Origin of the sequence: Lacticigenium naphthae DSM 19658 (genome assembly GCF_000425865.1) — a bacterium.
Classification (GTDB): Bacteria; Bacillota; Bacilli; order Lactobacillales; family Carnobacteriaceae_A; genus Lacticigenium; species Lacticigenium naphthae.
Genome location: NZ_AUEG01000001.1, coordinates 519,044 through 576,714 on the forward strand (window position 1 = coordinate 519,044; position 57,671 = coordinate 576,714).

At 35.2% G+C, this 57,671-nt stretch carries 51 protein-coding genes and 1 riboswitch (2 of these 52 running past the window's edge); of the genes, 11 read left to right on the plus strand and 40 right to left on the minus strand.

What is annotated here, in order from left to right; translation table 11 throughout:
- From pbp4 to H626_RS0102580, 4 genes are all read right to left on the minus strand, one after another.
- A protein-coding gene (pbp4, locus tag H626_RS0102565; protein WP_051237718.1) for a penicillin-binding protein PBP4(5) crosses the window boundary here: on the minus strand, nt 1–981 show its start. The gene continues 1,047 nt to the left of window position 1, outside the view; the window shows 981 of its 2,028 coding nt (coding positions 1–981); it begins with the start codon at nt 979–981; the stop codon falls past the left edge of the window.
- Nucleotides 982–994: 13 nt separating this feature from the next.
- Nucleotides 995–1,696: a beta/alpha barrel domain-containing protein gene (locus H626_RS0102570; RefSeq protein WP_027107943.1), complete on the minus strand. Its 702-nt coding sequence runs from the start codon at nt 1,694–1,696 to the stop codon at nt 995–997.
- A 32-nt stretch (nt 1,697–1,728) separates the two neighbouring features.
- A complete protein-coding gene (locus tag H626_RS0102575; protein ID WP_035618211.1) occupies nt 1,729–2,316 on the minus strand; it encodes a glycoside hydrolase family 73 protein in 588 nt (195 codons plus the stop codon).
- Between the two features lie 313 nt (nt 2,317–2,629).
- On the minus strand, nt 2,630–3,154 hold the full coding sequence (locus H626_RS0102580; protein ID WP_027107945.1) for a hypothetical protein: 525 nt from the start codon (nt 3,152–3,154) through the stop codon (nt 2,630–2,632).
- Between the two features lie 137 nt (nt 3,155–3,291).
- On the opposite strand from H626_RS0102580, the gene H626_RS0102585 reads away from it, so the two are divergent.
- Nucleotides 3,292–4,269 (plus strand): Gfo/Idh/MocA family protein, encoded by a 978-nt coding sequence (locus tag H626_RS0102585; RefSeq protein ID WP_027107946.1) that lies wholly within the window; start codon nt 3,292–3,294, stop codon nt 4,267–4,269.
- Nucleotides 4,270–4,440: 171 nt separating this feature from the next.
- On the opposite strand, the gene H626_RS0102590 is transcribed toward H626_RS0102585, so the two are convergent.
- The 5 genes from H626_RS0102590 to H626_RS0102605 form a co-directional block, all read right to left on the minus strand.
- The gene (locus tag H626_RS0102590; RefSeq protein ID WP_027107947.1) at nt 4,441–5,103 is read right to left on the minus strand and encodes a CBS and ACT domain-containing protein; all 663 of its coding nucleotides are present in this window, start codon (nt 5,101–5,103) and stop codon (nt 4,441–4,443) included.
- Nucleotides 5,104–5,273: 170 nt separating this feature from the next.
- The gene (locus H626_RS11830) at nt 5,274–5,354 is read right to left on the minus strand and encodes a hypothetical protein (RefSeq protein WP_483790085.1); all 81 of its coding nucleotides are present in this window, start codon (nt 5,352–5,354) and stop codon (nt 5,274–5,276) included.
- Between the two features lie 16 nt (nt 5,355–5,370).
- Complete coding sequence (locus tag H626_RS0102595) at nt 5,371–6,408, minus strand: potassium channel family protein (RefSeq protein WP_027107948.1); 1,038 nt, start codon at nt 6,406–6,408, stop codon at nt 5,371–5,373.
- Between the two features lie 144 nt (nt 6,409–6,552).
- Nucleotides 6,553–9,645 (minus strand): ABC transporter permease, encoded by a 3,093-nt coding sequence (locus H626_RS0102600; RefSeq protein WP_027107949.1) that lies wholly within the window; start codon nt 9,643–9,645, stop codon nt 6,553–6,555.
- Nucleotides 9,646–9,661: 16 nt separating this feature from the next.
- On the minus strand, nt 9,662–10,363 hold the full coding sequence (locus tag H626_RS0102605; protein WP_027107950.1) for an ABC transporter ATP-binding protein: 702 nt from the start codon (nt 10,361–10,363) through the stop codon (nt 9,662–9,664).
- Nucleotides 10,364–10,512: 149 nt separating this feature from the next.
- On the opposite strand from H626_RS0102605, the gene H626_RS0102610 reads away from it, so the two are divergent.
- Nucleotides 10,513–11,055, plus strand: a complete 543-nt coding sequence (locus tag H626_RS0102610) for a 5' nucleotidase, NT5C type (RefSeq protein WP_027107951.1) — start codon at nt 10,513–10,515, stop codon at nt 11,053–11,055.
- Nucleotides 11,056–11,103: 48 nt separating this feature from the next.
- On the opposite strand, the gene H626_RS0102615 is transcribed toward H626_RS0102610, so the two are convergent.
- Complete coding sequence (locus tag H626_RS0102615; RefSeq protein ID WP_211221934.1) at nt 11,104–12,282, minus strand: class I SAM-dependent rRNA methyltransferase; 1,179 nt, start codon at nt 12,280–12,282, stop codon at nt 11,104–11,106.
- Nucleotides 12,283–12,501: 219 nt separating this feature from the next.
- Here H626_RS0102615 and H626_RS10460 point away from each other — a divergent pair, with 219 nt between their 5' ends.
- A complete protein-coding gene (locus H626_RS10460; RefSeq protein WP_051237719.1) occupies nt 12,502–14,634 on the plus strand; it encodes an LTA synthase family protein in 2,133 nt (710 codons plus the stop codon).
- A gap of 186 nt (nt 14,635–14,820) precedes the next feature.
- Here H626_RS10460 and H626_RS0102625 read toward each other — a convergent pair whose 3' ends face one another.
- The 17 genes from H626_RS0102625 to H626_RS0102705 form a co-directional block, all read right to left on the minus strand.
- A complete protein-coding gene (locus H626_RS0102625) occupies nt 14,821–16,233 on the minus strand; it encodes a sensor histidine kinase (protein WP_156883208.1) in 1,413 nt (470 codons plus the stop codon).
- On the minus strand, nt 16,230–16,949 hold the full coding sequence (locus H626_RS0102630; protein ID WP_027107954.1) for a response regulator transcription factor: 720 nt from the start codon (nt 16,947–16,949) through the stop codon (nt 16,230–16,232). The genes H626_RS0102625 and H626_RS0102630 overlap by 4 nt, the downstream gene beginning before the upstream one ends.
- 217 nt (nt 16,950–17,166) lie before the next feature.
- A complete protein-coding gene (locus H626_RS0102635) occupies nt 17,167–17,505 on the minus strand; it encodes a single-stranded DNA-binding protein (RefSeq protein WP_027107955.1) in 339 nt (112 codons plus the stop codon).
- 59 nt (nt 17,506–17,564) lie between these two features.
- Nucleotides 17,565–17,753, minus strand: a complete 189-nt coding sequence (locus H626_RS10465; RefSeq protein WP_035618215.1) for a DNA-directed RNA polymerase subunit beta — start codon at nt 17,751–17,753, stop codon at nt 17,565–17,567.
- Nucleotides 17,754–17,801: 48 nt separating this feature from the next.
- Nucleotides 17,802–18,797: a rod shape-determining protein MreB gene (gene mreB / locus H626_RS0102645; protein ID WP_027107956.1), complete on the minus strand. Its 996-nt coding sequence runs from the start codon at nt 18,795–18,797 to the stop codon at nt 17,802–17,804.
- 172 nt (nt 18,798–18,969) lie between these two features.
- The gene (murA, locus tag H626_RS0102650) at nt 18,970–20,289 is read right to left on the minus strand and encodes a UDP-N-acetylglucosamine 1-carboxyvinyltransferase (RefSeq protein WP_027107957.1); all 1,320 of its coding nucleotides are present in this window, start codon (nt 20,287–20,289) and stop codon (nt 18,970–18,972) included.
- Between the two features lie 186 nt (nt 20,290–20,475).
- Nucleotides 20,476–20,706, minus strand: a complete 231-nt coding sequence (locus tag H626_RS0102655) for a DUF1146 family protein (protein ID WP_027107958.1) — start codon at nt 20,704–20,706, stop codon at nt 20,476–20,478.
- Between the two features lie 413 nt (nt 20,707–21,119).
- The gene (gene upp / locus H626_RS0102660) at nt 21,120–21,749 is read right to left on the minus strand and encodes a uracil phosphoribosyltransferase (RefSeq protein WP_027107959.1); all 630 of its coding nucleotides are present in this window, start codon (nt 21,747–21,749) and stop codon (nt 21,120–21,122) included.
- A gap of 76 nt (nt 21,750–21,825) precedes the next feature.
- Entirely contained in the window at nt 21,826–22,833 is a 1,008-nt protein-coding gene (locus H626_RS0102665; RefSeq protein ID WP_027107960.1) for an L-threonylcarbamoyladenylate synthase, read from the minus strand.
- A gap of 188 nt (nt 22,834–23,021) precedes the next feature.
- Nucleotides 23,022–23,882, minus strand: a complete 861-nt coding sequence (gene prmC / locus H626_RS0102670; protein ID WP_035618218.1) for a peptide chain release factor N(5)-glutamine methyltransferase — start codon at nt 23,880–23,882, stop codon at nt 23,022–23,024.
- Nucleotides 23,872–24,948 (minus strand): peptide chain release factor 1, encoded by a 1,077-nt coding sequence (gene prfA / locus H626_RS0102675; RefSeq protein ID WP_027107962.1) that lies wholly within the window; start codon nt 24,946–24,948, stop codon nt 23,872–23,874. Before prfA ends, prmC begins: the two co-directional genes overlap by 11 nt.
- Nucleotides 24,941–25,549 carry a thymidine kinase gene (locus H626_RS0102680; protein WP_027107963.1) on the minus strand — a complete coding sequence of 203 codons (609 nt, stop codon included), beginning with the start codon at nt 25,547–25,549 and terminating at the stop codon, nt 24,941–24,943. Before H626_RS0102680 ends, prfA begins: the two co-directional genes overlap by 8 nt.
- A 145-nt stretch (nt 25,550–25,694) precedes the next feature.
- Complete coding sequence (gene manA / locus H626_RS0102685) at nt 25,695–26,651, minus strand: mannose-6-phosphate isomerase, class I (protein ID WP_027107964.1); 957 nt, start codon at nt 26,649–26,651, stop codon at nt 25,695–25,697.
- Nucleotides 26,652–26,769: 118 nt separating this feature from the next.
- Nucleotides 26,770–28,632 carry an ABC transporter ATP-binding protein gene (locus H626_RS0102690; RefSeq protein ID WP_035618223.1) on the minus strand — a complete coding sequence of 621 codons (1,863 nt, stop codon included), beginning with the start codon at nt 28,630–28,632 and terminating at the stop codon, nt 26,770–26,772.
- Complete coding sequence (locus tag H626_RS0102695; RefSeq protein ID WP_035618227.1) at nt 28,633–30,354, minus strand: ABC transporter ATP-binding protein; 1,722 nt, start codon at nt 30,352–30,354, stop codon at nt 28,633–28,635.
- Between the two features lie 3 nt (nt 30,355–30,357).
- Nucleotides 30,358–30,999 carry a TetR/AcrR family transcriptional regulator gene (locus tag H626_RS0102700; RefSeq protein WP_027107967.1) on the minus strand — a complete coding sequence of 214 codons (642 nt, stop codon included), beginning with the start codon at nt 30,997–30,999 and terminating at the stop codon, nt 30,358–30,360.
- Between the two features lie 263 nt (nt 31,000–31,262).
- On the minus strand, nt 31,263–32,420 hold the full coding sequence (locus H626_RS0102705) for an AI-2E family transporter (RefSeq protein ID WP_035618230.1): 1,158 nt from the start codon (nt 32,418–32,420) through the stop codon (nt 31,263–31,265).
- 179 nt (nt 32,421–32,599) lie between these two features.
- On the opposite strand from H626_RS0102705, the gene H626_RS0102710 reads away from it, so the two are divergent.
- Nucleotides 32,600–34,618: a CDP-glycerol glycerophosphotransferase family protein gene (locus H626_RS0102710; protein WP_027107969.1), complete on the plus strand. Its 2,019-nt coding sequence runs from the start codon at nt 32,600–32,602 to the stop codon at nt 34,616–34,618.
- 80 nt (nt 34,619–34,698) lie between these two features.
- On the plus strand, nt 34,699–35,742 hold the full coding sequence (locus H626_RS0102715) for a lactonase family protein (protein ID WP_027107970.1): 1,044 nt from the start codon (nt 34,699–34,701) through the stop codon (nt 35,740–35,742).
- A 71-nt stretch (nt 35,743–35,813) separates the two neighbouring features.
- Here the strand turns inward: H626_RS0102715 and H626_RS0102720 are convergent, their stop codons facing one another.
- Nucleotides 35,814–36,320 carry a PTS sugar transporter subunit IIA gene (locus H626_RS0102720; protein ID WP_156883210.1) on the minus strand — a complete coding sequence of 169 codons (507 nt, stop codon included), beginning with the start codon at nt 36,318–36,320 and terminating at the stop codon, nt 35,814–35,816.
- A 218-nt stretch (nt 36,321–36,538) separates the two neighbouring features.
- Here H626_RS0102720 and H626_RS0102725 point away from each other — a divergent pair, with 218 nt between their 5' ends.
- From H626_RS0102725 to H626_RS0102735, 3 genes are all read left to right on the plus strand, one after another.
- The gene (locus H626_RS0102725) at nt 36,539–37,360 is read left to right on the plus strand and encodes an undecaprenyl-diphosphate phosphatase (protein ID WP_027107972.1); all 822 of its coding nucleotides are present in this window, start codon (nt 36,539–36,541) and stop codon (nt 37,358–37,360) included.
- A 489-nt stretch (nt 37,361–37,849) separates the two neighbouring features.
- Entirely contained in the window at nt 37,850–39,718 is a 1,869-nt protein-coding gene (locus tag H626_RS0102730; RefSeq protein ID WP_027107973.1) for a heavy metal translocating P-type ATPase, read from the plus strand.
- A 131-nt stretch (nt 39,719–39,849) separates the two neighbouring features.
- Nucleotides 39,850–40,176 carry a DUF4828 domain-containing protein gene (locus H626_RS0102735; protein ID WP_027107974.1) on the plus strand — a complete coding sequence of 109 codons (327 nt, stop codon included), beginning with the start codon at nt 39,850–39,852 and terminating at the stop codon, nt 40,174–40,176.
- 66 nt (nt 40,177–40,242) lie between these two features.
- Here the strand turns inward: H626_RS0102735 and H626_RS0102740 are convergent, their stop codons facing one another.
- From H626_RS0102740 to glgB, 6 genes are all read right to left on the minus strand, one after another.
- On the minus strand, nt 40,243–42,078 hold the full coding sequence (locus tag H626_RS0102740; protein ID WP_027107975.1) for a glycoside hydrolase family 13 protein: 1,836 nt from the start codon (nt 42,076–42,078) through the stop codon (nt 40,243–40,245).
- A 30-nt stretch (nt 42,079–42,108) separates the two neighbouring features.
- Nucleotides 42,109–44,544: a glycogen/starch/alpha-glucan phosphorylase gene (locus H626_RS0102745; RefSeq protein ID WP_027107976.1), complete on the minus strand. Its 2,436-nt coding sequence runs from the start codon at nt 44,542–44,544 to the stop codon at nt 42,109–42,111.
- Nucleotides 44,545–44,609: 65 nt separating this feature from the next.
- Entirely contained in the window at nt 44,610–46,043 is a 1,434-nt protein-coding gene (gene glgA / locus H626_RS0102750; protein WP_027107977.1) for a glycogen synthase GlgA, read from the minus strand.
- Nucleotides 46,040–47,227, minus strand: a complete 1,188-nt coding sequence (glgD, locus tag H626_RS0102755) for a glucose-1-phosphate adenylyltransferase subunit GlgD (protein ID WP_051237721.1) — start codon at nt 47,225–47,227, stop codon at nt 46,040–46,042. Before glgD ends, glgA begins: the two co-directional genes overlap by 4 nt.
- Complete coding sequence (locus H626_RS0102760) at nt 47,217–48,362, minus strand: glucose-1-phosphate adenylyltransferase (protein ID WP_027107979.1); 1,146 nt, start codon at nt 48,360–48,362, stop codon at nt 47,217–47,219. The genes glgD and H626_RS0102760 overlap by 11 nt, the downstream gene beginning before the upstream one ends.
- A gap of 42 nt (nt 48,363–48,404) precedes the next feature.
- Complete coding sequence (gene glgB, locus H626_RS0102765; RefSeq protein WP_051237722.1) at nt 48,405–50,327, minus strand: 1,4-alpha-glucan branching protein GlgB; 1,923 nt, start codon at nt 50,325–50,327, stop codon at nt 48,405–48,407.
- A gap of 467 nt (nt 50,328–50,794) precedes the next feature.
- On the opposite strand from glgB, the gene H626_RS0102770 reads away from it, so the two are divergent.
- Genes H626_RS0102770 through H626_RS0102780 form a run of 3 tightly spaced genes read left to right on the plus strand, consistent with a single transcriptional unit; the run spans nt 50,795 to nt 52,913 of the window.
- Nucleotides 50,795–51,400 carry an NfeD family protein gene (locus H626_RS0102770; RefSeq protein WP_027107981.1) on the plus strand — a complete coding sequence of 202 codons (606 nt, stop codon included), beginning with the start codon at nt 50,795–50,797 and terminating at the stop codon, nt 51,398–51,400.
- Nucleotides 51,397–52,383, plus strand: coding sequence for a flotillin-like protein FloA (floA, locus tag H626_RS0102775; RefSeq protein ID WP_027107982.1), 987 nt, complete (start codon nt 51,397–51,399; stop codon nt 52,381–52,383). Before H626_RS0102770 ends, floA begins: the two co-directional genes overlap by 4 nt.
- Nucleotides 52,384–52,388: 5 nt before the next feature.
- Nucleotides 52,389–52,913, plus strand: a complete 525-nt coding sequence (locus H626_RS0102780) for a hypothetical protein (protein WP_027107983.1) — start codon at nt 52,389–52,391, stop codon at nt 52,911–52,913.
- A 34-nt stretch (nt 52,914–52,947) separates the two neighbouring features.
- Here H626_RS0102780 and H626_RS0102785 read toward each other — a convergent pair whose 3' ends face one another.
- The 6 genes from H626_RS0102785 to H626_RS0102810 form a co-directional block, all read right to left on the minus strand.
- Entirely contained in the window at nt 52,948–53,493 is a 546-nt protein-coding gene (locus tag H626_RS0102785) for an ECF transporter S component (RefSeq protein WP_027107984.1), read from the minus strand.
- The gene (locus H626_RS0102790; RefSeq protein WP_027107985.1) at nt 53,480–53,872 is read right to left on the minus strand and encodes a DUF4430 domain-containing protein; all 393 of its coding nucleotides are present in this window, start codon (nt 53,870–53,872) and stop codon (nt 53,480–53,482) included. Before H626_RS0102790 ends, H626_RS0102785 begins: the two co-directional genes overlap by 14 nt.
- Nucleotides 53,873–53,934: 62 nt before the next feature.
- Nucleotides 53,935–54,079: riboswitch (adenosylcobalamin (AdoCbl) riboswitch) on the minus strand.
- 37 nt (nt 54,080–54,116) lie between these two features.
- A complete protein-coding gene (locus H626_RS0102795) occupies nt 54,117–54,683 on the minus strand; it encodes a cob(I)yrinic acid a,c-diamide adenosyltransferase (RefSeq protein WP_027107986.1) in 567 nt (188 codons plus the stop codon).
- Between the two features lie 4 nt (nt 54,684–54,687).
- Nucleotides 54,688–55,641 carry an aromatic acid exporter family protein gene (locus H626_RS0102800; protein ID WP_027107987.1) on the minus strand — a complete coding sequence of 318 codons (954 nt, stop codon included), beginning with the start codon at nt 55,639–55,641 and terminating at the stop codon, nt 54,688–54,690.
- 14 nt (nt 55,642–55,655) lie between these two features.
- The gene (locus tag H626_RS0102805; protein WP_027107988.1) at nt 55,656–56,351 is read right to left on the minus strand and encodes a Crp/Fnr family transcriptional regulator; all 696 of its coding nucleotides are present in this window, start codon (nt 56,349–56,351) and stop codon (nt 55,656–55,658) included.
- Between the two features lie 183 nt (nt 56,352–56,534).
- A protein-coding gene (locus H626_RS0102810) for an ABC1 kinase family protein (protein WP_027107989.1) crosses the window boundary here: on the minus strand, nt 56,535–57,671 show its 3' portion. It continues 465 nt past the right edge of the window; 1,137 of the gene's 1,602 nt are visible here — the last part of the coding sequence; its start codon lies off the right edge, out of view — the gene reads right to left on this strand; it ends in the stop codon at nt 56,535–56,537.

The following is a 57,671-nucleotide window of genomic DNA, read 5'->3' on the forward strand; positions in this document are numbered from 1 at the left end:
TTTGACTTCGCCTTCTTCATCAAGGATAACGATAGAGCCACCTTCTTGACTGGACAAACGATCATTTAATTGAAATTCTAAACCAGATTTCCCAATTTGATCTGTTTCAGTCAAAGACGGATTTTTTTCGATATCTTCAGCAGTCACATTCCCTATGTATCCAATCAGATGGGCTCCTGCCTCTTGCAGTGGATACACACGGGTCGTGGTTTCTTGATATATAATGCCATTTAACTCGGGTGTGTTTCCTTCCTCTACAATAGTAACAGGCACAAAACTATCGTCAGTGACCCAACTTTGTTCGAGAAGTCTTTCCAATTCTTCCCTGTCAACAAGAAGTTCTTCACTGATAGTCGCCAAGGCCTCTCCTTTTTCATCGCCTGTTCCCAGTTGCCCCGGATAAAGACCTGCTTGATAAGCGTTCCCCTCTCCTGCCAGCAAATTTCCATTGCGATCGAGAAGTTCTCCTCTTTTTCCTTTTTCTTTGTTCAATCGAACAGTGTCTCCTGTTTTCATTTCCGGAAACAACAAATTCGGATTCCAATTTATGAAATAGCCTTCTTCTTGTTCGATCAACTGGCTCTCAAAGGTAACCCCTTCTATTTCCCCTAGAGCCGTTTCAAAGGTGGCTTTGTACTGGAAAGTCAAGGGGAGGTTTTCCCCAGTTAGTTCGATATCTTCATCGATCCTGATTTCAGATACCCCAATACCGTCATAAATCGTGGATATTCTTTCACTGACTGCCTCGGGGGTTGTTTCGTTTCCCTGAAGGGAATCCTCAGAAAAAAACTGGCCCAGCTCATCATATTTACGCTCTTCCAATACCGAAACGAAATGGGCAATTCTTTCTTTTTGTTCTTGTTCTTTACGTGATTCGCTCCACTGGAAAAACAAAAAGACAATGAGTAGGAGGAGCAAGATCACTCCTGCGACTTTTACAAAAACATTGGTTTGCTTTTTATTTCTATTTTTTTTGACCACTTCATCGGCTCCCTTAACTATTTGTCTGTTCTTCGATAAAAATTTTCTCTTCTGCTTCACGATAGTAATCCATTTTTTGACTAAATAATTGCCCGTTTTCAGGTGGTGTATACGTAATTGCGTTTGCACCTGCTTCGATTGTTTCTAAAATGGAAGATTCCGTCGGTCCGCCAGTTGCAATAATAGGTAAATCAGGATATTTTTTACGAATCGCTCTTACTATTCCTGCGGTCTCTTTTCCGCCGCTTATGTTAACAATATCTACTCCTGCTTCTAACCGTTCTTCTATATTAGTATATTCTGAGACCACTGAACAAATGATTGGTATATCTATTGTCTCTTCGATTGCACGAATCGTTTCAATTGGAGTTGGTGCATTCACAACTACGGCCATGCATCCATGGGCTTCAGCAAATAATGCGATATTGGCCGACCGTACTCCATGAGTTAACCCGCCTCCTACGCCAGCCATAACAGGTGTGGTAGATACTGAAGTGATTGCCTGGATGATTCCTGGGTGCGGCGTGAAAGGATAAACAGCCATTATGCCGTGAGCGTCATTATTCATAATGATCGCCACATCTGTAGTAAACAACAATGATTTAAATCGTTTTCCATTGATAACGATCCCACTTGCATTCTTGATTGCTTCAGGAACAGCAATGTATCCTTTCCGTAAAGCAGTCGTAATGACCGGTGTCCTTCTTTTTTCCATTTTTTAACCTCCATTACATTCCTTTATTACACTCAATCGTATTGATTCAATGAATTTTGTTCAATGATTTCAATGATTTTTTCGGCATAAATTGGGTCGGTAGCGTAACCGGATGCAACTAATCCATAGGCAGCCTCTTTATAATTTTCAGATTCAAGAACTGCTTGATATTGCTTTGCATTCCACTGCGTACCATTTACAATCAAGTCCGCATAATCCCACATGGATTCACGCCAGTTATCATAACTGCGAAATTCAGATTTAATTTCGATCCATCCTTCTTCAGTATATTCTTTTGTGGTGAATAGACGTTCATTAGTGTTTGAATACCCTTTAATTCCGTAATAATTATTTTCTTCTTGAGAAAGAGAGCTTTTTCCCCAGTTAGATTCTAGAATTGCCTGGGCAATGGTCACACTAGGAAATAGCCCGTGTTGAATTTGAATTCTTTTTGCTTCTTCGCTGAACTTATCAATGAAGTCACTCTCACTAACCGATTCTTCCCGTTCATTCGAATGAATGGAATCAATACCGACCAGCGCAATAAAAAAAATGACCAGAAATAAAAATAAATAAATCAAACCATTTGGTTGGTTTCTTTTTTTCTTTTTAATAAACATTTCCTCCACACCATTTAAAAATACTTGAAGTCCTTATTATACTATTTATTTTAAATTATTAAAGTAGTCCTTACTATCTACTTAGACAAAGATTTAAATAAGCTAAAACCCCATACAAAAAAGAACGCTCCAAAAGGCGAACAGACCCGAATCCCTGGGCGGATACACGTAGGATAGTCGTAGACTGTCGAAGAGTATTCGTGAAGTGGACGTCGGGTCTGCCTTTTGGAGCCTGTTCCAGAAAATAATAGGTATTTAAAATCGAGAGTCCTGAAATTTTTCCTCACTCTCTTCGTTTTTGATTGGGGGACGCTTATTTTATTATAGTTAATTCAAAGAGGTTTTCATTTATCCATTCCAACAACTCTTTTTTCTTCATCTCTAATGGTTTGCGTTCAATATTAGCTAGTCTAAATTCAATGCGATCTTTGTAACTCCAAAAGTCGTAATTTACCTCAATTCGGAGTAGTTGACTAGATTCTCTTCTGCTTGATGATTCTTCTTCATCTTCTTGAATAAATTCCACGTGAGCAATTCCGTTCTTTATCCATTTTTGTGCAACATGGACTTTCATGTTTACAAATTCCTCTATAGGATTCATTTTGACTTCAGGAATTATATCAGCATTCCGTGCGACTTTCTTCACCAACATCCCCTCATAATCAGTAAATAGCGTCATTATCTTTTCGATGTTCTCATTTCTTAAACCTTGCTCTCCTTTTTTCCAACGATCCCAACTTTGAGGGGAAATATTTAATTGCGATTGATAGAAAGCTTTTTCGGAAGTATATTTTTCTTTTATCGTGTAAACGACTATAGCTACAAAAGCTTCATTCATGATCCTCACTCCTAAACTGGTTTCTTTTCTTTTATTTTACACCTAATACGTGTATAGTCAATCGGATTGTTTCCCCTTTCAATCTATTTTGGTAAGATGTAAATGACATGAGAAATTTAAGTAGGAGGAAAAGAAAAATGAGAAAAATCAAATGGGGAATAATTGGGTTAGGAGATATCGCTCATAGTTTTGCTGAAAATTTTTCAGTTGAAAATGCAGAACTCGTCGCAGTCGGTTCTAGAAATCTCCAAAAGGCGCAGGATTTTGCAGAAAAACATGCAATACCTAAGGCTTACGGAAGCTATGAAGGGTGTTTTTATGATCCTGACATTGATGTTATCTACATTGCTACACCCAATAGTTTTCACTACGAACATATTCTAGCAGCATTAAAACAGAAGAAACATGTTTTTAGCGAAAAAGCGATGATGGTCAATTACAGTGAGTTTACGGAAGCTATCAACTGTGCAAAGGAAAATAATGTTCTATTAGCAGAAGCTATGACAATTTACCATATGCCTCTGTATCAATTGTTGAAAAAGAAAATCCAACAAAATGATTTCGGCAAACTGAAAATGGTGCATGCTTTATTTGGTAGCTACAAACCTGCTGATGAGAACAATCGTTTCTTCAATCCGGATTTAGGTGGGGGAGCTTTACTTGATATTGGCGTTTATGCACTCAGTTTCATTCGTTACTTCATGAGTAGTAATCCAGATATCTTATCTACGACGGTTGATTTATACCCTACAGGTGTGGATGAGCAATCTAGTACTTTACTAAAAAACAAAGAAAATGAAGTGGGGACCCTGTCTTTATCTTTCCGAGCAAAGATGCCCAAACAAGGTGTAATCGTTTGTGAAGATGCATACATCACTATCACTGATTATCCACGTGCAGACAAAGCTACTATTACCTATTCAAACGGAAAATCCGAAACTATCACTGCGGGAGATACTAAAGAAGCTATGAAATATGAAATACAAGCATTCACGGATGCAGTTGCAAACGATTCTTCCGGACCTTATATGGATTTGACTGAAGATGTAACTAAAATAATGGATACACTTTCTCGGGAGTGGGACATGAATTTAAGTAAGCACAAACCCTTTTAACAAAGATAAAAAGGCTGGGGAAAAAGTCCCAGCCTCTAATCATTTCACATACTTTACTTTCTAAAACGTGCTCAAAAAAACAGACCCGACTGCCACTTCACGGATAAAATATGTGGAGCTCTATTCGGGTCTGAACGTTTTTTTCCACTCTCTTTTTTCTTCTTCCAAGCACTATTCTTTGTCTACTGGTGTAGTTGCAATAGAATTTTTAACTGAATACCCTTCATAACGTAATAATTCTTCAATTTCACTTGCGTCCTCAGTATCTAGTTGAATGGTCACCTCAGAAAAATCCTTGGCAATACGATGAACATAAATATGCGTAATACTCGTATTTGATTCAGCTAAAATATTAGTTATATCTTCTAATATCCCAGGATGATCTTCAGGAATATCCAAGATCAAACGTGAGCCTCGTTCATTGTAGCCAGTCAAATCAATAAAAGCTTTAAAGACATCTTTATCTGTGATAATACCAATCACATGATTTTCTTCATCTACAACTGGTAAAACGCCTATATTGTTATCACTCATAATAGTTGCTGCTTCTTCTATTAAGGTATCTTTTGAAACAGTCTTCACATCTTTAGTCATGATTTGAGAAACCGTTGTTTTCGTAAGTAGATAATTTATTTCATGGATACTCATTTTATTCGCACGGGCAGGAGAATTTTCCAAAACTATTCCTTCTGATATCAAGCCAATTAATTTCCCATCACGAACTATTGGCAACCGATGAAAGTTATTCCCTTCCATGATATCTAAAGCATCCAGTACCCTAGTATCCTCACTAACAGTGATAACATCTTTTGTCATATAGTGTTCCACATACATACTATTACCTCCAATTAAAAGAAAACTTCTCTTTTATATTTTTTGTAATTCCTCATTTCACTTTTGTTCATCCTGTAAACGGCAAAAACAGTTTACTCCCCATCGAATTCCGTTTTGTACACTATTTAACGATTCATCGAACGTGAAATTGGTTGAATGGCATGTCGATCTCAACGAATAGCTCTAGATAATTCTAAACTATTTAAATATAGAGCGACCCCTCTATATCCGGTATCTACAATATGTTGAATATCGACTCCAACTTTTTTATTCCCTCCCTCTTTTTATTGTTTTCACTGATCGATCACCTGAAGCAATATCACTCAGTTTATTTACCTGTTCTTGTTTGCCTAAAACAATTAGTGTATCTTTGTCTTTTAATATTTCTGCAGAGCTCGGATTAAAAATCATTTTGCCATCTTGTTTTTTCTCTATCGCAATCACAATTAGTCCAGTCTTTTCCGGTATTTGTGCGGTACGTAAGCTTTGATCGATCAAATTAGATCCAGTCAGAATTTGAATCTCTTCCAAATCTAATTCGATTTCCCCAGCATAAGTAATGGTGTCTAAAAAGGCCATAACTGATGGTCTCAATAACATAGAAACCATTCGTCTCCCACCAATTTCATCTGGTAAAACTGTTTTATTCGCTCCCGCTCTTAATATCTTATCATTTGATCTTCTGTCTAGAGCTTTAGAAACAATGGTGATTTTTTCGTTTAATTCTCTCACCGTGAGAACAGTAAATAAATTATCCGCATCTGAAGATAAGGCTGACACCAGTCCCTTTGCTTTTTTAACATTTGCATTTATTAAAGCTTCATCTGTTGTGGCGTCTGCCAAAATCACAGGAATATCCCTCGCCATCAATTGTTCGACTACATCACTTTCTCGCTCGACAACAATGAAATCTTCCCCTTTTTCAATGAGTTCCTCTATCACATAAGAGCCAGTTTTCCCTGCACCGCAAACGATATAGTGATTATTCATCTTTTCAATTCTTTCTTTCATTTTTCTTTTCCTCCAAACTTCTCGCATGTTTCCTTCAAATATAAAACTTGCAAGGGTAGTAATTCCATAACCTATAATGGCCATGCTGAAGAGAATCAACAAAATCGAAAAGATTTTCCCATCTGTTGTCAGAGGAGCAACTTCTCCATATCCTACAGTAGAAATTGTGATGATCGTCATGTATAACGCATCGATCCAATTTACATTTAGCAAATTCCGATATCCTATTGTTCCAACGACGAATAGGAGAACAACAAATAGGATCACTACTTTTTTTTTCCTTATTGACTGCAATCTCGGATCCTCCTTTAACCGCTTTCACACAAGTTTATTTTATCATACATCCCTTTAAAGACCCATAACAAGAAGCCTATTTCATAAAAATAAAAAAGGTGAACGGGGTAGGCACCCCCGTTCACCTTTGTTTATATAGTCTATTTAATCGATAGTTTTCAATGCTTCGATCATATCCACATGTTTTAATTTATAATGCATGGCAATCATCACTATGGACGAAAATAAGAAGGTTAAGATTGAAGAATAAATAAAACTTGAATAATTTATTATTCGACTAAACATCATTTGATCCAATTCTGCGGTTTTCAAAACATATTGATGGAGAAGTACACCTAATCCTAGCCCAGCTACAGTACCCATCAAAGTTAACATGAGGTTTTCTCTGTAGATATACAAAGTGACCTCCTTGTCATAAAATCCAAGCACTTTAATTGTAGACAATTCACGGATTCTTTCGGACACATTTATATTTGTAAGATTATATAAAACAACAAAGGCTAATGAAGCAGCTGAAACAATCAAGACGATCGTAACGACTCCTAAGCTATCTAACGTGCCTATAAATACATCAGATACCATTGAAATAAAAGTTATGCCAAGTATTGAGTCTAAACTCGAAATGCTTTCTCCCAGTTCATCCTCATTCACGTTATCATTCAAAAGCAATAGATCAGTGTTCCATTCTGGCTCTTCTTCATTTAATTCATTATAAAGAGTAGGATGGACATAAACCAAGTGACCTAAATAGTTTTCAAATATACCTTCTATCTGGTAGTTAGTTGCTTGATTATCTGCATTGGTTATTGTGAGTTCGTCTCCTTTAGAGTACCCATGAAGTTCAGCTATTTTTTGTGAAATAAGCACTCCTTCTGTAGTCAGTTCATATTCTTCGTCGGTTTCAATATCACTCAACGAGATAAATTGTGATAAATCATTCGGATTCTTGGGGACGATGAGCGTTCCTTCTTGGTTTGTTTCTGTTTCATTTTCTATTGTAATAGAGTTTTGATAAGTCGAGAATTTTTCTTCAAACGAATCATTTTGGTTTAATTTTTCTTCGTATTCAGTTAATTCTTCCTCAGTTGCATCTGTATTTAAGGCAACGATGGCATCGTATTGATTGATTTTCCCATATTGTAGATCTGCGATATCTGATATCGAATCTGATAACCCAAATCCTGTCAAAATCAATCCAGTACACCCAGCTACTCCAAAGATTGTCATTAGCATTCTTCTTTTATAACGGAACAGATTCCGGGCAGCAACTTTCCTTGTAAAACTCAAATGATTCCAGATAAAAGGAATACGTTCTAAGAATATCCGCTTTCCTTTTTTGGGGGCTTTCGGACGCAATAAGGTTGCTGCGTTTGCTCTTAAAGCTACTCTAACAGCTACTATTGTAGCCCCACCCGTGGCTAATAACGCACCAAAAACGGAAATGAGCGAGTAATTTAAAAAGAAATTGATTTCTACGGATGGTAAGTTGTATAAGGACCCATACGCGTCAAAAATAACTGAAGGGAACAGATAATAACCGATCCCCAGTCCAATTAGTGATCCCATTATAGTTGCAACGAAAGCATAGACAAAGTATTTTGTTGCTATGGCCCCATTTGAATAACCTAAAGCTTTCAACGTTCCAATGTGGTTTCTTCCTTCATCGACCATTCTTGTCATGGTAGTCAGCGAAATCAACGCGGCTAATAAAAAGAAAAACACTGGAAATACCTGAGCAATAGAAGCAATCCGGTTGGAATTATCCTCGAATTCAGAGTAGCCTGGATTTGAGGTGCGATCCAAAACATAAAATTCTGCTTCCGGTACATCAGCCATTTCTTCTCTGGCCTTCTCTAAGTCTTCTTCTGCTTCACTGATTTCTATTCTTGCTTCTTCTGCTTCAGTATCAAACTCTGCTTTACCTTCTGAATATTCTTGTTCACCTTCTTCTAAGTCTTGGCGCGCATTTTCCAATTCAGTTTTAGCCTGTGCTATTTCAAAGTTTAATTGTGCTTGTGCATTAGTCAACTCTTGTTCACGTTGAAGAATTTCAGCTTTCCCTTGTTGAATTTGATTTAACCCTTGGCGAACAGAAATTTCTCTAGCATTCAATTCTTCTTCAAGTTGTTGTATTTCAGGAGTCGATCCTCCTAAAGCTAGCTTTGTTTCCTCTAGCTCTTCCCTTCCAGATTCAATTTCTGCTAGTGCTTGGTTCAGCTCAGACTCTTGTTGGTCGAGTTCTCGCTTATTTTCTTCAATTTGTACTTTCCCCTGATCTAATTCAGTTTGTCCTGCATCTCTTTCGTTTTCTAATTCATCCATTCCATCTTCGTAGTCTTGCCAACCCTGATCTAATTCTTCACGTGCATCTTGAAGTTCTTTTTCAGCATTTTCTAATTCTTCTTTTGCTTCGTTTAATTCATTCTGACCTTTTGTTATTTCTTCTTGAATCTCATCTCTAATTTCTTGTTGTCGGCCAGCTTGTCGTGGTTCCAGTTGTTTTTCTATCTCTGCTTGTTTCTTTTCAATACTTTCCTCATATCCTGTACTATAGGCTAGCTGGCTTTCACTTGGCTGATCAAATTGAATAAAGGCTTCTGTTTTTACGTCCATTGAAAAATTGTCTTCATGAATTACTCCAAATCCATCCAAAGACCCGCTTCCTACCTGGGTATTTCCTCGTGCTATGTTTTCTATATACAAGGGAGATTTTATAAACCCGACAATTTCATAAGATAAGTAATTTAAATTTTCTGTCGGATCTTCTGGGATATCTTCAGTCTTGAAAGAAAGAGTTTCACCGATAATAAAATTTTCCTGATTCTCTAACGATGCATCTAAAGCTATTTCACCAACTTTTGTCGGTAATTTCCCTTCTTCTACACTATATTGATTTATTTCTTGAGCAGAAGAGTTAAAGCTAAACAACTTTACTGCATCTCCAGTATCCGATATAATTACATCTTGCGTAAAATGTGTTTGAAGAGTTGCATCCGGTATATTGGCTAATACCTCTTCATCCTTACTTGCCAATCCCAAGGAAGATTGTACTCTCAAATCCATTAGTTCATACTTAGCATAGTAAGTACGCGCAGTATCCAACATATCTGGGCCTGTTGCACTTATTCCTGCGAAAAAAGCAGTTCCTAATAACGTTATTGCAAATATCGATAAAAACCGTGTTTTTGTATTCGTGATTTCTCTCCAAGTATCTTTCCACAATGTTTTTTTATTCATAACCTGTCTCCCTTTCTTACCATTCAATTTCTGCAACTGGAAGAGGTTGTTTGTTCAATTTAACATCTCTGACCTTGGCATTATTGATATCTATGACCCGATCAGCCATTGGGGCTATTGCCCGGTTATGAGTGATAACAATAACTGTTGCTCCATAGTTCTCTTTCGATTCATTTAGCAATTTCAAAACCTGTTTTCCTGTTTCAAAATCTAAGGCTCCTGTAGGCTCATCACATAATAAAAGTTTGGGCTGTTTCGCGAGTGCTCTAGCAATAGCTACCCTCTGCTGTTCTCCTCCTGATAATTGAGCCGGAAAATTATCCATCCGATGCTCCAAACCGACTTCTTTTAATATAGTCTCTGCATCCAAAGCATGAGCAGAAATTTCTGCAGCCATTTCAACATTTTCTTTGGCGGTTAGATTAGCAATTAAATTATAGTTTTGAAAAACAAACCCCACATCGTTTCTTCTATAGGTAGTTAATCCTTTTTCATTAAATCCTACAATATTCGTCCCGTCAATAATTACTTCTCCTTCATCGGCAGAATCCATACCTCCTAATATATTTAAGACGGTTGTTTTCCCTGCTCCACTTGGTCCCACTATAACTACAAATTCACCTTTTTCAACTTCAAAAGTAATACCATCATTAGCCACGACGATCGTCTCACCTGATTTATACCGTTTGTATTCATTTTTCACTTCTATATACGCCATTATTTCCACCTAAACTTTCTCGTAATATTCTCTTCACCTTATTTTAGCATAAGCTTAGTGGAGATAGGAGATTCAAATTTATTATTGCTTCTCTTTTTATTTTTTGATTTCTTCCGTTATAATTAGAAAAAAGAATAAAGGAGACCATTATGCCCAAAAAAATCATTGCTGTAGATATGGACCAAGTTTTAGCAGACATGGAAGTTCCATTTGTTGAATTATTCAAAAGAGAATACGAAGTAGAATTTGATGATGCCGAGGCTTATCTTGTCGATCATCCTGAAGTTGATTTAAATATGACTATCCGGGAACTCTATCCGTATATAAATACGTACGAATTTGTACGGAATTTACCAGTCATAAAAAATGCTCAAATGGTACTCAAAGAATTACAGGAAGACTATATTGTTTACATTGCAACAGCGGCCATGGATATACCTAAAACTTTTTCTGCCAAGTATGAATGGTTGGAGGAACATTTCCCTTTCATTCACCCACAACAGTTTGTATTCTGTGGCAATAAAGAAATAATACAAGCAGACTATTTGATTGATGATTCTATCCGTCAATTGAAACGATTCAATGGAACAGGCTTACTGTTTTCTTCTTCTTTAAACCAAAAAAACACCGAATTTATCCGTGTCAACAATTGGGAAGACGTAAGAGAATACTTTCAGTCACAGAAGCAATAAAAAAAAGAAGCTAAGAAAACATTCTTAGCTTCTTTTTTGTTTATTCTATTATGATAATTTTCTTATAAACATCACTTTCAAATAATCTCCATAAGAGTAATACGGATTGGTTCTGAAATCTTCAGGTAAGCTAAATTGTTCTTCAATCTCATATCTTGCATTTTGATTGTGGAAAGCTTCTTCAATAAATGATTCAAAGGTTTCGCTTTTTAGTTTCCAAGAATTTGTGGAAGCAATGATCACTCCATCTTTTTCTGTAACTTGAATAGCTTCTTCGATTAATTTCACATAATCTTTTTCGACACTAAACGTTTTTTTCTTAGAACGTGCAAATGTTGGTGGATCTAAAACAACAACATCAAATGTCATTTTATGGCGCTTTGCGTAATTGAAATAATCAAATACATCCATTACACGTATAAAATGATCAGCAGGGTCCAGTCCATTTACTTCGAATTGTTCTGTAGTTCTTTCTAAACTTCTATTAGCTAGATCGACACTAGTAGTCTGAGTAGCACCAGCCATTGCAGCGGCTACTGAAAACGCTCCAGTGTAACTAAATGTATTTAAAAAGGTTTTACCTACAGCGTATTCTTCCATGATTTTCCTTCTAACATTGCGTTGATCAAGAAAAATCCCAGTCATTTGCCCTTCATTCAGGTAAACAGCATATTTGATTCCATTTTCTTTAATAATCAACGGTGTCTCTGCTTTTTTCCCAGTTACAAAATCTTCGGGTTTTTCTTCCATTGAAAAGCGTATTTTTTGGTAAATACCTTTGAAGTCAGGAACGGATTTAGTGAAAGCTTCTATTATGGTATCTTTCCACTTGTAAATTCCTTCATTGTACCAAGAAAATACATAAAAACCGGCGTAATTATCAATAGTCAACCCACCTAAGCCATCACCTTCTGCATTCAAAAAACGATAGGCATTGGTATCCTCATTTAACTCAAATGCTTGGCGGTTTCCTTTTGCCCTTTTGAATACACGTACGAAAAAGTCTGTATCTATTTCTTCTGTTTGATCTTTAGTTAGAATCCATCCGGCATGTTTACTTTCTGCTCCAATATATCCTTTTGCTACAAATTGGTTAGCTTGGTCAAATAGGGAAACGATTGTCCCCTCAGTTCTTTCAACTTTTTTTGCGAAATCAAGAGGTTCTATAACAGGCGAACCACTTAAAATTCTTTGTGCTCCAATTTTTCTGATTTTTACTTTATTCATAATTATTCTCCTCATATAAACTGTTTATAGTTATCAATTTCAGAAACTCTTTCGATTCACCAAAAAATACTACTTAAGAAGTATAGCATACTTTTACCATTCCTTTTATAATAAAGATATAGTGCCATTTACACTATTTTTATAAATCGCCCTTAGTATGAATTAATTGTAAAATATGTTACACTACTTAAACAGTAAAATTTGGAGGTCTACCTTAAAATGAGAACAATACATCATTATATAAAAAACAAAACAGGCTTTGTCCTGTTCGCTGCGGTGCTTTTTTGGTTAAAAACTTACCTTAGTTATCAACTTGAATTCAACTTAGGAGTACAAGGAACTCTGCAAGAATTAATACTATTTATTAATCCTCTAAGCATACCACTCCTGCTTTTTTCCTTTACTTTATTTATTAAAGGTGAGAAAAAAAGTAAACTGACACTTTTATTCATTTATTTACTGCTCACTCTATTGCTCTATTCAAATATCATGTATTACCGCGAGTTTACTGACTTTCTAACGGTTGGAACGATAGTTGGATCCGGAAATGTTTCCGGTGGATTATTTGCTTCTTCTCTAGCACTTTTCAAACCACAGGATTTGCTATACTGGGGCGACTTTCTATTCTTAGCAGTTTATGCATTTAAAACAAAAAGAAGTGACTCAACTGAAAAGGCAACGAAGCTTAAGCCCATACTAGTTCTTACAAGTGCAATTCTGTTATTTGTAGGTAATTTAACTTTAGCTGAAATTGATAGACCTCAGCTTCTAACACGCACATTTGATAGGAACTACATCGTGAAATACCTAGGCATAAATTTTTATGCAGGGTATGACAGTTACAAAACACTTCAAAATAATCAAATCAAAGCAAGTGCAGATGAATCTGATATGAGTACTGTTCTTAATTATGTACAGGAGCATCACGCTCAACCTGACCCAGACATGTTTGGTTCTATAGCTGGAAAAAATCTAATCTACATTGAATTGGAAAGTATACAGCAATTCTTGATCGATTATCAATTAGAAGATGAAAATGGCGAACTCCAAGAAGTCATGCCTTTTGTCAATCAATTATTTAATGATGAAGCTACTCATAGTTTCAATAACTTTTTCCACCAAACAGGCCAAGGGAAAACTTCTGATGCTGAAATGTTAGCTGAGAACTCTTTATACGGATTAGCTCAGGGTGGTGCTTTCAGTCAAGTAGGTTCTGAAAACACATTTCAATCAGCTTCAAAGATATTAGAAGCTGAACAGGACTACACTTCAGCAGTTTTTCATGGCAACGTAGGATCTTTCTGGAATAGAAACGATACCTATCAATCAATGGGTGTAGATTACTTTTTTGACTCAGGTTTCTATAACATGGATGAAGGTCGTACAATGGAGTACGGACTAAAAGACAAATTATTCTTCCAAGAATCTGTTCAGTATTTAGAACAATTGCCACAACCTTTTTACACTAAATTTTTAACTGTTACACATCACTTTCCTTTCCCGTTAGACGAAGCAAATGCTACATTCCCTAAAGCAGATACTAACGATGAAACTATTAACAACTTCTTCGTAACAGCACATTACATGGACGAAGCTATAGAAGAGTTTTTCAATTATTTAAAAGAATCAGGTTTATATGAAGACTCAGTTTTTGTTTTATATGGTGACCATTATGGTATATCAGATATGAGAAATCCATCTTTAGCTCCTTTATTGGATAAATATTCTATGAATTGGGATGCTTACGATAATGCTATGATGCAAAGAGTCCCTTTTATGATCCATATACCCGGTGAAACTAATGGACAAATACATGAAGAATTCGCTTCTCAAACCGATATATTACCGACTGTTTTACATTTGTTAGGTATCGAAACCCAGGATTATACTTTTATGGGAACGGATGTCTTTTCTCCGGAACATGATCCAATTGTTCCTTTAAGAAACGGCAATATCATCACCCCGAAATATACTATTATAGGACAGACAATTTACAACACAGAAACTGGCGAGCTACTTCGAAACTTATCAGGTGAAGAATTAAAAGAAATCGATGATATTAAAACGCATGCTAGTGCTGAACTAGCTGCTTCTGACAGTATATTAATGAAAGATTTACTCAGATTTTATACTCCAGAAGTTTTGAAAACTGCTGAAGAGACTGAATATAGTTATATCAATCAACTTTCTCATTTAAGAAATGAATTAAATCAGTCAACAACATTGATCGAACAAAATAATGGACAAACGACTGCTCCTTTATATGAAACGAATGCACCCGAAAATAACAATGAAGAATTGGATCAACCAGTTGACTTAGAAAACCAAATGATTGAAAAGATACAACCATAATAATAATAAAAAAAGCAGGAATACTGTCTAATTCACAAGGTGAATGAGCAGTATTCCCGCTTTTTTTTTAACGCCAATCTTTTTCATTCTCTCCTCTTCCAATTTGCATCTCAATAAATTCAGATATTGTTTGCTTTTCGGATTGGTTTATTCGCTTGATCAGGAGTCAATAAAAAAGGAATTATTTTAATTATCCTTTTTTTTGAGATGAATTATAAAGGTTGTGCCTTTCTGCAACTCACTTTCTACCTGTATTTTTCCATCATGCAATGAAATCAATTGTTGAACAATAGAAAGACCTAATCCGGATTCACCGAATCTAGTATTTCTCCTTGATAAATCAGCTTTGTAATATCTATCCCAAATATTTTTTTGTTCGTCTTCGCTCATACCTAGTCCATTGTCTTGTATACATATAATCGTATACTCCTCTTGTTCTTTTGCTTTTAAAATTATTGTTCCATTTGAAGTAAATTGGATCGAATTTTTCACTAAATTGAAAACAATTTGTATCAACCGATCATAATCAGCATAAACAACTAAATTATCTTCTGCATCGACCACTATTTTATTTCCTGATTCTTCCGCTTGTTCCGATAGTTGTGAAGCCACTGTATGAAAAACTTCTTTGACTCGAATAGTTTGTTTGTGTAATTGAATTTTATTCGCTCGTATATTCTCGTAGTCTAAATTTTCATTCACCAATCGAATTAAACGGGCTGTCTCCTTTCTCATTAGTTGAATACTGCGTTTTTTTTGTGTTTCAGGAATGATTTCATATTCCATTCCTTCTAACAATCCATTGATGGTCGTTAACGGGGTTCGCATCTCGTGAGCAGCATCTGCCATAAAGTTTTTCCGTCGTTCTTCTTGCCTTTCAATTTCAATCGTGGATTCTTCTAATGAGTTGATCATTGTATTGAAATCTGCCGCAAGTTCATCGACCTCATCGCGATCTTTATGATCAAGCCGGATTGAAAAGTTCCCTTCAGTAACTTCATGTGTAGCTGTTCTCAATTTATTGATTCGTTTCACTTGATATTGAGCAAATAACAAACTGATTACTATAGACCCAATTGCAGAAATAAGTAAAGTATACATTAGGTTCTCTCGTAATTCCGTCATCTCTTCATCTATCCATGTAACAGGAGCACTCACAGCAACGTACCCAGAAAAATCGCGATTTCCACTCTGAAAAAAAGGTAAATAAATAATAGCACTTTCTTGACTATTTCCTAAAATATCATTTTGGTAAATTGCCAATGAAAGTCTTTCCCCTTTTTTTAAATTGTTGAGACTTTCTTCGTTTAAACTAGGAGCATCATAATTGGGTAGTTGGGGATAAATCATTGCCTGTTCTTCATTAAATACTGTAATCATTACATCTTGATTGGATAAAAGATTTTGAGCCCTTCCAAGTTCAATTAACGTTAAATTTTCTTCAACTAGTGCTTCTGCATAAGAAAATAAAGTTTCTTCCGTATCGTTGAGTGCTGTATTTCGTGCAAATTGTAATAGAAAAAAACCGGTTATTATTAGCATTGTAAAAATGACTGCAAGGAATCCTAGCATTTGTTGATAAAAATAGGGCAATCTCATCTTTCTACACCCGAATCATCAAATTTGTATCCCACACCCCAAACAGTTTGAATAACTTGTGGTCCGATTGTATCAATTTTTTGTCTTAATTTTTTTATATGCGCATCTACGGTTCTTTCATCTCCAAAATACTCATAATTCCATACTATTTGCAATAATTGCTCCCGCGAAAAGACTTGCTTCGGACTTTTCGCCATTGTATACAGTAAGTCAAACTCTTTAGGCGTCAAATTATCCAGTGCCTTATCATATAGGGTTGTCTCGTGTGTTTTTACGCTCATTGTCAAAAATGTCGTTTGAACTATATCATCTGACAACTCCTTGTTTTCTTCGGACTGTTTATAAAACTGGTTGGTCCTTCTCATAAGTGCTTTGATTTTTGCTACTAAAGTTAACGGGCTAAATGGTTTTGTGACGTAATCATCTGCTCCAATTTCTAACCCGATTACTTGGTCGCTCTCCGTATCTCTAGCGGTCAACATAATGATTGGGACCGTGCTTTTTGATTTTCTTATTTCTTTACATACATTTATTCCATCTAAAGTAGGAAGCATCAAATCTAAGATGACTAAATCCCATTTCTCAGGATCCGCAAAATATATATCTAAGCCTTTTTTACCATCGTGACTAAAGACTACTTGCCATTCTTCTTTCAAAAAAAACATTTCGATCATTTCACATACTGATTCGTTATCTTCTATCATTAAAATTTCCATGATTATCTCCTCATATATCACTATTTTCATTTGTTCAATAAAGCAGTTACTTTAATTTGACAGGATTATATTATTCATATGATGCTTCTCATTTATTTTAGTACCAAACGAAATAGAGTAAGCACAGTATTATTTTCTCTACCTTGATTATAAAACAAAAAGACCTGGAATAATCCAAGTCTTTTTGTTTTATCCAAATGAGTGAAAAAGGAATTATCTAAAAAACTAATGCTTGCTTTTCTTTTTTTGTTTGTAAAAATTGGATTTCTTCTACAGCCATTTCGATCACATAAACTTTTTCCTCAGTTTTGTTTGTATAGGAACGTGATTGCATTCTTCCTGTTAATCCGATTAAATCACCTTTAGAACAATGGGCAGAAATTAACTCGGCTGTTTTATTCCATGCTGTAAACGGAATAAAATCAGCTTGGTCTTCTCCGTTTGTTTTGTAAAGTCGTTGCACTGCAATCGTATTATTCAGAACTTGATGGTTATCACCAATATCCTTTATATCCACTTCTCTGACGATTCTACCAATTACACAAGTTTTGTTCATATCCTTCTCTCCTTTATTTGATCTATCTTTAGATACGCAAAGAAGAGAAGAAAGTATTTTTATGGAATAAAATAATTATATATTTGTTGCCATACTTCAGATTTGAGTATATTTGTGGGTTCGCCCCCACCTAAAATCCCATAGCCTAGCATTAGTCCTCCAACGAATACAAGTGTCGTAATCAGCAAAATCCCAACAAATTTCAGTAAAAAAAATCCCATTTTACGCACAATATCCTTTGAGTCCATTCTTTTCACCTCATTTAAATCTCACTATTTCCCACTATATGTTACCACTTAAAATTTATTTTTTTTGTTTTTTGAAATAGTTTCTAATAAAATCCCAGTTCCCAAAGCAACTGAATCGAGTGGGTTTTCTGCTACAAATACAGGAACTTTTAATTCCGCAGAAAACAGCAAATCTATTCCATCTATCAATGCTCCTCCACCTGTCAAGATTATTCCACGATCGATTATGTCTGCAGACAACTCCGGTGGTGTTTGTTCCAATACATCTTTTGCATATTGAACGACCAACATCATAGATTCTCTCGTTGCTTCTAGAACTTCTTTAGAAGTTATCGGAACAGTCCGAGGTAGTCCAGAAACCATATCGCGCCCACGAACTTCCATTTCTTCATCTTTGCCACTATCATAAATAGTTCCGATCTCTTTTTTTATGGTTTCAGCTGTTCTTTCTCCTATTAACAATCCATGTTTTTTCTTCACATATTGAATAATATCATTATCTAACACATCTCCAGCAACTTTTAAAGAGCGACTCGTTACAATTCCTCCCATTGAAAGCACAGCTATATCACTAGTTCCACCGCCAATGTCGATAACCATATTTCCTGAAGGCTGAAAAATATCCATACCCGCTCCAATTGCAGCAACTTTTGGTTCTTCTTCTAGAAAGATATTTTTACCACCACTTTTTTCGGCAACTTCTATTATTGCTTTTTGCTCAATAGCAGTGATGTTAGTTGGACAACATATCAAAATACTTGGTTTTGATAGAAATCCTTTTACATTTAGTTTGTTAATAAAGTGAGTGAGCATAGCCTCAGTGATATCAAAATCAGCTATTACTCCTCCGTGTAGAGGACGAATTGCACGAATATTCCCAGGAGTACGTCCAACCATTTTATATGCTTCTTCTCCTACGGCTAATACTTCATTCGTTTTAGTATTTACTGCTACCACTGAAGGTTCATTTAGGACGATTCCTTTACCTTTAACGTGAATAAGCACATTGGCTGTACCCAAGTCGATTCCAATATCTCTAGCCATTTATTGTTCTCCTTCCAAACTCTGACAATCTCTAATATTATAGCATAGTCAAAATAAATAAATATATTTTATTTGAAATTTTCATATTATTTATTACCCTCTTCTATCATACTGAACACAGAAAAAAAGAGCAACAATTCTTTCTGTTGCTCTTTGCTACAATTACTATTCTTTAATTAGTTTTTTCTTTAAATAGAATGCTATAATTATCTTTTTCGATGATTTCTTTTTGATCATCGATACGCTCAATATCTGCTCCTAAGCTAGATAGTTTTTTATGGAATTTATAATAGCCTCGATCTAAATGATTTAAGTTCGTTACTCTTGTGTACCCTTCAGCAACGAGTCCTGCTAAAATCAGAGCCGCTGACGCTCTTAAATCGGTTGAAGCAACTTCTGCACCTTGAAGATTTCCCCCACCTTGAATGATCAACGATTGTCCATCAATGGTAAATTGCGCATTCATACGTCTTAATTCTTCCATATGCATGAATCGATTTTCAAAAACGGTTTCTTTCATTACACTTGTTCCATTAGCAACGGCCTGAGCAATAGTCATTTGCGCTTGCATGTCTGTTGGGAAGCCAGGATGGGGCATAGTTTTTACATCAGTAGAACGCAAGGATGTTGGACCTATAACTCTCAATCCTTCTTTTCCTTCAATAAATTTCACGCCCATTTCAGCTAATTTAGAAACAAGTGGTTTATTATGTTCACTTACACAATCTTGAATCAGGACATCCCCTTGTGTAATAGCAGCCGCGACCATAAATGTTCCGGATTCAATTCTGTCTGGAATGATTGAATGATCAGCACCTTCAAGTTCTTCCACACCTTCAATTCGGATTGTTTCCGTACCTGCTCCGACAACTTTTGCTCCCATTTTGTTCAAAAAGTTTGCTAGGTCTACAATTTCTGGCTCTCTCGCAACGTTTTCGATTGTGGTTGTTCCCTCAGCCAATGTTGCTGCCATCATTATATTTTGAGTAGCTCCTACACTAGGAAAATCTAAATAAATATGTGCACCGTGTAATTTTTCAGCAGTTGCTTCAATATATCCTTTTTCAATTTTAGTTTTGACTCCCATTGCTTCAAACCCTTTTAAGTGTAAGTCGATCGGGCGAGAGCCAATAGCGCACCCTCCTGGTAAAGCAACTTTAGCATAACCGTTTCGAGCTAATAATGGACCCATCACAACAATGGAAGCACGCATTTGACTCATAAACTGAAATGGAGTATTAGAATGCAATGGTTTTGATGCATCAACCTCCATCATTTTTTTTTCTTGATTAAAATTGATTTCAACATTCAAGTGATCCAGCACTTTTTCCATAGTGAAAATGTCAGATAAAATCGGTACATTTTCCAATACGATTGACCCTTTGCTAGCGAGTATAGTTGCAGCTAGAATTGGCAGTGCAGCATTTTTGGCCCCTTCTGCTTTCACATTCCCTACCAGTTTTTTTCCTCCACGAACAATTATCTTTTCCATCACGAACCTCCAAGTTTCCTAACCAAGTCTTTTTGTAATTTTTAGTAAGCAATTTTCAATGTCATTTATAATTTTTGCAAACAATGTTAACAAGTATAACAGATTGTCTTTAGTTAGAATAGTGGAAACCGTCGTAAAATACATTACAATCCTGTGACAAATTTTACGCATTTCTGTCGTATACTGTTAAAATAGATATAAAAGATTTTGAGATTGAACAACTAATTCAATGAAAAATTGGCTAACTGTAAACCCAATAGTGATTGCCACAAACAAATATAAAATTCTTCCTTGAGAAATATGGTGTTTTTTCAACCATTTATCTATTCTGATTCCCTGTAGAGCCCAGAAAGTTAAAAATATAAAAAAGAAATGTGAAACTAAAGATATAAGTGCAAACATTCCCCACTCATTCATTATTCTATCTCCTATTCTACTTTAATATTATCACAAAACTAATGTACTATTCATCTACTTTGCTTTTAATATAAAACATTTTATTTTAACATTAAAAGCAAAAAAAGAAAACGTTCTCTTTGCCCACGGTTGAGAAAAACCTAAAATCATGCAATAAATGTTCATTTTTTGTACACATTTTTTAAATGACCTTATATTTTCGATGGAATCAATCTACTTTGGCTACGAACTACATTCAGATTCTCATTAAATGTGATACAAAACAAGGTGTCGGTCTTTGGAGATCTCTTTTAATTTCTACGGAAAAGTCAATTTCCTTCCCATATAAGGTGAAATGTCACTTCTAAATAAAAAAATACATATTTTGACATAGTAGTAATAGTCAAAATATGTATTTACTAAACGTACTACGCTTATAAAGTCCCGAACAACCTATCTCCTGCGTCTCCTAAGCCAGGTAAAATATAGCCTTTTTCATTTAATTTTTCATCTAAAGCTGCGGTATAAATATCAACGTCTGGATGAGCTTCTTGTAAAAATTTTATTCCTTCGGGAGCGGCAACTAAACAAACAAATTTAATTGAATGTGCTCCTCTTTTTTTCAACGCATCAATTGCGGCTACGGCTGAACCACCAGTAGCTAACATAGGGTCTACAACTAGTAGTTGTCTTTCGCTAATATCGGAAGGAAGTTTCACAAAATACTCAACTGGTTCCATAGTTTCATGATCACGGTACATACCTATATGTCCTACTTTTGCGGCAGGAATTAAATCAAGCATTCCATCGACCATTCCTAAACCAGCTCTTAAAATGGGGATAATAGCGACTTTCTTCCCACTTAATTGTTTTTGTACACTTTTAATTAGTGGCGTTTCAATCTCAACATCTTCTACAGGCATATCTCTTGATACTTCATATGCCATCAATCGTGCAATTTCGTTGACTACCTCACGAAAATACTTGGTTCCCGTGCTCTTGTCTCGAATAATTGTTAATTTGTGCTGGATTAATGGATGATTCATTACTTGAACAGTTCCCATTCCGCCTCACTCCTTCGATTATTTTATTTCAAACATCTTTATTATATAGGATTTTGGTTAAAGAATCCATATTTTTTTAAAGATACTTATTTCCTGCCGCTTTTTTCAATCGATTCATATAGGCTTTTCCAATTCCAACTTCAGCATAACTTTCTGCTAATATAACTGAACTTTCTAAGTTTTCAAAATAACGTAACCCTGCATATAGTAGTCGACTAGCAGAGTGAATATCACTCCCCAATGAGAACGTATTCGTAACTCTTTTTTCATATTGTTGAATAATTTCTTCGCTTGCTAATAGGCCGACTTTTTCACCTTGTTTTTCAAAAAGTTGAATCGCTTTTTCCCATCCGATACCATCTTTTTGGATAATATAAACAGGCTCTGTTGGAGAATAATGTGTATATTTCATGCCTGGGGATTTTGGTGCTTCATCTTCATTTAACAAATGTTCATCAAAAGTAACATTCGGTATAAAGGGTTGGAGGTCTTCCATCCCTATAGCACCAGGCCTCAAAATAATGGGGTTTTTCTCATCTGTCAAGTCCAATACAGTCGACTCTAGTCCCAGACCGGTTTCTCCATTATCCACGATAGCCGCAATTCTATTTTTCATATCATGATACACATGATGTGCGCTCGTAGGACTTGGCCTACCAGAGGTATTTGCACTTGGACCAACAATAGGTTTGGAAACTTTTTCAATCAGTTTGAGGGTTATACTATTATTTGGCATACGTAGACCCACTGATTTTAAATCGGCAGTTACATTAGATGCGAATAGGCCATTGTGTTCTAAAACTAGTGTAAGTGGCCCCGGCCAAAACTCTTCCATCAATCCAAGGATTAAAGGTGTCGTATTTTTAACATAATGAAGTGCCTGTGATACGGAACTTACATGAGCTATCAGTGGGTTGTCCGCAGGCCTACCTTTGGCTTCAAAAACTTTATTCACCGCTTCTTCATCTGTAGCATCGGCTCCTAAACCGTACACAGTTTCAGTTGGAAATGCCACAACTTCACCATTCCTCAATAAGTCGGCTGCCTCTTCTAATTCATTTGGAGATAATATTTTAGTTTCCACAAAAAAACTTCCTTTCATTTCAAAACAAACCCTTTAGAAAGCAATTTCATCGTAGTTATTCACAATCTGTGGATAAAATTATTTCGTCTTGTGGATATCTCTGTGGATATTCCCGTCTTTTAATCCTTGCTAAATCAACTGATATCTTTTTTATCCACACTTGTCCACAAATTATACACACTCTTTTTTCAAAATATGTGCAGGATACGATCTTTTCCGGCCAAGTCCTTTACGAGAACAATATTCTTATCAGGAAACTGTTTTTTGAATAGTTCTTTTAGGAGAGACCCTTGGCTATATCCTATTTCTAAGAATATTTCACCGTTATCTGATAATATTTTTGGAAGTTTTTGAGCTAAGAGACGGTAAATACTTATGCCCTCTTCTTCAGCAAACAAAGCAAGCCAGGGTTCAAATTTCAAAACCCCTTCATCCATCTCTTCTATTTCATTTTCGCCTATATATGGCGGGTTACTGATTATAATATCAAATTTTCTATCTTTTACTGGATCGATTAAATCACCCTGTAGTAACTCTATATCAGCTTGATGGTAGCTTCTATTTCTTTTCGCTACTTCTAAGGCTTCTGAACTAATGTCCGTCGCGACGACTTTAGCGAAATCTTTTTCTAATTTGATTGTTGTTGCAATAATCCCAGTACCAGTACCAATATCCAATACATCGTTTTTCTCAGGTGTAATTGACTGTAGTGCCAATTGAACAAGTTCTTCAGTTTCAGGTCTGGGTATTAGTGTAAATTTATTTACAAAGAATTTCCTATCGAAGAACCACTCGTGCCCAACAATATACTGCGGAGGAATTCCTTGTGCAGCATCGGAGACCATTGACTTGTATAATTCACAATCTTTTTCATCGATAGGTGAGGATAATTTCCGAATCAATCCTGTTTTATCAACGTTTAACATTTCCTTCATAAGCCATTCAGCTATCGCCGCTTCTTTCTCTTTGGATTCTAAAAAAGAAGAAGCCCAACGAAGGACTTCTCTATAAGTTTTGTTTTGGAAGTTAGGGATTATATCAGGATTCATTTTGAAGTTTCTCCATTTTTTGAGTTTGTTCATGCAGGATAAGAGCTTCAATAATTATATCTAATTTCCCAGATAAAATTTGATCCAGTTGCTGAATGGTTAAACCAATTCGATGATCCGATACGCGATTTTGAGGAAAATTATACGTTCGAATTCTTTCTGAGCGGTCTCCAGTGCCTACTGCGGATTTCCTTTCCGCATCATATTCACTTTGAGCTTCCTGTTGGAGTTTATCATATATCCTAGCTCTTAAAATCTTCATGGCTTTATCTCTATTTTTTAATTGAGAGCGTTGATCCTGCATTGCCACAACAATACCTGTAGGTTCGTGAGTTAACCGCACTGCTGAAGCAGTTTTATTGACATGTTGTCCACCCGCTCCACTAGCATGGTAAATATCAACACGAATATCTTTTTCATCAATATCCAATTCTACTTCTTCTGCTTCGGGCATGACTACAACTGTCGCTGTGGAAGTATGAATTCGCCCTTGCGATTCTGTTTGCGGCACGCGTTGGACTCGGTGTGCTCCGTTTTCATATTTTAATTTCGAATAGACATTTTGACCAGAAATCATTAGTGTAACTTCTTTATATCCACCAATATCTGTTATATTTGCATCTAACACTTCTGTTTTCCATCCTTGAGAATCAGCGTAACGTTGATACATTTCAAACAAATCACCCGCAAATAATTGGGCTTCGTCTCCACCAGCTGCACCTCGGATTTCCATAATAATATTTTTATCATCATTTTCATCTTTAGGAAGCAACAACAGTTTCATTTCTTCTTCCATCTTCTCTTTTTCATCTCTAAGAGAACTACTTTCTTCTTTAGCTAATTCTTCCATTTCTTTTTCTAAATTTTCACTGAGCATATCCTCTGTGGCTTCAAGTTCTTCTTTTACTTCTTTATATTTCCTGTAAAGGGCGACTTTATCTCTTAAATCTCCTTCTTCTTTGCTAAGCTTCATAAATCTTTCCATATCATTCATTACAGATGGATCACTGAGCATCTCATTGATTTCATTGTATCGGTCTTCTATTTGTTGTAAACGCTCAAACATATTGATCTCCTACACTTTCTCTATTTGATTCTTGAACCGGAGGGTGAAAATAATGCTTTCGACACACAGGAAAATAACTTTCATTTCCACCTATCTGAATTTGCTCACCTGAATACACCGGTTTACCATTCTGCATGCGCATATTCATAATGGCTTTCTTATGACAAAACCAACAGATGGTTTTCATTTCTTCAATCTTATCAGCATACAGCAATAAATATTTTGAACCTTCAAATAATTCATTGCGAAAATCATTTTTCAGTCCGAATGCCATAGCGGGGATATTCAGCTCATCAACGATTTTTGCCAATTCAAAAACATGATGTTTTTTTAAAAACTGTGCTTCGTCAATCAATACACATGCAGGAGTATAATTTAACTTTTTTATTGTTTCCAGAATATCCGTTTCGTTATATATAGGCATTCCTTGCCTTTTTAACCCTATTCTACTAGAAACCATCCCAACATCTTCCCGATCATCTACTGCGCTTGTAAGCAAAACGACGGGTTTTCCTTGCTCTTCATAGTTGTGAGCTACTTTTAAAATTTCAATTGATTTTCCACTATTCATTGCCCCGTATTTAAAAAATAGTTGAGCCATTCTTCTGCACCTACTTTCTCTGTGAATCCCATAAAAATTATACGGCAACACCTTTAAAATGACAAGTTCATAAATCTTTCTTTGTTCATCCAACTAACCTACTCTATACTCGCTGTTAACAGTTCTTTTAATGACTACTTTGCACTTAATCTACTTTTACAGCCATCGAACAAATTGCTTGAATATTTCCACTTATAGTCCATTCCTTGATGTCATTCGGTAAAATGAAATGGGTTCCTTTGGAAATTTCATAAGACTGATCATCAATTATGATTTCTCCTTTACCTTCCAATACACTGACTAAAGTATATGGAGCTTGCGAAGTAAAAGAATGTTTCCCATTTATCGACCATTCTTGAACGGTAAAGAAAGAATTACTTACAAATGTTTTTATTTTTGCATCTGAATATTCTTCAACTTCATTTTTCAACTCAGGAATTTCATGTGGTACGGTAGTCACTTCAATAGATTTATCAATATGCAAGTCTCTTTTGATTCCTTTGTCATCCGTACGATCATAGTCATATACACGATAAGTCGTATCGCTTGACTGTTGTGTTTCTAAAATCATAACGCCGCTGCCAATTGCATGAATCGTCCCACTTGGAACATAATAAAAATCACCTTTATTTACTTTTACTCTTCGTAACAAATGATCCCAGTCACCACTTTGAATCCATTTCGCTAACTGTTCTTTTGTTTGCGCATGATGGCCATAAATAATCTCGGCATTTTCTTCAGCATCAATTATATACCAGCATTCCGTCTTTCCTAATTCGCCCTCAACCCGTAGACTATATTCATCATCTGGATGCACCTGAACAGATAAATCATTTTTTGCATCTAAAATTTTTGTTAACAATGGGAAAACTTTTTCTTTTGGATTCCCAAATAAATTGGGATGCTCTTTCCACACTTCGCTCAATTTTTTTCCTTTTAACTCTCCGTTTTTTATAATCGATTCGCCATTTTTGTGGGCACTAATAGCCCAATACTCTCCGATAGTATTAGTAGGAGCATCGTAACCAAAAATCTCTTTCAGTTTTTCTCCGCCCCAAATTTTATCTTGCATTACGCCTTCTAAAAATAATGGTATACTCATATATTAAAAAGTCTCCCTTCCTATTTATCTTTTCTATTTTACCATAGCAATGTTACCTAGGTAGCGGAAAATCAAAAAGAAGCCACAATTAATTTGTGACTTCTTTTTGATCAAACAATCACACTGGTTCTTCTAGACTGCCGGATGTAAATTGACTATTATATAAATCAGCATAAAAACCATCTTGTTCCATTAATTCATGATGATTACCTGTTTCCACAACATCACCATGGTTCATGACAATGATATTGTCTGCATCACGAATCGTTGATAATCTATGGGCTACAACAAAACTTGTTCTACCCTTTAGTAACCGGTTCATCGCTCTTTGAATGAGGATTTCAGTTCGCGTATCAACACTAGAAGTTGCTTCATCCAATATCAAAACTTCTGGATCTGCCAAAAATGCGCGCGCAATTGTGATCAACTGTCTTTGACCTTGAGAGATATTCGTTCCTTCTTCATTTAGAACAGTATCATATCCATGGGGCAAGCGACGAACAAAATCATCAACATGGGCTGCCTTTGCAGCAGTCATTATTTTTTCTTTGTCATCTCTAACTTTCTCATTCCCATAAGCTATATTTTCCCAAATTGTACCACTAAATAACCACGTATCTTGAAGAACCATTGAAAAGTGTTGTCTTAGTTTTGAACGGTCGATATCTCGAATATCTGTCCCCTCAAAGCGGATAGAACCTCCTTTGACATCATAAAAGCGTTCAAGCAAGTTGATCAGCGTTGATTTCCCTGCTCCAGTGGGTCCAACCACAGCTACCACATTTCCTTCTTTAACAGTCAAGTTAAAGTCGTTCATTAAAAGTTCCTCTTCTCCATACCCAAACTGAACATGGTCAAAAGCTACTTTGTAAGGTGTATCCATAATTGGTTCAACGTTGGATTCAACTTCCTGCATTTCTTCTTCATCTAATATTTCAAAGACACGTTCAGCAGAGGCGATAGTGACTTGAATAGTATTAGATAAATTTGCCAGTTGACGCATAGGTTGTGCAAATTGGTTAACGTATTGTAGAAATGCCTGCACATTACCAATAGCAATTGTTCCATTTGCTACTCCTATCCCACCTACTAACGCTACACCTAGATAACCTAAATCTCTTGAAAAGCTCATCAGAGGCATCATGATCCCAGTATAGAATTGAGCTTTCCAAGAAGCTTCATTTAATTTATCGCTTTGTTTTTCAAATTTTTCTATTTCAGTATTTTCTCTATTAAAAGTTTTAACCACTGTATGACCTGAATATGTTTCTTCCACTTGATTATTCAGTACTCCCAATTCTTTTTGTTGTCTACCAAACTCTCTTTGAGATTTTGGAGCAATAAAAGCAATCATTGCCAAACTTAGTGGAACAGTTAGAATTGTAATCAAAGAAAGCTGAATATTTAAAGAAACCATAACAATTAAAACAGTAACAAATTGAACTACACTTATAATGAATTGAGTTAAAGATTGCTGCAATGTATTCGCAATTTGATCCATATCGTTGATAGCTCGAGACATAATATCTCCATTAGAATGAGAATCATAATAACTAATAGGCAATCGACCCATTTTTTCTTTTAAATCTTTTCTTAAATCATATACTGTGCGCTGCGCAACTCTAGCAGTTATAAATTGTTGTAAAAACCTGAAAACTGCAGCTGAAAGATAAACAATGATAACTGTCACTAAAATATCCATAATCAAATCGAAATTGATGGGATAAGTCGATACCGTTTCACCAGCTTCTCTCAGTGCATTTCCTTCTTGGATACCACGATAAATTTCCGTAGTAGCTTGTCCCATAATTCTTGGGGCTTGTGTTTGGAGAACAGTAGCAGCAATCGCAAAAATAATTGTAAACAGCATAGCCCAAGATCGAGAAGCCATATATTTTACCAACCTAGCTGTCGTACCCCAAAAATCAGTTGCTTTTTGGGCTCGTATCGAATTTTTCTTTTTATGATTTTCCTTTTTCATTTATATGTCCTCTCCTTTCAACTGAGATTCCATAATTTCTTTATATATTTCACTTGATTCTTTCAGCTCATCATGGGTTCCTTTACCCACCATTTTACCATTGTCTAAAACCAATATTAAATCAGCATCAACCACGGTGCTAATTCTTTGAGCAATAATGATAACTATAGAGTCTTTAGTTTCGGGTTTTAGGGCTTCTCTTAGTTTTGCGTCTGTCTTAAAGTCTAACGCAGAAAAAGAATCATCAAACACATAAATATCTGCAAAAGTAAGAAGAGCGCGTGCAATACTTAATCTTTGACGTTGTCCTCCAGAGAAATTACCACCACTTTGTTCGACAGGGGCATCCAACTTTTTAGGTAATCCAGAGACAAATTCTTTTCCTTGAGCAATTTCTAATGCATGCCAAATGACTTCATCGGTTGCATCGGGATTCCCATATTGCATATTTTCGCGAATCGTTCCCTTGAATAGCAACGCTTTTTGGGGAGCAAACCCGATTAAGTCTCTTAATTCTTTTTGTTTTAATTCTTTCACATTTGTTCCATTGACCTTAACGGCTCCACTTGTTACTTCAAATAATCGCGGAATAAGATTAGCCAGAGTCGTTTTCCCAGAACCAGTCCCTCCTATAATAGCCACTGTTTCTCCTTTGTTCACTTTGAAATCAATACCACTAATAGCTTCTTCCTCAGCTCCGGTGTATTGCAAGCCAACATTTTCAAACTCAAGTGATATATTTTTTTCTGTTTCCAACGGTTTGGGATTTTCAGGATCTTTAATTTCATTCGGAGTATCCAACACCTCATTTATCCGTTGTGCTGATACTTGACCTCTAGGAACAAAGAAAAGCACCATAGATAGATTCATGATACCTATCAAAATTTGCATGGCATACGTTAAAAAAGCCACCATGTTCCCAACTTGCATATCACCAGTACTAATCAATTGAGAACCAAACCAGATGATCATGACATTCGTAATACTGATTGCAAACGTCATTGACGGCATAACTAAGCCCATGATGGTAAACGCTCTTATAGCCGTATCAGAATAATCGGTATTTGCCTCATCAAATCTATTTTCTTCATAACCGCTTTTGTTAAAAGCACGTATGACTCGTATCCCTGTTAATCCTTCTCTAAAAATCAGATTTAATCGGTCTGTTTTCTTTTGCATAGATTTAAAAATTGGACTAGCAAATTTTAAAATGACTCCTAAAATAATAGCGAGCAAAGGCATAGATATTAGAAATACAAAAGCAAGTTGTGGTTCTCTTGAAAAAGCCATATAAGCTGCACCTATCATTAAGAATGGAGCAAGCAACATCATTCTTAAAACCAACATCATTACGAATTGTATTTGCATTACATCGTTTGTAGAACGTGTAATGAGTGTCGCAGTTCCAAACTTATCCATTTCTTCATTAGTCAAATGTGAAATAAGCGCAAAAATTTTCTTTCGGATTTTATTTCCCAATCCTTGCGACTCGATTGCAGCGAAACGAACATTTATAAAAGCAGATCCAATAGTCATGAAAGAAATGGCTAACATGATCAGTCCTGTTCGCGCAATATAGTCTATATCCCCTTGTGCTACTCCATAATCAATAATATTAGCAGTCAAGGTTGGCATGGCCAGCATTCCAGCAACCTGTGTAGCCATAAAAATAACTGTGATCGCCACATGCCATTGATTCATTAATTTCGATAATCGTATCATATCTTACTCTCCTTCATTCAATTCTTTTTTCATTACACCAAAGGTTAACCAATCCATTTTTTTTCTAAATTCTATCTGTGTATCTTTAATGGATCTTTCTTTTGAAAAACCTTCCATAATCGTTTGATTAAGCATATTGATGATAAATTTTGTTAACTCTCTTAATTCTTCATCTGTTTGAATTCGCAATGTGTCTCGCTTGATCACATCTATTACACGTTTACCATCTTTGGGCATAGCTGCTTTGATTGAACTGACAATATCCCCACCAACTTGTTGACTAATTTGATGATTCATATTCAAATACATATGTTTAAAAAAACCTACTTTTTCTGATTCCATAATGGACTGAATATATTTATCACCAAACAGCTGGTAACCTTCAATAAACACTCCATCTTTTTCTTGAAATGATTGGAGCATTAATTGTGTCGTGTTTCTTCGGAAAATCCCAATTAAATAAAAATAAAGATCGCTTTTCCCGTCGAAATACTGATAAAAACTACCACGTGAAATATTTGCATTCTTTATTATGTTAGCTATTGATGCATCATTTAAACAATAGTGCGCAAATTCTTTCATTGCTCCAGAAATCAATCGTTCCCGTTTTTCTTCAGACAAATTAAAAAAAGTCTGTGTTGGCATTTTTTCACCTCCGACAAACATATGACATCGTGTCATATGTGCTCAAACTATTATATGTGACACGGTGTCATATTACAAGTATTTTATTTCTTTTTTTTATTTTTATCGCAATACTAAGAACTGGCAACTCTAAAAAACTCTTCTTATCCTATTCAAAATAGTATAGAAAGTACTAATTGAGTCAATTAGTACTTATGAAATCCAATACACGAAATAAAAAACGAAGGAGAAATTTCTCCTTCGTTTTTTTCAAGATGGTTTTCTTAAAAACGCGATTCATCATATAATCCTGAATAATTTTTATACCATTCGAATAAATGGGTAAAGATAATTTTTAAAATAGCATAACCTGGTATTCCTAAAATAATTCCCATTACTCCAAATAACCGTCCAGCAGTTAACAATAGAAATATGATAGTAATTGGATGAATCTTCAAATTATTTCCAAGTATTTGAGGAGAAACCAGTCTTCCTTCTAATAATTGTTCTATTCCGAATACCAATAATACTTTTAGCAGCATAAATGGTGAAGCAACAATTCCAATAATAAGGGCTGGGATAGTTGCAAGTGCTGATCCTAAATAAGGGATTAAATTCAGGATTCCAGCTAATACGCCTATGGAAAGTGCATAATCCAATCCGATGATACTAAATCCGATCCAAAACATAAGTGCCACAAAAAAGGCTACGACTAACTGTCCTCTTACATAAGAACTTACTTGCTGGTTCATTTCTTTAAATACTTGAACCGATTTTTCTCGGAAAGGAACAGGAATAAACTTTATAAAGAAGGAAGCAAATTTGTCTCCATCCTTCAACAAATAGTATAAAATAAAGGGAGTAGTAAACAATGTAATAAAAAAGCTTGTCACTGTTCCAATTACACTTCCTATTCCACCGACAGTAGCGTTCAGAATATTAGAGATTTGTTCACTCAAAGCACTCATAAAGTCAGTTTGGAAAAATTGATTGGATAACCCCGAGAAAATCTGGGTGTTTGAATATGTGTCGACTTGTGTAACGATCCTACGCCAATATTCCGGCCATTCCCTTACAAATGTTTGCGTTTGTTCTCTTAAAATAGGAAAAAGGAAATTAATTCCTAAAACAATCAAAAGTACTAACCCCATAGTCAACACCATTATTGCAGAAATCCTTGTGAATTTTCGTTCCTCTAGCCAATCAACTACGGGATTTAATAAGTAATAAAAGATACCTGCAAAAAGTATAGGAGGACCAACAGTATCTACAATTATACTTATTGGGCTAAAAAGATAAGCAATTTTAGTAAATACAAGAATTGTTAAAAAAACAATGAGTAACGTTATAAAAAAAGACATAAATTTATTGTTTAGGATGACTTTCCACAAACGTGACTGATTCAATTCTGTTGAATCCCCTTCATTACTACCTTTCTCCATGCTTCTTCCTCCTCTTTAGCAAGATATACATCCATTTTAGCACACTTTTAAATAAACAAACTTAATTTCAATCCAAATAAATTCTTTCTATATAAGGCTAAAGAGCATGTTGCTTGTACACTACTGAATTGATATGATGGATAGCATATGAAAGTTTTATTAAATTGGAGGTCAACAGCGTGAGCAGCAATCCTGGAATCAATAATAGGTTTTCAAAACTATCCATCAATATCAACAATAAATCAGTGGTTTTTACTATCACTGATGAAGATGAAGAGTTAATTTATTCCGACATCATTATTAGTGGCACTCATGAACAAAAAAAATTTAAATCCATTCGAAATGAATCAGAGGTCTCTTATACGCTAACGTGGAAAGAAGTATCACAGTTCGTCCAATCAAAGGATAGTTCTCCTTTCTCATTTTCTATGAGTAATTTCCCTTCAAAAGACTCTTCCGCTATTTTATCTACAGACTCGTTTAAAAGTATACAAATCAATTCAATGGATCCTGTAAAATTCGAAAAAAATACATTTACTGTTGCCATTGACCCTTTTTCAAATAATATTAACTTACATGTAAATTTTATACCTTCCCGTGAGAAAGCAGTACTAAGCAATGAAATCACCGAATTCATCGTCGAAAATAACAGTTTTAAAGTTGAAGGTCTTCTAACGTTACATACTTTTCATTGTAAAAAAATGGAGTTGCTGATTAAAAATAATAGTGAGACAGTCACACTGATTCAACCTGTAGACTTTACACACTATAACCAAGAAAACACACAAACCACTTACTCTTATTCAAGTTCAATTAATCTTGATTATTTAAACAAACAAGTGCGTATTTTGAGCGAAGGTGATGAAGTTTTCACTATTCAAATGCGTATTGAATTAAATGAAAGTATCAATCCTTTGGTGGATAGTCTAACATTTCCCAATCCATTAAGTTATTCAAAACCATTACCTCAAAAAATTATGTATTACGGAAAACAGGGGTATCTTTTTTCATTAGGATTCTCCTCCCAAGGGTTGATAGAAATGCATGCTTTGTTTTATGAAAAAGAAACCTTGATTTATAAAAAAGAACGAGAACAAACCATTCACCTAACGCGACCTTTTAATCAGCAAAAGTCGATTTGGTTATTTGGAGGAGAGACACCTTATCAAATAACCAAAAATACTTGGGCGATTTTTTTAGAAGTTTTGGAAAAATATCCCGATAAAGAAATTTACTATATTTTAGACTCTTCTTCCGAAGATTGGGAGTGGGCCAATTCACTCATACCTGATCGCATATTATCTTACAAATCGAAACAATACATCTGGAATCTACTCCTTGCTGAAAAGATTGTCACAAGTGGCCCCACTTTCTATCATCTACCTTCACGGAGTCCAGTTGAAATGAACTTAATCCGAGCCGAAAAAATCATGATACCAGAAGGGATCATTGGTTTATCTAATGAACAGTGGCGTCTTAACCAAAACAATAATTTTCTTAAATTAAATAAAATAGTGGTCGGAACAACCGTCGAAAAAAGATTCTTATTAGAATCATTAAATTTCAAACCAGATCAAATAATAGTAAACGGCCTCCCTAACCAAGAAGAATTAGTGAATAGTAAACCAATCGAGTCTTCACGTCTTGTTCTATTTCCCAAATCTATGCAGTATAGATTTCAAAGTCCTTTGGAGAAAACAGAAAATCCATGGAAATCATTAGCAACAAATTCTTCTTTCATTGATTTTTGTTCAGCTAATCGATTAAATCCCACAATTATCTTAAGTAACCAGGATAATTCACTGGATAAGGACGAAATATTTTTCAATGAAAAATCCATTGAAACTATCCTATTAGAAGAATGTGATTTGTCAGAAATTTTACAGTCAACAAGAATATTAGTCACTGACTATCAGAGCGAAGCTTTAAATTTCACATTATTGAAGCGGCCCATATTCTTTCTACAAATAGAAAGTTACAGTATCAACTCGATTCATACTAAAGAATATAAGATTCCAGGATTACAAAATGACCTCCCTGGAGAGATTGTAACAAATGAAACTGATTTATTATTTTTAATGCATCAATCTCAAAAAAATGATTTTGCTTTATCCAGAAGTCAAACGAAAAAAGCAGCGCATTTAACACCTGCTTCTCTTCAAAATACTTCTTCTCTTATTTTAGATGCACTTTTTTAACAAATAATTCAATCTGTTTTTAACATTTTATTTCTATGGTATACTTTATGTAATCGTTTGAATTATGAGGAGGTTCGTATATGAAACAGTCAATTTATTTAGGTACGTATACAAAAAGAGAAAGCAAAGGTGTTTACCGCATCACTTTAGATACAGAAAAAAAAGAACTCCAAGATCTCTCATTGGTAGCCGAAGTTGGGAGTCCAACCTACCTAACTTTTGATAAAAGTGGCAGTATCCTTTATTCAGTAGTTAAAGTTGATGGTGAACACGGTGGGATTGTTTCATTCGAAAAGTCTGCAAATGGAAATTTCAATGAAGTTGATCGCGTTATACATGAGGGTTCTTCACCATGTTATGTAGGATATGATGATGATAGGAATCTACTTTATACAGCTAACTACCATAAGGGACAAGTAGATGTCTACTCTAGTGATGAAAAGGGTCATTTGTCACACCTTGATACGGTTAAACATTCTGGACAAAGCACTAATGAAAATCAAGATAAACCCCATACACATTATAGTGACCTAACACCTGATAAAAAGTACGTTATCGCTTGCGATTTGGGTACTGATGAAGTCTACACTTACAAAGTTGATTCGGAAGGGAAATTAGTTGAGGTTAGTCGCATTAAAGTGGACGCGGGTACTGGTCCTCGTCACATTACTTTCCATCCTAATTTATCAGTTGCCTATGTTTTTGGAGAATTAAGTAGTGATGTAATTGCTTTCCATTATGATTCAGATACAGGCGCACTCTCACCATTTCAAACCATTTCGACAATACCTGAAAGTCACACCTCTTTTAACGGTGGCGCCGCCATTCGTGTTACAAAAGATGGGAAATTTTTATATGCTTCAAATAGAGGGCATGACTCTCTAGCTATTTATTCTATTGATCAAAAAACTGGTGTTTTAGAATTAATGGAATGGGTCTCAACGGAAGGTGAAATTCCAAGAGACTTCAATTTTGACCAAACAGAAAATTTTATCATCGTAGGCCATCAAGAAAGTGATAATTTAACTTTGTTCGAAAGAGATGTTGTAACTGGAAAAATTATTTTACTTCAAAAAGATGTTTATGCTCCTGAAGCAATTTGTGTAGCAATTTTACCAGAATAAACACTAATAAAGAGGCAACGTGAATAATATTCACGTTGCCTCTTTATCTACATAATTACATTACTTTCATATTATGCTTTAGCTTCTACTGAACCTAATTCAGTTCCCACGGTCGATTGACCTGTAGTATTTAGGGTGTAATTTTCAACCTTATCCATATTCGTGAAGACGATGATCACAGTATTTTCTTTGCCGGCTTCTTCTAAACCAGCTAAATCAACTGTTGAAATTTTAGTTTCTGGGGTAACTCTATCTCCTTCTTTAACAGTAGTATTGAAGGGTCCCCCTTCAAGTTCGACAGTATCAATACCAATATGAACAAGAACTTCAATTCCATTATCTAATTCCAACCCGACTGCATGTTGTGTGGGAAAAACACTCACAACTTTTCCAGATGCTGGTGCATAAATATCTCCATCAGTAGGTACTATCCCAAATCCGTCTCCCATCATTTTTTGTGAAAAAACTGGATCCGCAACTTCTTCGATTGGAATTACTTTGCCGTTTACTGGAGAATACAAAGTTACTTTTGTTTCTCCCTTGCTTTTATCGCCTTTCAAGAAATCAAACATTCCCATTCCTATCCCTACTTTCTTTAAGTATTATTATAGTTTTCAAGAAAAATATGGCCGCTATTCTTCTTCTCTCTATTATATAGTTTAACACAGTCTTGTTTGATCTGATATTAAAAAGCATTAATGGCCCTTGGATTATTGGAAAATTCATTAATTTCATGATTTTTTTCTCAAAATACTATATACTGAAAATTGATTGTTTTAACTGAAGGGAGAAAAATATGTTAATTGAAATTATAAAATCCATTATTTTGGGGATCGTCCAAGGTATCTCAGAATGGTTGCCTATTAGTAGCACAGGACACATGATCCTTGTCGAAGAATTTATCACCTTGAATGTCTCCGCTGAATTTAAAGAAATGTTTTTTGTAGTAATTCAACTTGCATCTATACTTGCTGTTATTCTCATTTTTTTTCACAAATTAAATCCTTTTTCACCTACCAAAGATGATAGTGAGAAAAAAGAGACTTGGGACATTTGGAAAAAAGTTATTATCGGGGTAATTCCAGCCGGAGTTTTTGGACTGTTGTTCGAGGATGTAATCAATGAAAAATTTTATAATTGGCAAACTGTTGCTTTTACCCTTATTCTGTACGGGGTTTTATTTATAATAATTGAAAACAAAAACGAAGGACGAGAACCAAAGATTCAAACATTTGCAGATTTAACATATAAAACTGCTTTGATCATTGGGCTGTTCCAAGTCCTCGCCTTAATACCCGGTACATCACGTTCTGGTGCAACTATTGTTGGGGCTATTTTAATAGGTACGGCACGTCCAATAGCTGCTGAGTATTCATTCTTTTTGTCTATTCCAGTAATGGTCGGCGCAAGTGCTTTAAAACTTCTTGGATTCGGTTTTAGTTTTACAAGTTTAGAATTAGCTGTCCTTATTAGTGGAATGCTCGTTTCGTTTTTCGTATCCGTTTTTGCTATTACATTCTTAATGAATTATATTCGCAAAAATGATTTTAAAGTGTTTGGCTGGTACAGGATCGGTTTGGGCGTTCTCCTCTTTGCTTATTTCTTCATAATCGGATAAGAATATAAATCTAGACTGAAAAATTCTAAGTAGTCTTTAAAATTGGATACCTCAAAAGAGAGCGGGACAAAAAACGTTTAGACCCGAATAGAGCTCCGCATACTCTATCCGTGAAGTGGCCGTCAGGTCTGTTTTTTGGAGCTCGTTTTAGAAAGTAAAGTTTGGAAAAAAAAGGTAAGGCTGGGACTTTTGTCCCAGCCTTACCTTTTTTTCCAAAGAACCTAAAGTAAACTATCTATCTATTTATTATTGACCAATCAGTTTGTTCCTACTTTCAGTAGATACTACCCTAGATCTATTTGCTGTCAAATTAGGTTTTGCCTATGCCTGTACAAAGGTTTGACTCAACCTTTGTATTTTGATTAAGTACAAATTGTGTATGTTGAAATCTGTTCTCATTCTCAATTAGGTCTTATGTATTCTCAATTAGCTGATGTATGTGCTACAGTATGGTTAAGATATCAGCATATTTCTAGGAAGGAAATGTCTATGTATACATTATTCAAAGAAAACAAACCCATGATCGCTACAATAATAAGTGGAATTCTCATTTTATTCGGAATCTTTTTAAGTTATGTAATTTCATCAAATTTAGCTCCTTTCATTTTCGTTCTTTCTTTCATCATAGGAGGCTACCATCAAGCTAAAGAAGGCTTCTATGAAACGTTTAAAGAAAAACGTTTGAACGTAGATATATTAATGGTTCTTGCCGCTATTGGTGCTTCAATCATAGGCTATTGGATGGAAGGAGCTCTTCTTATCTTTATCTTTTCATTGAGTGGATCTCTGGAAATTATGGCAACAAATAAAAGTACCCAGGCAATTACGGATCTAATGAATGTAACTCCTAATACTGCCAAACTTATTTTACCCGATCAAACTATTAAAGAAGTTTCCACCGAATCATTAGAAGTTGGAAATAAAATTCTGGTTCCAAAAGGGAGTACTATCCCAATTGACAGCTATCTTATCAAAGGAGACGGCTTGATCGATGAATCTTCTATCACTGGAGAATCTATTCCTTCTCAAAAAAAAATCGGAGATGAATTAATTGGTGGAACATTAAATTTAAGCCATGCTCTGACATTAGAAGTAGCAGTTGACTCTTCCAACACTTTATTTGCAAAGATAATTCGCATGGTAGAAGAAGCACAAGGAACTCCTTCAAAAACAGCAACTCTAATTGAAAAAATCGAAAATAAATATGTGGTAGGCGTCTTGATTTTGGTCCCTCTCATGATTGCTTTGTTTTATTTTGGTTTGAACTGGACATGGAATGAATCTTTTTATCGTGGTATGGTCCTCCTTACTGTTGCATCTCCATGCGCCTTAGTTGCTTCAGCCACCCCGGCAACTCTGTCAGCAATATCAAATGGGGCTAAAAAAGGTATTTTATTCAAAGGGGGAGCATACCTAGAAAATTTCAGTCAAATAAAAGCTATTGCATTCGACAAAACTGGTACTTTAACCAAAGGAGAACCATCCGTCACAGATAGTAACTATCTATCAGACGAAAATGTACTTGAGGTTGATAAGCTAGTACTTGCCCTTGAAAAAACCACTACCCACCCATTGGGACACGCTATTGTCACTTATTTAATCGATAAAAAAACGGTCAACATCGAGTTAGAATCAAGCCAGGAAGTCACCGGTAAGGGAATTGAAGGGTTTTATAAAGGAAATCAATGGAAAATTGGGAAACTTGACTATATTTCACCTGAAAAAAACCATCCGCTCTTGAAAGAAGCACATGAAAAACAAAAAGAAGGAAAAACGGTAACTTTCGTCAGTAAAAATAACGCATTAGTCGCTTTCTTTGCCTTGATGGATGTGCCGAAAAATAATGCTAAAGAAACAGTTGCTTTTTTCAAATCAAAGAACATTCGGACAATTCTGATCACTGGAGATAATGAAGCAACCGGGAAATCTGTAGGAGAAACGTTAGGTGTGGATGAAACATATGCAAATTATTTACCCGACCAAAAAGCTGATTTAATCAAAGAATTAAAAGATAAGTATGAAATTATCGCAATGGTCGGTGATGGAACAAATGACGCACCGGCTTTAGCGAACGCCTCAATTGGAGTAGCCATGGGAGCTGGGACGGATATAGCTATAGATGTAGCGGATGTAGTGTTGATGCAAGATGACATCAGTCAATTGCCTTATAGCTTCAATCTTTCAAATCGTTTAAGAAGGATTACACTACAAAATATTGTTTTTTCTTTAGCTGTTATTTTCATATTGATCACTGCTAATTTAATTCAAGTTATTAATTTACCGCTAGGGGTAATTGGACATGAGGGCAGTACAATATTGGTAATATTAAATGGACTACGTCTTCTAAAAAAGAAATAATGTGTTGAGAATCCTTGTCATTAGAAAACATTCTAATTGTAATCTGCCTGTTACTGATTCGATACTTGAGCATTGTATACTAAAGTAACATCAAGAAAAGTAATATTGTCAAAGATATAGGGGGGCAAGATGTGTCAAGACATATGAAGAAAGATGAAAAGTCAAATGAATACATGCATCCCACAAAGATTTCAGCTATTCATATGCTCACTGGTAAATGGACCTTATATTCTTTAAAAACACATAAGAACTCATCTTTAGTGATCACTTATAATGGAAATTTATATTTAAACGAAAAAAGATTACGTGGTAAAATTAGTGAGGTCTCACATCATAATTTGATTTTTACGGATTGTTATGACTATCAATTGATTTTCAAAAAGAAGCAATCAGGTACTTACCAATTATATGATGAACTGGGCGAACAAATTTACACTGCCTATAGAGATTCACTTTAAAAATGGTGTTCTTGAGAATTCGAAATAAAAAGAAGAAGCTGAGAATTAATCTCAGCTTCTTCTTTTTTATAACTCTATCGTTTCATTTTCTGTAATGACTAAACTACTGTATGCTTTCAAACAAAATGCTTCCACTTCAAAATCTATTAGTTGATCTTTTATTTCTAATATTTTAAACAAAGTCGATGGTAAAGTTATTTTTTTTATTTCATTCGTTTCGTTGAATAACATAATGGCCCACTCGCCATCACTTATATAACGCACAAAACCAAAAATGTTTGCCATAGAAAAAGGATAAAAAGTTCCCTTTTGTAAACTTTCCAATGAGTTTCTCAAACTGGTAAGTTTCTTAACATGAGCGAGTAAATTCTTGTCTTCTTTTCCCCAAGGATACATCCGCCGATTATCAGGATCTTGGGCTCCCTCTAAACCGACTTCATCACCGTAATAAATACAAGGAACTCCAGGAAGAGTAAATAATAACACAAAAGCTAATTCAATTTTTTCTTTCTGCATTCCCAAACTGGTAGCTATACGTGCCGTATCATGACTTCCAATGTTATTGAGATTATTCAATAAAATATCTTTTGGATAATTCTCAGCAAAATGTGTAAACTGTTTTGCAACTTCATAAGGTGTTTGTTTTTGATTTAAATAGTGAATAATCAAACTCCTGAAAGGGTAATTCATCGTACCGTGAAGAACATCACCTTCAATATAGTGTCTTCTTTTCCCATACGCTATTTTGTTTGATGCGTCTTCCCAAACTTCTCCAATCAAAACTGGTGGAAATAGTGCCTCTTCTTCTAATGCTTGCCTCATTCCAAACAAAAACGTATCCGATAATTCATCAGCAACATCCAGACGCCATCCACCTATTCCCATCCGTGTCCAATAACGAACGACACTATCGGGACTTTTATAGATAAATGACTTCACTTCTTCTACTTCTGTATTTAAAGCTGGTAAGTCTTTAATGCCCCACCAAGAATTATAACTGTCAGGAAAATTATTGAACGTATACCAATTGGCATATGCACTATCTTTGCTTTGGTAAGCTCCTACCTCTTCATAACTTCCAAATGCATTGAAATACCGGCTATCTGCACCAGTATGGTTGAAGACTCCATCTAGAATTATATGAATATTTCTTTTGCCTGCTTCCGTTACTAACCGTTTGAAATCTTCCTCAGTCCCAAACATAGGATCGACTTGAAAGTAATCTCCAGTATCATACTTATGATTACTACGAGCTTCAAAAATAGGACTCAAATATAAAATTGAAATTCCTAATTTATCTAAATAAGATAACTTTTTTATTATACCTAAAAGGTTTCCACCATAAAATTCCCACCGGACAATATCCCCATTTTTATTTTTTATATAATATGGTAAATCCTCAGGTGAAGCATACAAGAAAGAATTTTTCTTTGGATTCATTATTTTTCCTTCTTCATTTCCGTTGTTAAATCTTTCCACAAAAATATGGTATGCAACACCTTTACGATACCAGTTAGGTGCAGGATCACTTTTTTTATAAACGGTTAATTGATACTCACGTATATCCTCCAACTCGTAGATCCAAGCTCCTTTTCCACCGATAGCCTCTGAATTGTTGCCATAAAATATCGTATCTCCTTCTTGTGTGAGCACTCTGAAGTGATAAAAGTACAATCCAGCATCGTCTTGAGGTTTAAAGTCTGTTGTAAATCGTTCATCCTCTTTGTTCATTTCGATTTCGTAGCTCGATCCAAAATCTTTGTGTATCACAAGTGTGACTTGTCTATAGAAAGAACCTAAAAAATTCAATTTTACAGATTCGCCATAGGAAATTGCTCCGAAAGGATTTTTGTATGCCGTCCTCCAAGAATGGAACGGAATCAATTGACTTTTTTTCCTCATACTTTACCTTCTTTCAATCCCATTGCAAAATTAGATAGGTTCATCAAATGAATGCACTCCTTCATTTAGTTTTTTCTGCGGATTAGTTTTCCAGATTTCTTCTGAATAGCGTTTAATTGTATAATCTGCAGAAAATGGCCCTGAAGAAGCAATATTGATCAACGATTTTTGGTTCCATTTTTTCTTATTGGAATAAAGCTCATCAGCTTTCTCATGTGCTTTAACGTAGCTGTCAAAGTCTTTCAATACAAAATATTCATCATTATAATGAACGAGTGAATCAAAGACAACTCTTCCCTCTTCATATAGACCTGGAATCGTTCCATCAATTAATGAATCAAGCACTCTTTTTAAACGCTTATTTTTTTCATATAATTTTTTGGATGAGTAATTTCCCTTTTTATAAAACTCAGAAACTTCATCTATATTTAGACCAAATATGAACATGTTTTCTTCGCCTACATAATCTCTTATCTCTATATTCGCACCATCTAATGTCGCTAAGGTTAAAGCACCGTTTAACATCAATTTCATATTGCTAGTTCCAGAAGCCTCTTTTCCAGCTAACGATATCTGTTCACTGATTTCAGCTGCAGGTATTATTTTTTCTGCTAAAGAGACACCATAGTTTTCAAAGAAGACAACTTTTAACTTATCTCCAACTTCGGGATCATTGTTGACCATGTCAGCTATACTATTGATCAATTTAATAATTTGTTTTGCATATAAATAGCTCGGTGCAGCTTTAGCACCAAAAATGAATACTCGGGGTTGAATATCAATAGCCGGATTTTCTTTAATGCGCAAATAGCGGTCTAGTATATGCAAGGCATTCAAATGCTGTCGTTTGTATGCATGTAATCTTTTGATTTGTACATCAAATAATGCATTTGGGTTGATTTCCAATCCCAAATTTTCTTTAATATATTCAGCCAAGTGTTCTTTATTTTTCAATTTTACTTGAGCTAACTCTTCCAAAACTTCCTCGCTTGTTTCAAACCCTTTAAATACTTTTAACTCAGCTGGATTCGTTTTCCATTCTTCTCCTATTTGTTTAGTTATTAACTTTGTTAAATCCGGATTAGCAATATGAAGCCAGCGACGCTGTGTGATCCCATTTGTTTTATTGTTAAATTTATACGGATACATTTCATAAAAATCATGCAGCACATCATTTTTTAAAATATTCGTATGCAATTGTGCCACACCATTTACACTATGACTACCTATAACAGCTAAATGAGCCATATTGATCTGACCATCTTTAATAATACTTGTGGCGTAAGTCAATCGCTCTCCATAAAGAGGCAATTTCTTTTCGATATGGTGTTGATTGATTGCTTCAATAATTTGATACATTCTTGGGAGTAAAGATTTCACCATATCAACAGGCCACTTTTCCATAGCTTCTTTTAGTATTGTGTGGTTAGTATAACTGCATGTTTTTTTAGTGATTTCCCAAGCTTTCTCCCAACTTAAATGTTCTTCATCCAATAATATCCTCATTAATTCAGGTACAACTAAAGCTGGATGGGTGTCGTTAATATGAATAGCAATTTTTTCAGGTAACTGATGTCTCGGGATATTGTATTTATAAAATTGTTGGATAATACTTTGGACTCCAGCAGAAACCATGAAGTATTCTTGTTTCAGTCTCAACAATCTACCCTCATAATTGGAATCGTCTGGGTACAATACTTCCGTGATCCCTTTGATTTTTTCGGCACTTTCAATTGTTTGGTATTGTTCTTCTTCCTCTGGGGGAACTTCAGCTGACCATAAGCGCATATTATTTATAGTGATATTTTTGTATCCTACCATAGGTGTATCGTAAGGCACTGCCAAAATATTTTCAGTATTTTCATAAAATGGAATAAAATTCCCATTCCCATCCGGTTCGACCCAAACATTGCCTCCAAATCTAACGGTTACCGCGGAATTCATATTTCTGATTTCCCAAACATTCCCATTTCTCAACCAATTTTCTGGTAGTTCAACTTGATAACCATCCACAAATTTTTGTCTGAACAGACCATACCGGTAACGTATTCCATTTCCATGTCCCGGCAATCCAAGAGAAGCTAAAGAATCCATAAAACAAGACGCCAATCTACCTAACCCACCATTTCCAAGTGCAGGATCAACTTCAGCATTTTCTACTTCTTCAAACTCGATTTCAAGACCTTTTAATCCTTCTTTTACGGTTTCCAGTATATCCATATTGTACAAATTACTTTTCAATTGTCTGCCTGGAAGAAATTCCATTGAAAAATAAAAAACCTGTTTAGCTTTAGATTCTATATAATGATGTCTAGATTGACTCCACTCATCTGCTAAATAATTACGAACGAGATGCCCTAAAGCAAAATACTGTTGTTCAATTGACCCATCTTTAAAATCAAAAGCATAAATATTTTCAAATGTTTTTTTATAATCCCTCTTAAATTGTTTTACAGTTAATGTCATAAGTATTCCTCCAAAAACAAAAATCTCTTGAGTAAATCTAATTTCGCCCAAGAGATCCTGTTTATTTATAATGCGATTTTTTTATAGTTATCAATATATTTTGAAGCTGATTTTTCCCAACTGAAATCTTTCTTCATTGCTTGCTTCATTAACTCTTTCCAATTTTGCGGATTATCATAGTATTCTGTTAACGCATGATCAATAGTTTTGAGCATAGTTAGCGGATTATAATCATAAAAACTAAATCCGGTTCCTTTACCACTAACAGGATTAAATGGTTCTACAGTATCAACTAACCCTCCTGTTTCATGCACAAGGGGTAAAGTCCCATAGCGCAATGAATTTAGTTGGGACAATCCACAAGGTTCAAAAGCAGACGGCATTAGAAAGATATCCGCACCTGCATAAATCTGTTGAGCAAGCTCCACATCGAAATCAATTATAGCTTTGAATTTATCCGAATGGTGCTGATTGAAAGATGCAAAGCTATTTTCAAATCGAGGGTCCCCTGTTCCTAGAATGAGAACTTGAACGTCCCGGTACATTAATTCTCCTAAAGTCTGCTCGATCAAGTCCGCCCCTTTTTGCTCGGTTAATCTACCTACCATCCCTATTAAAGCGATTTCTGGAGAAACAGGTAACCCCACACGCTCTTGTAAAGCTGTTTTATTGTCAACTTTTTTATCCAGAGAATCTATGGAGTAATTGACCACAAGCGAAGGATCTGTCTGAGGATTATAAATATCTGTATCGATTCCATTTAGTATTCCAACTAATTTATCCCCGACATCTTGCAAAACGCCTTCCAGTCCATAGCCAAATTCAGCCGTTTTGATCTCTTCTGCGTAAGTTGGACTGACCGTGGTCACCAGGTCAGAATAGTAAATTCCTCCCTTAAGAACATTAACATTATCAAAAAACTCTAATCCGTGATCATGAAAAGCATTATATCCGATTCCATATAAATCTGAAAGAGTGGATTGATCAAAAATCCCTTGGAATTGCAAGTTATGAATCGTTAATACTGTTTTAATATCTCTATATTTTTCAACCCAATGATACTTATCCTTTAATAGAACTGGGACGATTGCGGTATGCCAGTCATTTAAATGGAGTACATCAGGTATAAAGTCGACTTTTTCCATCATCTCTATCAGAGCTTGCGAGAAGAACGCATATCGTTCTCCATCATCGCCCTCACCATAGAGTTGATCACGATCAAAATAATACAGGCTATCAATAAAATAATAGGTTATGTCATTCAAATCTAAAGTTTTGACCCCACAGTATTGACTTCTCCAACCAACTTTTACTTCAAATTGAGCAATTTCTTTTAATTTTTCTTTATATTTAGCCGGCAATTTGGAATGAAGCGGCAATACTACGCGAATATCTAATCCTTGTTTTTTCATTTCTTTAGGTAGAGCTCCCGCTACGTCACCTAAACCGCCAGATTTGAAAAAAGGAGCAGCTTCAGATGAAGCAAATAGAACCTTCATATCTTAGATCCCTCTCTTATCACTTTTCCCGATTCAATAGTATCTCCTTTTTTGAACACAAGCGGTTTTTCTCTCGTGCCTTCCAAGTGAACATTATCGCCCACCTTAATGTTTTTATCTAAAATCACATATTTCAAATAACAATTCTTCCCGATTTTTGTCCCATGCATAATAATTGAGCATGACACTTCGGTATCTTCTCGAATTTTAGTTTGACGATAAAGGAGAGAGTTTTCAACTTTTCCATAAATTTCACAATCACTTGCTATTAAAGCATTATTTACTACTGCATTAGGTCCGTAGTATGTTGGCGCTCCATGTCGAGGACGTGTAATGATTGGGTCATTTCTATAAAATAATGCATTGAAATTTTTTTCCTCGAGAATTTCCATGTTTGCCTCAAAATAACTAGGAATGTCTTCGATGCTTTTTAGATAGCCAGTATATTCATACCCATAGGCTTTATCTCCATTTTCAAGACTATACCTTAAAAATGTATTGCCATCGATACGAGAATTTCCTTCTTCTGCTTTTTTTAAATAACGATTGAATACCTCTTTGCCCATTATGACATAATTCATTCCCAGAGAGACCGTTTTATCTTCATAAGGAACTTCACTCATCTTTTCCATTTTTGAAAGATAGTCATCTTCATTCCCATCAAAATAATACGCAAAGGTCTCAGTATCTTTTTTTAATGCTTTCCGACTTACTTTTTTAAACGCAGCTGTAATATCAGCATTTTTTTCCTGATGATATTGTAAGATTGCATTTAGACTGATATTACTTAACATATTGCTTCCACAGAGAAGCACGTAGTCTGCTTTTGATTTTTGTACATATTTCCTGTGATTGTCAAAATAGGTTATGTTAAATTCTTCATCTCTCTCAGCTCTTAAGGTTTTTAATTCAATTTGCGAATGGGTGAAGACTCCTCCACCTACTGGAGAATCTAATCCCCAATTGGCTCCACTCCGAATATGATCATAAAGGGAATGGCCACTTTCAGATATAAACAAAGCAGCCGAATTCACCTCAGCATTATAAAGAGCAGAGAAGGGGAAATCTATAAGCCTATAGCGACAAGCAAAAGGTAGCGAAGCAACCGGTCTATTTTGAGTTAAAGGTCTTAAATCTTTTGAATCTTCAACTAAATTCAGTATTGCTGCAATTTTATTCCTCATGAGTAAGTCCTCCGATCTCTTCATTATATCCGAGTACGGCAATGTCTTTATCTTTACCGATTACTTGTCCGCCATCATAAATCCGAGCGCCTTCACCTATGATTGCTTTTTCAATGTGGACATTTTCTCCAATAACTACATCGGCCATGACAAAGCTATCTTTGACTACGGATCCTTTTCCTACACGTACGTTATGCGATAAAATCGAATGTTCAACTTCTCCAGACACATAACATCCATCCGTAATCATTGAATTTGTTACCTTCCCAGTTTTCGATATAAATTGCGGTGGACAATCTGGAGTACGCGAATAGATACGCCAGTTGGTGTCCCGAATATTTAAGTCATGATCGGGATTAATAAACTCCATATTAGCTTCCCATAAACTTTCAATTGTCCCTACGTCTTTCCAGTAATCCTCAAAAGCATATGCAAAAACTTGCTCACTATTATCTAAATAAGCTGGGATAACATCTCCACCGAAATCAAGCATGTTCCGTGTTTTAGACTGATTGTCTTGTAAGTATTGTTTTAATCTAGGCCAATTAAAAATATAAATCCCCATTGAAGCCAGATTGCTTTTTGGCTTAGCTGGTTTTTCATCAAATTCGATGATGCGATTTGTTAAATCTGTATTCATAATGCCAAATCGAGGTGCTTCATCCCAAGAAACTGGCAAAACGCCCACAGTTAATGAAGCAGCTTTTTCTTTATGAAAATTCAACATTTTTTCATAATCCATTTTGTAAATGTGATCTCCCGAAAGAACAAGTACATAGTCTGGATTATATTGATCTATATAATCAATGTTTTGATAAATGGCGTGTGCAGTTCCCTTAAACCATTTTTCGCCGTCAACACTTGAATAGGGTTGTAAAATTGTTGCACCACCGTTGTGCCTGTTTAGTCCCCAAGGTGCTCCATCCCCTACATGTTCATTTAATATTAGTGGTTGATATTGAGTAACTACTCCAACATTAGTTATTCCTGAATTTGCACAATTACTTAAAGCAAAATCGATTATCCTATATTTTCCACCAAAAGGAACAGCTGGCTTAGCAATCTGTTTTGTTAATTTCCCAAGTCGACTCCCTTGTCCCCCGGCTAAAACCATACCTAGTATTTCAGTTTTCATACACGCGGAAGTTTTCGAAATACTTCCTTCCCTCCATTTCCATTAATATATTTTTGGAACATTATACACTCTTTTGGGTTTTATAACTGTGACGCTCATCGCAGGGGCCATTACTTCGATAGAATGATTCATTCCTTGGTGGCCGATCGGGTTACTGGAAAAATCTTCTTGACCAGCGCTCCAAGTCCCTCCAAATTCTTCCATTTCAGTATTCAATATTTCAGTGTATTTCCCTGCATAAGGGACTCCAACGCGAACATTTTGTCTTTCAACTGGAACAAAGTTACACACAACTATCACAAAATCACGTGGCCTTTTTCCTTTCCGCATGAATATGAGTATACTTTCTTGTGCATTGCTGGCATCTAAAAGGTGTAATCCCTCTGGAGAATGATCGATTTCCCATAGTGCTCTTTCTGACTTGTAAAGCCTGTTCAACTGCTCCATAAAATGAGCATGTGATCTATTTGCTGGATCATTAAGGTTCTCCCATTCTAAGCCGGAATGAACTCGCCATTCTAAAAATTGACCAAACTCTGTTCCCATGAAATGAAGTTTTTTTCCAGGATGCATTAATCTGTATGCCTCAATAGTTCGAAGACCAGCAAATTGATTGTATCTGTCTCCAAACATTTTATGCATCATTGATTTTTTCCCGTGTACAACTTCATCATGAGAAAATGGAAGAACAAAATTTTCATTGAAAGTATACATAAATGAAAAGGTAATTAGATTAAAGTGATCTTTTCTAAATAGTGGATCCATTTCGAAAAATTTTAAAGTGTCATTCATCCATCCCATATTCCATTTGTAATTAAATCCCAATCCGCCCTCGTGTATTGGAGAAGTAACTTTTGACCAGGCTGTACTTTCCTCAGCAATCATCAAAATTTCTTCATGACGTTCAAAGATATTTTTATTCATTTTTTGAATGAACTCAACACCAAACTGATTGTGATTACTTCCATCATCGTTTGGTATCCATTCTCCTTCATCATAATCTAAATAAAGCATATTACTGACAGCGTCGACTCTCAATCCATCTAAATGAAATTGCTCAATCCAAAACAACGCATTCGATATAAGAAAGCTATGGATTTGGGGTTTACTCAAGTCAAAATTGAGGGTTCCCCATCGTACATTTTCAGCTTGAATTGGATTGTCGTATTCAAATTGTGAAGTCCCATCAAAATAAGCCATCCCGTAATCATTTTTATTGAAATGACCGGGAACCCAATCCATGATAACGCCAATGTTTTCCTGATGAGCTGTATCTACGAATTCTTGAAACTCTTCCATAGTTCCGAACTTAGAAGAAATTGCAAAATACCCCGTTGCTTGATAACCCCAGGAAGCATCTAATGGATGTTCGACTAATGGCAAGAATTCAATATGGGTATATCCCATCGATTTAACATATGGTATCAATTCATTCTTTAAGTCCGTAATAGAATACCAAGAACCATCTTCATGGTGTTTCCAAGAACTCATATGAACTTCATAAATGTTAAGTGGCCGTTCATAAACAGTTAATCTTTTACGATTTGCTAGCCAAATACCATCATTCCATTTTTTTTGAGGTAGGAATTTTATTACTGATGAATCTTTCGGTCTCACTTCAAACTCGTGAGCAAAAGGATCGATTTTCAACTTAATTGTTCCATCCGCTTGGACCATTCTGTATTTGTAACAATCTCCCTCTTTTGCCTCTGAAGAAAACCCCGTCCACGTTCCAGTCTCCCCAATTTTTTTTAATTCAAAATTATCCTGCCATTGATTAAAATCTCCAACCACGTAAATGTTTCTTGCATGTGGAGCCCAAACAGTGAATTGAACTCCTTTTTCACCTTCAATAATTTCTTCTTTCACGCCGTACCGATAATAACTTTCAAAAGAGACTCCTGTATTAAATAAATAAGCATCTTTTTCTATTGCTTTAAATCGCTCATCAAAATGATTATTCAAAAAAGTCAACCTCCCTTGCAAAAAATATAACACTTTTGTCTATTCTATATCTTTCACATCATTTTTTCATCTTTTATTTCTATTTTTTCCTACGAACATTTCATTGTTATAAAAACACTGAATTTTTTGTTAAAAAAAAAATGAGATAACTAAATTTCCGCGCAATCCCATCCAATAAATGTTTTTTTTAAAACATTAGTTTACATGGGATGAAAACGATTAAATGAAGATTGGTCTGGTTGAAAAAAATAAAAAAAATCAATTGCTCTATATACTCAGTGTAACTTTATTTAATTATTTATGAAAGACAAATGCATCAATTAAAAATGAGAATCTGTTGTGAAAATGGTTTGATTGCCCTGTTTTTCTCTCGGTTTTCAATGACTTCTTGCTCCGATAGATGTATACTTATAATATATCAACCGCACCCTTAAGCAATTTTTTTCATGAAAAAGGAGGGAATTTATATGGAAGGATTATTATTAGGTATCGGTTTTATAGGATTAGTATTAGCGTTATTAACACCTCGTTCAAAAATTGGTGCGGCAATCACTTTAATTAGTTTTAGTGCCTATTTTTTTCTTATTGGAATGAATCAATGGTTCCCTATAGCTTTGTTTGTCTTGGGTCTCGTGCTTCTAATAATCGAAGTGTTTATTCCAGACTTTGGATTAGTAGGAATCAGTGGCATTCTGCTCATCGTTGGGGGAATATATCTCACGATTGGAGATGTTGGCCAGACTATTAGAGATCTTAGTTTAGCCATACTTGTTACCGCGAGTTTGGTCTATTATTTAATTAAAAAAGGTTATTCTTTTGAAAATCTTAATCAAATAATTTTACAAACGAATCTAGAGGCAAAGGAAGAAAAAGCACCTCATCCTATTCTTGAAAGTGGTACAAAAGCTATTGCAAGCACAGACCTACGTCCTTCAGGAAAAGCGATAGTGAAAAATGGACATGAAATGGAATTAGATGTTCTCAGTATCAGTGGGCATATTGCAAAAGGTGAAGAAATAATTATAGAAAAAGTTTCAGGCTCTAAAATAACTGTTAGGAGAGAAAATACATGAATATAGAAAATTGGATTGGAATTGCTATAGTAGCAGTCATCATTCTCATCATCCTCAGTGTATTCTTACGTTTTGTACCTGTAGGATTATGGATCACTGCTTACTTCTCTGGAGTAAAAGTAAAAATTGGTACATTAATTGGAATGAGATTGCGACGGGTTATCCCTCATCAAATCATAAGACCCTTGATAAAAGCTACTAAAGCTGGGTTAGATTTAAAAATTGATGAATTAGAAGCTCACTATTTAGCTGGTGGGAATATAAATACGGTAATTGATGCTTTAATTGCCGCTCACCGTGCAAATATTGAATTAGAGTTTACACAAGCAGCAGCAATTGATTTAGCTGGAAGAAATGTTTTTGAAGCTGTCCAAGTTTCAGTTAATCCAAAAGTAATAGTTACTCCTGATATTGCAGCTGTTGCTAAGGATGGTATCGAAATTATCGCAAAAGCTAAAGTAACCGTTCGTGCTAATATTGAGCGTTTAGTTGGTGGTGCTGGTGAAGATACCATTATTGCCCGTGTTGGTGAAGGAATAGTAACCACTGTCGGTAGTGCGAACAAACATTCAGACGTATTAGAAAATCCCGACTTGATTTCTCGTACTGTATTAGGTAAAGGGTTAGATGCGGGAACAGCATTTGAAATTCTTTCCATTGACATTGCGGATGTCGATGTTGGTAGAAATATTGGAGCAAAATTACAAACAGAGCAAGCTGAGGCAGATAAAAACATTGCTCAAGCTAAAGCCGAAGAAAGACGCTCTATGGCTATCGCACAAGAGCAAGAAATGCGTGCTGAAACTCAAAAAATGCGTGCACGTGTGGTAGAAGCTGAAGCTGAAGTACCTCTCGCTATGGCTCAAGCCCTACGATCTGGAAACTTAGGTGTTATGGATTATTACAAGATGCAAAATATAAATGCAGATACAGATATGAGAAGTTCAATTTCTGACCAAGCCAACGGCGAAAGCGAAGAGTGATTTTTATGTTTGAATTATTAAGTTTTCTACCTCTTCTCATTCTATTCGGAATCGTTTATTCTGTGTTTTATACTTTCAAAGAACTCGAGCAAGCAAATAGAAGGAAAAAATCTGGAAACACAGATAAAAAACCATATGAAGATACCGTTTTTTCATGGGGTGAGGTAATTCAACCAAAAGAGGCTAGTGATCCCGAGTTTTCTTCAAAACAAAGAAATGCCGGTAAACAGAGTGAAGAAAAACCAGATTTTTCTCGCTCGAGAATTGAAGATCGCAGAAGTATGGAGCGTATCCAACGAGGAACAGAGCGTAGGCGTTTAACTACCGCTGAGAGAAAAGCGTCCTTCGGAAAGGCAGCTTCTGGCTTAGTCAAGAAGGAGTATCAGCAAACAAATATCACAAGAATGGCTCCTTTATCTCGTAAGAACAAAAAGAAAAGAACTAGTGATCAACTCGTTTCAACAAATTCAAAATGGGTAGCTGGTATGATTATGAAAGAGGTACTTGATAAACCCAAAAGCCTAAAATAAAAAAATCGAATGGGGTTTAAACCCATTCGATTTTTTATTTTTTTTCATGTAATTGCTTTTTTAAAAATTTATCAATTAACGGGCTCAACACAGGCGCTAAAATTATATAAAAACCAATATTCCCTAACGCATGCATAGTATCAAAGGGAATTCCGGCTAGATAGTAGGCCCAAAAGTTTTGTATACCAAAAAAAGGAGCCTGAACTAGCGAAATAATAAATCCGTAAGCATAACCCAAAAAACCTGCCAAAGCTGCTTTTGCAAACAACGGAAAATCATACTTTACTAGTCTCAAAAGTCCGATTATGATTACGATCATACTGTAAGAAACAATCTGAGCGATCGTCCATACACCCATCCCCATAGACATATTTGATAATAAAATAGATAAAACAGTTACAATCAGTCCTTCTTTGATTCCCAATGCAAGAGTTAAAATCATTAATATTACGGTTACCGGTTGTACATTTGGTAAAAATTGAAAGGCTAATCTGCTAACATGTGTTAAGGCAGTCAGCAAAGAAAGCAATGTGAGTTTTTTTATTGATAAACTAGATTTTAGGGTATTATTCCAATTCATTTAATATCCATCTAATTTCATCTTGGTCTTCTACCTCATATTCATTTGCACCAATCATTACTTGCTCATTATTAACTTCATACAACCACCATTGATTGGTATCGGGATTTTGCTCATATTCTTCTATTTTAGTCAAAAACCCATCTTCTATGTCTATATCATATGCAGACTGCATTACATCTAAAAGGATATCTCCTTCTTCGACATCGACTTCCTTATGCAAATCATCTATTTCTTCTTCATCTATTTCCACACTGATTGAAATTGACAAATCCCCTGAGTCTACTGATTCAGTTTGTTTATCAACTTCCTGTTCCCTTCCACATGCACTTAGCAAAAAAAAGGTTACAAACAGTCCATATTTTAAATTGCCTTTCATCACAAATCCTCCTTAATAATATTGGAGGCATAAAAATAACCACTGAGACATGCTCACTGGTTTCTGCACCGATTATTTTGCCTCGAAATAATCGGTGGAAAAATAATCAAGAGAAAGATCTGACTTAAAGCGCATAGCTTATCACAGTGGCGGGACCGTCCCGGATTCTAACCGGATTCCATCTCATGGATTATTTTAAATTAACTATTTATAGCATAATCCTTCTAGGGCATTATGTCTATATTTATTTATCGGGGTGAAAAACCTTTCCTCCTCTTTCATAAATAGGCTCTTCAACTTTCATCTTGAAGTTGATGTACCGTGATAGAACAAATAAATAATCTGATAGTCGATTAATAAAAATCAATACTTCTGAATCTAATTCAACTTCTTCGTGTAATCGAACGATGACTCTTTCTGCTCTTCTAGTTACCGTGCGTACAATGTGTAGTGACGCTGCAGCGGGATGCCCTCCAGGCAAAATAAACGCTTCAATAGGTGGTGTTTTTTCAGAATACATGTCAATTCGTTTTTCCAACCATTCAATTTCTTCATCCGTTATTTTTTTATCTAATTTTTTTCTTATATCTGCAATATCTGTGCCTAAATCAAATAAATAATGCTGGATTTCAATCAATTCAACTTTTATTTCTTCATTATCAGATTCCAATCGCGCAATGCTATCTCCTAAAAATGCATTTACTTCATCTAAAGATCCTATTGCTTCAATTAAGACATCTGTTTTTTTAACGGTTCTTCCTCCAATGACGTTTGTGTTTCCATTGTCTCCTCGTTTTGTATACCATTTCATTTTATCACTTCTTCCTTTTTATGTATTCATTTTTCAATTCCAAAAATCTTTTCAGATCATGTAAGATCAAATACAAAACAGCTCTACTTTCAAATTCAGCTCTAGTTTGCGGAAGTTTCATTTTTTTATAAGATTGATGAAGTTCGTCAACATTACGTAGAAGATCAGCTGCTGTATTTTTTTCGTGAAGTTGTGAAGCGGTTAAGTAGAATAATCCACCTAACAATTTATTCTGTTCGGTAGATAACTGAATCAAATCTAAATTCTCACTTATTTCTTCTAACCTTTCCATTTGTTCTTTCCTCATTATAAAGTAAAGTAAATACTCGTTTTCTTGATTAAATAACTGATTATCCTGCTCCACTATTGCTGCTGATTGGGCTTCAGAAATTTTCTGATTAACCATTTTTATAATAGGCAGGAGGTTCTCCTGTTTGTCTTCTTTTCGCAGTACTCGGTCTATTGAAAATAATGATTTTTGCATATCCATTTCAATTTGAGTTTTATATTGATCTAACTTACCTGATTGGGAAGGCATATAGAGATTGAAAATAAGCGCAACAGAAACGCCGATCAACATAAGTAAAAATTCATTCATCAATAAATTCAATGAAGTACTTTCGGCTAGTATTAAATGTGTGACTAAAACTGAACACGGAGCTAAGCCTGCTTGCAGTCTCAATCGATATGCAAGTGGTACATACAGCAATAGATATAATCCGAATACAATTACGGAATATCCAAAAAGATTAAAAACTAAAGTAGCGATCGTTAAAGCTATTATTGTTGAAAGAATTCTTTCAACCGCAATGATTATCGATGCTTTCTTTGTGTCTAGAATACTCAGAATGGCAATGATCCCAGCAGCTAAACTACTCTCTAAATGTAATATTTCTGCTAACCAAATAGACAGGAGCGTAGCTAATACAATTTTAATTGTTTTTTGAGTATTGGACATAGTTACCACCTATTTCATTCACTGAATTCTAACAAATCCTTATTCAGTACTCTGATTTCTTTTTTTGTTATTTGTTTTATCCAGCCTGCTTCTTCAAATTTTTTGAGCTTTCTGCTAAAAGTTTCTGGAGTTGTCCCTAGATAAGAGGCAAGATCTTTTCTGCTCATAGGTAGCTGTAAATAATAATTACCTTCATCCATTAACTCTAGCAAATAAATCGCTATTCTTCGTTCAACACTCTGTGAAGTAAAACTAGCAGAATTTTTTTCTGATTCTGCTAATCTCGAAGAAAATTCTTCTAAAATCTTTAGAGATATGGATGGGTATTTTTGAAGTAAAGAGTAGATATCTTTTTGATGAATAACACAAAAGCTTGTATCTAAAATAGCTTCTGCATAATTTTCATATGTGTGCTGTCTAAATATAGCTAATTCTCCTGTGAAATCGCCCCGTTTTAAAATCCGAACCAATTGTTCTTTACCATTTTCAGCAATCCGACTGATCTTTACCTTTCCTCTATTCACAATATATAAAGAATCGGCTGATTCCCCTGCTCTAAAAATGATTTCCCCTTTTTTATACTGCTGTTGTTTAGCTACATTCATAACCTCGGCCATTTGTTCTTCTTTTAAATGATTAAATATAGGAACATTCTGTACACATTGTATATGAGATTCAATGATTGTTTTCAACTCTGGTTCTTGATTCATAAATTTCATCCTTCTCTATCGATCTGCTAATTTTCAAACTATATCTACGCTCCAGTTCACCAAGATGAATACTCATTTCCCAGTGATATAGTGAACAACTATTTTCCCTGTGACTTCAACAACACATGAATTGAAAAAAAGACAGCTATCTGCCTTTTTTCTTCAAGATCAACTATACTTTGATCACAAAGTGCCCGATTTTATTATTGAAACAAGTAGCCATAATCCCATTAACCCAGCACCTAAGAATATAATAATTGCAAAGAATGAAAAACCAGCACCTTCAGCTAGTGCTATTATGATAGCGGAAGATAAAATTAAAGAAGCAATAATAACAGCGAAAACTACACGATTGACCATTTTATTTAAGCCAGTCCATTTATCATCGAAATTTGCTAATTCTACATAAAACTTTGTCCGTCCACTTGTTATATTATCCAATACTTTCTTTAAAGAAGTAGGTAAACCAATCGAATCATTAAGAAACTGAGAAGATTGAATAATTAATTTTTCTTTAGAAATTGGATCCACTAACTGAATAGAATCACTCACCTTAACATATTCTTTTGATATTTCCATTATATTAATTTCAGGATATAGTTCTGTGACTACTCCTTCCATTACAGTAAAGGATTTGACCAAAATAATAAAATCATTTGGCATCGTCATTTTGTGTTTGCGAGTAATTTGCAAGATATCACTAAATAGAACGCTAATATTGATTTGACTGAAACTTCTCGATATATATGCATCGAAAATATAAGTAAGATCTTCATAGAGCTCCAAACGCTTGATTTTTTCTTTTGTAATTGCCATTTGCAATAGCAAATTCATTATTCCATCAATATCTTTATAAATTACATTCTTTAACAAAGCTACTAAGTTATCTTTGTTGCTACTTGATAAATTGCCTACTATCCCAAAATCAATAAAATGAATTTTTTTATCTCCAATTAAAATGTTTCCTGGGTGTGGATCTCCATGAAAAAAACCATCTTTAAACACTTGGGAAAGGAACGCCAAAATCAGTTTTTCAGCGATATCTTTAAGGATATATCCCTCTTGTATCAAATCTGTTTGATTTAATCCTTTTATACCTTCTACATATTCTTCTACTAATATTCTTTTAGATGTATAGGCTAAAAAAGGCTTTGGAGCCGAAACAGCCGCTATATGCTTATTCAATTCCTTAAATTGAATAATTGCATTTGCTTCATTTCGGAAATCTAGCTCTCTTTTTGTAGTGAGCTTAATTTCTTTGAATGCTTCTTCAGGATCCACTAATATTTCTTTGACCGTCCCAGGTGCCATGGAAACAAC

Coding starts and splice junctions, on each gene's coding strand:
- H626_RS0102570 (WP_027107943.1), bottom strand. CDS start 1,696: ATGGAAAAAAGAAGGACACCGGTCATTACGACTGCTTTACGGAAAGGA.
- H626_RS0102575 (WP_035618211.1), bottom strand. CDS start 2,316: ATGTTTATTAAAAAGAAAAAAAGAAACCAACCAAATGGTTTGATTTAT.
- H626_RS0102580 (WP_027107945.1), bottom strand. CDS start 3,154: ATGAATGAAGCTTTTGTAGCTATAGTCGTTTACACGATAAAAGAAAAA.
- H626_RS0102585 (WP_027107946.1), top strand. CDS start 3,292: ATGAGAAAAATCAAATGGGGAATAATTGGGTTAGGAGATATCGCTCAT.
- H626_RS0102590 (WP_027107947.1), bottom strand. CDS start 5,103: ATGTATGTGGAACACTATATGACAAAAGATGTTATCACTGTTAGTGAG.
- H626_RS0102600 (WP_027107949.1), bottom strand. CDS start 9,645: ATGAATAAAAAAACATTGTGGAAAGATACTTGGAGAGAAATCACGAAT.
- H626_RS0102605 (WP_027107950.1), bottom strand. CDS start 10,363: ATGGCGTATATAGAAGTGAAAAATGAATACAAACGGTATAAATCAGGT.
- H626_RS0102610 (WP_027107951.1), top strand. CDS start 10,513: ATGCCCAAAAAAATCATTGCTGTAGATATGGACCAAGTTTTAGCAGAC.
- H626_RS0102615 (WP_211221934.1), bottom strand. CDS start 12,282: ATGAATAAAGTAAAAATCAGAAAAATTGGAGCACAAAGAATTTTAAGT.
- H626_RS10460 (WP_051237719.1), top strand. CDS start 12,502: ATGAGAACAATACATCATTATATAAAAAACAAAACAGGCTTTGTCCTG.
- H626_RS0102625 (WP_156883208.1), bottom strand. CDS start 16,233: ATGAGATTGCCCTATTTTTATCAACAAATGCTAGGATTCCTTGCAGTC.
- H626_RS0102630 (WP_027107954.1), bottom strand. CDS start 16,949: ATGGAAATTTTAATGATAGAAGATAACGAATCAGTATGTGAAATGATC.
- H626_RS0102635 (WP_027107955.1), bottom strand. CDS start 17,505: ATGAACAAAACTTGTGTAATTGGTAGAATCGTCAGAGAAGTGGATATA.
- H626_RS10465 (WP_035618215.1), bottom strand. CDS start 17,753: ATGGACTCAAAGGATATTGTGCGTAAAATGGGATTTTTTTTACTGAAA.
- mreB (WP_027107956.1), bottom strand. CDS start 18,797: ATGGCTAGAGATATTGGAATCGACTTGGGTACAGCCAATGTGCTTATT.
- murA (WP_027107957.1), bottom strand. CDS start 20,289: ATGGAAAAGATAATTGTTCGTGGAGGAAAAAAACTGGTAGGGAATGTG.
- H626_RS0102655 (WP_027107958.1), bottom strand. CDS start 20,706: ATGAATGAGTGGGGAATGTTTGCACTTATATCTTTAGTTTCACATTTC.
- upp (WP_027107959.1), bottom strand. CDS start 21,749: ATGGGAACTGTTCAAGTAATGAATCATCCATTAATCCAGCACAAATTA.
- prmC (WP_035618218.1), bottom strand. CDS start 23,882: ATGAATCCTGATATAATCCCTAACTTCCAAAACAAAACTTATAGAGAA.
- prfA (WP_027107962.1), bottom strand. CDS start 24,948: ATGTTTGAGCGTTTACAACAAATAGAAGACCGATACAATGAAATCAAT.
- H626_RS0102680 (WP_027107963.1), bottom strand. CDS start 25,549: ATGGCTCAACTATTTTTTAAATACGGGGCAATGAATAGTGGAAAATCA.
- manA (WP_027107964.1), bottom strand. CDS start 26,651: ATGAGTATACCATTATTTTTAGAAGGCGTAATGCAAGATAAAATTTGG.
- H626_RS0102690 (WP_035618223.1), bottom strand. CDS start 28,632: ATGAAAAAGGAAAATCATAAAAAGAAAAATTCGATACGAGCCCAAAAA.
- H626_RS0102695 (WP_035618227.1), bottom strand. CDS start 30,354: ATGATACGATTATCGAAATTAATGAATCAATGGCATGTGGCGATCACA.
- H626_RS0102700 (WP_027107967.1), bottom strand. CDS start 30,999: ATGCCAACACAGACTTTTTTTAATTTGTCTGAAGAAAAACGGGAACGA.
- H626_RS0102705 (WP_035618230.1), bottom strand. CDS start 32,420: ATGGAGAAAGGTAGTAATGAAGGGGATTCAACAGAATTGAATCAGTCA.
- H626_RS0102715 (WP_027107970.1), top strand. CDS start 34,699: ATGAAACAGTCAATTTATTTAGGTACGTATACAAAAAGAGAAAGCAAA.
- H626_RS0102720 (WP_156883210.1), bottom strand. CDS start 36,320: ATGGGAATGTTTGATTTCTTGAAAGGCGATAAAAGCAAGGGAGAAACA.
- H626_RS0102725 (WP_027107972.1), top strand. CDS start 36,539: ATGTTAATTGAAATTATAAAATCCATTATTTTGGGGATCGTCCAAGGT.
- H626_RS0102730 (WP_027107973.1), top strand. CDS start 37,850: ATGTATACATTATTCAAAGAAAACAAACCCATGATCGCTACAATAATA.
- H626_RS0102740 (WP_027107975.1), bottom strand. CDS start 42,078: ATGAGGAAAAAAAGTCAATTGATTCCGTTCCATTCTTGGAGGACGGCA.
- H626_RS0102745 (WP_027107976.1), bottom strand. CDS start 44,544: ATGACATTAACTGTAAAACAATTTAAGAGGGATTATAAAAAAACATTT.
- glgA (WP_027107977.1), bottom strand. CDS start 46,043: ATGAAGGTTCTATTTGCTTCATCTGAAGCTGCTCCTTTTTTCAAATCT.
- glgD (WP_051237721.1), bottom strand. CDS start 47,227: ATGAGGAATAAAATTGCAGCAATACTGAATTTAGTTGAAGATTCAAAA.
- H626_RS0102760 (WP_027107979.1), bottom strand. CDS start 48,362: ATGAAAACTGAAATACTAGGTATGGTTTTAGCCGGGGGACAAGGGAGT.
- H626_RS0102770 (WP_027107981.1), top strand. CDS start 50,795: ATGGAAGGATTATTATTAGGTATCGGTTTTATAGGATTAGTATTAGCG.
- floA (WP_027107982.1), top strand. CDS start 51,397: ATGAATATAGAAAATTGGATTGGAATTGCTATAGTAGCAGTCATCATT.
- H626_RS0102780 (WP_027107983.1), top strand. CDS start 52,389: ATGTTTGAATTATTAAGTTTTCTACCTCTTCTCATTCTATTCGGAATC.
- H626_RS0102785 (WP_027107984.1), bottom strand. CDS start 53,493: ATGAATTGGAATAATACCCTAAAATCTAGTTTATCAATAAAAAAACTC.
- H626_RS0102790 (WP_027107985.1), bottom strand. CDS start 53,872: ATGAAAGGCAATTTAAAATATGGACTGTTTGTAACCTTTTTTTTGCTA.
- H626_RS0102795 (WP_027107986.1), bottom strand. CDS start 54,683: ATGAAATGGTATACAAAACGAGGAGACAATGGAAACACAAACGTCATT.
- H626_RS0102800 (WP_027107987.1), bottom strand. CDS start 55,641: ATGTCCAATACTCAAAAAACAATTAAAATTGTATTAGCTACGCTCCTG.
- H626_RS0102805 (WP_027107988.1), bottom strand. CDS start 56,351: ATGAATCAAGAACCAGAGTTGAAAACAATCATTGAATCTCATATACAA.